This is a genomic window from Ensifer sp. SL37, assembly GCF_026672675.1.
In the GTDB taxonomy this organism is placed as follows: domain Bacteria; phylum Pseudomonadota; class Alphaproteobacteria; order Rhizobiales; family Rhizobiaceae; genus Ensifer; species Ensifer adhaerens.
In genome coordinates, this window is sequence record NZ_JAPPRN010000006.1 from 2,568,132 (window position 1) to 2,622,381 (window position 54,250).

Genomic DNA, 54,250 nt, shown 5'->3' on the forward strand with positions numbered 1-54,250 from the left:
CGCTTCGGTTTGTTGCATTGTCTTCGGGGTCGAGTCGCATTATCTGACTTTGACTGAAGACTTCATGAGACGCCGGAGAAAAACGGATGATGAACGACGACGAGGACGACAAGAAGACCGAATTGCCGCTCGGCAAGGAAACGGAGGCGAACCTTTTCAAGTCGCGTTCGATTTTCATCTACGGGTCGATCAATCAGGAACTGGCGCAGAAGGTCTGCTCGCAGCTCGTGGCGCTTGCCGCCGCCAGCGACGAAGACATCCGCATCTTCGTCAATTCGCCGGGCGGCCATGTCGAATCGGGCGACAGCATCCACGACATGATCAAGTTCGTGAAGCCGAAGGTCTGGACCATCGGCACCGGCTGGGTCGCTTCCGCCGGCGCGCTGATCTTTGTCGGCGCTCCCAAGGAGCGTCGCATTTGCCTGCCGAACACCCGCTTCCTGCTTCACCAACCGTCGGGCGGCACCCGCGGCATGGCGTCGGACATCGAGATCCAGGCACGCGAAATCATCAAGATGAACGATCGCCTGAACAAGATCTTCGCCGACGCAACCGGCCAGCCGGTCGAGAAGATCGCCAAGGACACGGACCGCGATTACTGGCTTTCCGCTGAGGAAGCGAAGTCCTACGGCCTCGTTTCGCGGATCATCTCGTCTGCTGCGGACATCTGAGTTCGCAAGCAAGTCAAGGATTTGGAGGGCATCGGCATTTCGCCGGTGCCCTTTTCTTTTTGCGGTGATCCTCGCCATCGCGTGGCTTGCTCCACTCTGGCAAGCCGTGTATAGGCTTTGAGCATGACCAAGGCTGACGCATATCGGATCGCCTCGATCCCCGCCGGACACGATACCAATCGTGCGCCGTCGCGCGCCTTCGCCTCGCTTCTTCTTCTCGGCCTTACTCGCGGTTGCCGGGTTCGCTGAGGAGCGCCCGGCGGCCGAAAAGCCACGCCGGCGGATGCTCCTCGACCCCATCAAGTGTTTTAGGATAAAGGCGCGTTCGGCGCGGCATTAGCCATCGCAATCCGATCCCCGATCGGGTATGGCAAGGCGGCCAGGACGTCCAGTGATGAAGAGAAGCTGCAATGATCCAGAAATCCCATCCCGTTAAGATTGGCATGCCGGAAGCGGCGGTGAAGTACCAGGCCTATCCGCAGATCGCGCTCACCGACCGCACCTGGCCGTCGAAGACGATCACCAAGGCGCCGATCTGGTGCTCGGTCGACTTGCGTGACGGCAACCAGTCGCTGGTCGACCCGATGGGGCACGATCGCAAGGCCCGCATGTTCCAGCTGCTGCTCGACATGGGCTTCAAGGAAATCGAAATCGGTTTCCCCTCGGCCTCGCAGACCGATTTCGATTTTGCCCGCTGGTGTATCGAGGAAGGCAATGTCGCCAAGGATGTGTCGCTGCAGGTGCTGGTGCAGTGCCGGCCCGAGTTGATCACCCGCACCTTCGAAGCGCTGGAAGGCGCGCACCAACCGATCGTGCATTTCTACAATTCGACGAGTGAACTGCAGCGCCGTGTGGTGTTTGCCAAGGACGTGCGCGGCATCAAGCAGATTGCGACCGACGCCGCCAAGATGATCACCGACATGGCGGCCAAGGCCGGCGGCGGCTACCGCTTCGAGTATTCGCCGGAAAGCTTTACCGGCACCGAGCTCGAAGTGGCCTTGGAGATCTGCAACGCGGTCACCGAGATCGTCAAGCCGACGCCAGACAACAAGCTGATCCTGAACCTGCCCTCGACCGTCGAGATGGCGACGCCGAACATCTATGCCGACCAGATCGAATGGATGTGCCGCAACCTCGACAACCGCGAAAGCCTGATCATCTCGCTGCACCCGCACAACGACCGCGGCACCGGCATCGCCGCCACCGAATTGGGCCTGATGGCTGGCGCCGACCGCGTCGAAGGCACGCTGTTCGGCAATGGCGAGCGCACCGGCAACGTCGATGTCGTGACGCTGGCGCTGAACATGTTCACGCAGGGCGTCGATCCGCAGCTCGACTGCTCCGATATCGAGCGGATCAAGGAAGTCTACGAATACTCCAACCAGATGGTCATTCCCGAGCGCCATCCTTATGTCGGCGAACTGGTCTACACGGCCTTCTCCGGCTCGCACCAGGATGCGATCAACAAGGGCATGAAGGCGATCAAGACCGCCAACAAGCCGCTCTGGGAAGTGCCGTACCTGCCGATCGATCCGCGTGACGTCGGCCGCTCCTACGAGGCGATCATCCGCATCAACTCGCAGTCGGGCAAGGGCGGCATCGCCTACATCCTGCAGGAAGACTACGGCATCAACCTGCCGCGCAACCTCCAGGTCGAGTTCCGCGAGGACATCCAGCGCATCACCGACGAGGAAGGCAAGGAGCTGCCGTCCAAGCGCATCTACGAGCGCTTCATCGAGCGCTACGTCGAGCAGCCGGGCGCGCGCATCAAGTTCGTCGACCATCACACTTATCCGGTGGGCGAGCACAAGGGCGTGCGCGTGGTGGCGGCCGAGATCACCGACAATGGCGAGGTCAAGCGCATCGAAGGCAAGGGCACCGGCCCGATCGACGGCTTCATCAATGCGCTGTCGATCTATCTCGGCATCGACCTCTCGGTTGCGGATTACTCCGAGCACTCGCTGCAGCACGGCTCGAACGCAGCCGCGATCGCCTATGTCGAGATGGAGCACCCGGGTGGCAAGCTGTTCGGCGCCGGTATCAACACCAACATCGTTGCCGCCTCGCTCGAAGCGATCGTTTCGGCGGCAAACCGCGTACTCGAGATGAAGCGCGGCTGATACGCTTTAGCGTGACGAATGAAGCCGCGTCGGGGAAACCCGGCGCGGCCTTTTCGTTTCAGGGGTAGGGGAATGCCGTCGATCTCAGATCGTCGCGGCGACGGCTTCGGCGATGTCCTGGATGCCGACATGGGAAGACGGGCCGACGAGCACGAAAGAGGCGCCGCCTCGCTGCCAGGAGACCATGCCGAGATCGTCGCGGATGCTCTCGTCGAACTGCTCCGCCTGCGGGCCGGTGGTGTTCTTGAGGAAACAGATCGCGAAGATTTCGCCTTCGGTGCTTCGGTAGACGAGCTGCGCCACGGGCTTGCCGTTGGCGACGAGCAGCCGGGCGCCCTCGAAGGTCAGGCCCTTGCCGGAAAGCTGCGGGACCTTGAAGGGAACGCCGACGCTTGCGGCAAGCCAGGTCTCGATCTTCGGTCCCTCTGTCGCCGGGACCTCGACCAGATGCTCCTTCTGCCGCGAATAGATGCGGTGATAGTCGGCGATGTCGTCGAGCCAGCCACGCGCCGCGGCGAGCTTGGTCGGCTCGCTCCCGGTGTTCGCCGTCCCGACGATGAAGCCGGCGCCGCCGCCGAGCAGCAGCAGGGCCACCGATGCGGCAAGCATGCGCGGCCAGACCCGCGCGTGCCGGACAGTGGTCGTCGTTGCCGCAATCCGCTCGGTCTTCGGATTGACCCCTGGACCCTGCTTGATTTGCCGGACAAGAGCGAGCGGCACGGGATCGTGCAGGAAATCTTCGAAGGCGGTATCGCCGAAGCTGCTGCCGGCCTTCAGCCTCTCGAACAACGCCTTGGCGTCCTCGTCGCGGGCGAGAATCGCGTCGAGTTCGGTTCGTTCAGCTTCGCCGATCTCGCCGTCGATATAGGCAGAAAGGCGCACTTCGAGCGCTTGACCCCTTGTCTGTTGCAACGGTCAGGCCCTCCTTTCGGTATTCTCTGAGATCATCGCCGCGAGCCTGAGGCGCGCGGTCGACAGTCTGCTCATGACGGTGCCGATCGGAATGCCCAGGATATCGGCGGTCTCGCGATAGCTGTGGCCTTCGACATTGACCAGCAGGAATACGCTCGCCAGTCCCTCGGGCATCGACAGGATCATCTTCTGCAACTGATTGGCGTAGACGGCTTTTTCGGCCGACGGCTCGATGCTGAGTTCGTCATGTCCGAGCGCATCGACGGTGCCGCTGCCGGTGCGGACCTTGCGCTTGCGGATTTCGTCGACCCAGAGATTGCGCGTCATCGCGTAGACCCAGCTTTCCAGCCGGCCCTCTCCGTTCCAGAGGTGGCTGCGGGTGATCGCGCGCTCGCAGGCTTCCTGGACGAGGTCGTCGGCGTCATTGGCATTGCGCGTCAGCGTCATCGCGAAACGGCGCAATTTGGGCAGCAGGCTGACCAAGTCGCGTCTGAAGTCCTTCGTTTCTGCCGCTGGACGCATTTCTCTTCCAATGAAACGTGCCGGATCATGCATTTATTCGCCGTGCTGCGCACGAGCGGATGATATGAAACATTTGCTCCTTAGTCTGCAAGGGAAGTCCCGGAACGGAAAGCAAATTCTGCTGCTTCATGGCGCCTTTTCCCAAAAAGCTTTCGCTTGCCCGCGGCCGTTAATCACGCGCTTCGTTACCGTTAACTGCAATGGTGGCCGGAGATCGCGTCAAAGTTCGGCCCGAATCTGGCCGGACCTCATGCACAACTGCAGGTCGACGTCGGGGATACGCCAATGAACGCACAGCATCGCAATGGCATGAGTATTGTCAGGTTTGTCGGGAGACATTGTGGCGGACGCCGCATTCGGGGAGGTGCGGCCGTCATTCGCACGGCTGCGCTGGTGCCTTTGTTTGCGGGGCTCGCCGCCTGCCAGAGCGCCCAGGTCATGGAAACGGGGTCTCTATCCTCCTACAAGGATTTCGTTGCCAGCGACGGGATGGTGACCAAGACGAAGTACCGGGTGGATTCTGCTGCCACCAAGAACGTCAAGACGGTGCATGTGATCCCGACGACCTTTGCCGCCACCGCGGATCTCGACAAGCTCGGGGATCCGCAAAAGAAGCTGGTGGCCACGGCGATCGACCGGTCGCTCTGCGAAGCCCTGAGCGAGCAATTCGACGTCGTGCCGATCTCCAAGCCCGCCGACATGGCGGTGCGCTCCGTGATCAGCAAGGTCAAATCGACCAATGCAGTCGTCGCCGGCGTGTCGACCGTCACCTCGGTACCGTCGCTCCGATCCCGGTTCCGCGCATTCCCATCGGCCTTGGAAGTCTCGCGGTCGAGGCGGAGGCATTCGACCCGATGGGCAAGCAGATCGCCGGGCTGGCATGGGCGCGTGGCGCCAACATCCTCACCAACGGGTCCCGCGCCTCGACGGCCGCCGACGCCTTCGAGCTTGCAGGCGACTTCTCAAGCGACTTCAGTGCTCTGCTCGAAAAATCGGGTGACCCGATGAAGTCCGATTTTGAGCTGCCGTCGATGAAGAACGTCAAGAACAGCGTCGCCTATGCGGTCACCGGCAAACCCACCGATCCGGATTGCGCCGTGTTCGGCAAGGGATCCGGTCTCGGCGGCATCGCCGGCGGCGCGCTCGGCCTGCCGCCGGAATGGTCGGAGAAGAAGAACGAGGCAAAGTCGATTGCTGACGGCACGACGGGAAGCGGTCCCTCAGCAGGCGGGGCGAAGGGAAATGCAGCCAAGGCAAGCGAGCCCAAAAAGAACGGGCCGGCGGCAAGCGGGTCGAAGAAAACCTAGCGTCCCAGTCCGTGTCCGTGTCCGTGGAACGTCGGATCGAGGCGGCGCCTGGCGCCGCCCGTCCATGTTACCGCCCGGTCAGTACTGGCGGACGCCGCCGAGCGACTGCAGCAGGGCGCGGTAAGCCCAGGTGTTTTCGCCGCCGCGGTCGCGGATCTCGACGAGTTGCACACGCGCTTCCTCGACGCGGCCCTGTTCGATCAGCGCCTGGCCCATGTAGGAGCGGGCGAGGATGTAGTTCTCGTCGGCCTGGAGCGCGCGTTTGTAGTACTGCATGCCGAGTTCCATGCGCCCGGCCTTGCGGTTGGCATAGCCGAGGTAGTTGAGCACCCGGGCGCTCTGCTGGTCCTTGACGGCGCCGAGCACCCTGATCGAATTTTCATACTGGCCGGCATAGGCGAGTTCGCGGGCAGCCTGGAACAGGATATCGTCGCCAAGGTCGCTCTTCTTGGCGTCAACGCAGGCCTTTTTCTTGGCGTCCCACACTTTGCCGTCGGTGCATTCGCTGGTCGTCTTGGTTTTCTTCGGCGGTTCGCTCGTATCCTCGCCGGCGGCCATCACCGCATGCGCCATGAAGCTGGTTGCCCCGGCGGCAAACAGGGCGAAAACGAGGTTCTTGTGGTTCATCATGCCATCTCCCATTGCTGGCGCATGACCGCGAAAGCCTCGCGCTGTTTCAAACGACTGCGTGTCCTGCATTCGCGCAGAGGCGGGCGCGCTGCCATGCGGCGGCGGACCGGAGTATGACGCAGCAGGGCCGGGGTTTATTCGCCGGGCGATGAATTTTCTGCGGAGGGAGGCTGCGTTCGGCTAGAAGCGTGTGGTTTCGGCGAGCGACACCGTGGTGGCATCGTCGTTGAGGGCATAGCGCTCGCGCGTCAGGTGCCAGTTTCCGGCTTCACCGGCGACGGTGAACAGGTTGTAGGCTGCCGGCGGCTTGTGGCCGCCAGGACCTTGCGAGGCCGAGGCGATGCCGACAACCGGGACAGGGGCATGCTGGCCCTTCAGCCAATAGACAGTGTTGAGGTGCGTGTGGCCGTGGATCACGAGTTCCGCGCCGCCGGACGAGATCGTCGCAGCAAAGCGGCGAATGCCGATCATGCGCTTGTGCATCGAGGTTGCGCCGCGGATCGGCGGATGGTGGATCATGACGATGCGGAAGAGCCCGGCTTCGCCGGCTTGTCTGAGCAGGTTGACGGTGGCGCGGGCCTGGCGTTGGCCGAAATAGCCGCTGGCGGCAAAGGGCGGGGTCGCAACGGCGGTTGAGCAGCCGATCAGTGCCACCGGGCCGCGCACGCGCATATAGGGAAAGCAGCGGTGCCGGTCATGCCAATGCGCCGGCGCATCGTCGCCGCGCATATAGGGATACCAGGCACGGGTGGTCTTCTCGTAGGCGCCCGGAACATAGGCGTCGTGGTTGCCCGGAACGACGGAGATGTTCTCCGGCTTGCCCGCATCCTCCAGCCATTCTGTCACCGCCTTGATCTCGAGCGAGGAGGCGAGATTGACGAGATCGCCCGTCATCGCCAGATGGTCCGGATCCTTCTTCTCGATGTCGGCCAGCAGGGTGTCGAGCGTACCGGTGAAGAGATGGCGGCTGCGGTTGCGGTGCCAGTTGACGAAACCGGTGATGCGCTTGGAAGCGAGTTCCCTGAGGGATAGCTCGGGCAAGGGCCCGAGGTGGACGTCGGAAATATGGGCGAGTTTGAACATCGACCCCGTCTAGCGCATATTCCGGCCGAGGGGAATCAGGTCGCCCGATGAATCGCGTGTGGCCGGGACGAGGAAGGAAAAAACGCCTGGAACAGGATCGGCCACCGGAGATGCGGCGCTGGTATCTCCGGCTGCTGATGTGGCTTGCGCATGGCTACTACGCTGTTGCGCGCGGCATGACGATGGGTGTGCGGGCGGCCTGTTTCGATGGCGAGGGCCGCGTTTTCCTCGTCCGCCACTCCTACCTGCCGGGCTGGCACCTGCCGGGCGGGGGGCTCGACCGCGACGAGGCCTCGATCGACGGCTTGCTGCGGGAGTTGCGCGAGGAGGGGAACCTCGAAGTTTCGGCGCCGCCGGTGCTCATCCAGGTCTACTACAACAGGCGCACGAGCCGCCGCGACCACGTCGTCTTCTACCGCTGTGACGGTGTCAGCCAGAGCGCGCCGAAAACGCCCGATCTCGAGATTTCCGAAAGTGGCTTCTTCGCACTGGACGCGCTGCCTGACGACACCACGCCGGCGACACGCCGCCGGCTTGCGGAACTTGCCGGCGACGTCGCAATCGATCGCTACTGGTAGCGATCGATTGCCCTTTCAGTGCAGTGTTACAGCGCCTCGCGGCCGTGCGGGGCGGTGAGGTCGAGCACCGGGCCCACCGGCACGACGCCGGTCGGGTTGATGGTCGTGTGGCTGCGGTAGTAGTGCTCCTTGATGTGGCGCATGTCGACCGTCTCGGCCACGCCCGGCACCTGATAGAGTTCCCGCAGATACCCTTGGAGGTTCGGATAGTCGGCGATCCGGCGGATGTTGCACTTGAAATGGCCGACATAGACAGGATCGAAGCGCACCAGCGTCGTGAATAGCCGCCAGTCGGCCTCGGTGAGGCGGCTGCCGGTGAGGTAACGGTGCGAGCCGAGGCGCTCTTCCAGCTTGTCCAGCCGCGCAAAGAGTGCCGTCACACTTTCCTCGTAGGCGGATTGCGTGGTGGCAAAGCCTGCCTTGTAGACGCCGTTGTTGACGTCATTGTAGACGTCGGTGTTCATCGCATCGATCTCGCCGCGCAGCTCTTCCGGATAGAAATCGAGCGTCGAGCCGGTCAGGCCATCGAAGGCGGAGTTGAACATCCGGATGATCTCGGAGGATTCATTCGAAACGATGGTGTTCTGCTTCTTGTCCCAGAGGACGGGCACGGTCACGCGGCCGGAATAGTTGGCATCGGCGCGGGTATAGACCTGCCACAGCGCCTTCGAGCCGAAGAGATGATCGCCGGTGCCGATGCCGCCGTCCTTGAATTCCCAGCCCTGGGTGAGCATCAGCGGATCGACCACGGAAACGGAGATCAGGTCCTCGAGCTTTTTCAGCTTGCGGAAGATCAGTGTACGATGGGCCCATGGACAGGCGAGCGAAACATAGAGGTGATAGCGATCGGCCTCGGCCTTGAAGCCTGCGTCGCCGCTCGGGCCGGCCGACCCGTCCGCCGTCACCCAGTTGCGGAACTGCGAAGCGCTGCGCTTGAAGTGGCCGTTCGTTGCCACCGTGTCGTACCAGACGTCCTGCCAGACGCCATCTACCAACCTGCCCATCGGACAAACTCCTTCATGATCGTTGCGTCAATAGATAGCGCTTCCAGCGACATTCGATAGGTGGCGAAATCGGAACAGTGCGTTTTAGGCTTTGACAGAGGGCAAATTTCTGCTATCGGCGATTTCACAACTTTTTTCGTGTCTGGAAGAATCCGCACAGATGATGTTCTCGGGAAACCTGCGACGACGCTGATGCTGCCAACGCCCTCATCGGGCGAAGCCATCCCTATGTCTGTTCGCATGCCTGGTTTCTCGATCTCATGAAAAAGCACGATCTCGTCTATCTGACCGAAGACGCGTCCCATGACGCAGCCATCGAAATCATCAACGAAGAAGCTTTCGGCCCCGGCCGGTTTGCCCGGGCGGCCGCGCGCATCCGCGAGCAGGGGCCGCATGACCGGTCGCTGTCCTTCATCTGCGCCGACAATGGCGAGACGATCGCATCGGTCCGGATGACGCCGGTCATGGCGGGCTCGATCAAGGGCCACCTGCTCGGACCGCTCGCCGTCAGGCCGTCGCACAAGAACCAGGGCATCGGCCGGGAACTGGTGCGCATCGCGGTCGAGGCGGCGCGGCGCAAGGGCTCACACGCGGTGATCCTTGTCGGCGATCCGCCCTATTATCAGCCGCTCGGCTTCGAGAAGGTGCGTTACGCGGCACTCGAGTTCCCTGGGCCGGTCGACCCGGCGCGGGTGCTCGTCGTGCCGATGGCAGAGGGTGTGCATGCCGGACTTGCCGGCGTTATCGCCTGGCGGGATGATAGGCTGATGCAGGCGGAGCCGATTGCGTTGCCGCTTGCCGTCTGATCCCGGACCTTATCGCGCGACGAGCGATTTCTTCAGAAACACCCGGGTTCGGCCAACAGGGAAATCCGGCAGTTCACCGAAGGCCGCATAGCCCTGACGCTCGTAGGCGCGCAGGGCCTGCGGGTTGAAGGTGTCGATCCAGGCGCTGTGGCAGCCGCGATTGCGCGCTTCGTCCTCGGCCGCCTGGAGCAACTTGCCGGCAAGCCCCTGTCCGCGAAGATCTTCCGGTAACCACAGCCATTGCACGAATAGCCAGCCCCAGCCGGTGTAGCCGTTCAGGCCGCCGCGGGCTCCCTGTGCCTCGGGGCCGCCGACAAGGACGGCGAGGGGGCGTCGCTCCGACGGGCCGACGTCGGCGGCGTTGAAGGCTGCAAGACCGTTGCCGATTGCTTCGATCGCCTCGGGCGGCGGGGCGTCGGTGACGACGAACATCGGCCTTTACCTTTCGACACGGCGCATGCTGAAGACATCCAGGCGGTCTTCGCCGACATCCGTCTCGTCGAGCTGCCAGCCGAGACGCTCGTAGAAGGCGCGCTTGCCCGAGAGGGCGCAAAGATGCACGGCTTCGGCGCCGGTATCGAGCGCCGCCTGCGCTGCCTTCAGCACGATGTCGCCGCCGATACCTGCCCCGCGGAACGGCGGATCGACCCAGACGGCAGCAACCCACGGCGTGAGATCCGGTCGCTCCTCAAGATCGGAGGCGATGACCGAGGCGGTGCCGACGAAACGGTCGCCGGCATGCGCCACCAGACACAGCGGCTCGGCATCGTCGGCAAGGCTCGCCTGAAGCAGGCCGGTAATGTGTTCCAGCGGGAAGCCGTGCGGCTCCCACCAGGCGCGCCAGACGCGGTCGGCCACGGCATCGAAGAAATGCGGTGCGTCGCGAAGGTCGCTGACGACGATGCTGCTGTCGCTCATCGTCCCTCGCGATACCAGGTGGCGGAAATCAGCAGCAGCAGCGCCGCAAGACCAAGGAAGCCGGTAAACAGCGGCACTGAATTGACGCCCTTCAGCACGGTTTCGTCGGTCATGCGGATCGAGAGCCGCTGGTCGTCTGCCGCTCGGATCGAGCCCCTGACCGGCAGAACCGTGGGCAGGTCGAGCGGTCCATCGGCACTTGCGAGGCGCTGCACGATGCCCTTGGTCTTTTCCGCCCAGGGACGCAGCTTGTCCTCGGTCGAGATCGCGGCCTTGAATTCCGGAGCGTTGGGGTCGCCGACATGGGCAAGGGCCGTAAGGTCGCCGTTCGACATCTCGAAGAGCCCGGTTTCCGTGGTGGCGACTTCGGCCGAGTAGAGGCCTGGCTGGCGTTCGGTCAGCTTGACGTCCTGCTTCCCGCCGGAGGGAGCGACTAGCGTCACCGGACCCGGATCGCCATCGATCGTCTGGCGGGTGACTTCGAGCGTCCGGCCGCGCGCGCGCGCCGTCAGCGCCTCTTCTTCCAGCGAGGGCTCCTGCATCAGCCAATGGGCGGTGCGGCGATAGAGCGACACGTGGGGTCCGCCGCCTTCGAAGCCGCGAGCCCAGAGCCAGCCCTGATCGGAGAGCAGCATGGCGACGCGGCCCTTGCCGACACGGTTGAGCACCAGCAGCGGTTTGCCGTCGGCCGCTTCCATGACCGTATGGCCCTGCGGTCGGTTGACGTCCACGGTGCGGAACCAGCGGCCCCAATGCGGCGGCTCGCTGTCGGAGCCTTCCAGACCGCGGGTCACCGGATGCTTCTTTCCTTCCTCCGACAGGCGCGGGAAGAAGGCCTTTTCGTTCATGACGCCCGTCGGCGCGGCCGGCAGCACTGCCTCAAGCGGTGTCGCTGCAATCGAATCGTCGCCGGCATGTTCGGGACCTGCCGCGATTAGCAGCGCGCCGCCGTTCTCCACATATTGCGCGATGTTGTCGTAGTAGAGGATCGGCAACAGACCGCGGTGCTGGTAGCGGTCGAGGATGATCAGATCGAACTCGTTGATCTTGTCGACGAAGAGTTCGCGCGTCGGGAAGGCGATCAGCGATAGCTCGTTGATCGGCGTGCCGTCCTGCTTTTCCTGCGGACGCAGAATGGTGAAATGTACGAGATCGACGGCCGCATCGGATTTCAAGAGGTTGCGCCAGGCGCGTTCGCCGGCATGCGGCTCGCCGGAGACCAAGAGCACGCGCAGGTTCTCGCGAATGCCGTCGAGCACGTGGACCGCGCGGTTGTTGGCCGTCGTCACTTCGCCGGGAACGGCGTCGACGGCGAATTCGAGCACGTTGTTGCCGCCGCGCGGAACGTTGAAGGCGAACGGCACGTCCGTGCCGGGCTCGGCCCGCTCGCGGGCGATCTCGTTGCCGTTGAGGCGGATCGTGACTTCGGCGCTGCCGCCGGGTGCCGCCCCGTCGTCGACCACCCGGAACGAGAGCTTCTGTTCCTCGCCGACGATGCCGAAGCGCGGCGGGTTGATCAGTTCGACACGCCGGTCGAATTCATCGGGCTTGCCGGTGATCAGCCCGTGCACGGGCGCGTCGAAACCGAGCGCGCGAGCGACATCGGGCACATCGTGGATCTGGCCATCGGTGACGAAAATGGCGCCGCCGATGCGCGCCGGGGGAACGTCAGACAGCGAGGAGGCAAGCGCGCCAAAGAGATTGGTCGACGGCGAGACATCTGCCGGATCGGTGTTTGCCTCGATGATGCGCGGCTCGATCAGCGGTATGGCCGCCAGCCGTTCCTTCAGGCCCTCGACGGCGCGATCGGTCTGCGCGGTGCGGTCGCCGTTCTGCTGGCTCTGGCTGCGGTCGACGACGACGGCGACGATGGTCGAGAGCGGATCGCGCAACTCCACGAAAATGGAGGGGTTGGCGATCGCCAGTCCGAGCGCTGCGAGTGCGGCCAGGCGCAGCCAGGCGCCGCGCACCTTCTGCCAGAGGCCAAAGGCGATGAACAGCGCCGCGATTGCGAGCAGCGGGACGAAGTAGATCCACGGGATCAGCGGGGCAAAGCCATAGGTCATCGATCGGCCCTCACTGTCCAAGCCTTTGCAGAAGGTCCGGCACGTGAACCTGATCGGCCTTGTAGTTGCCCGTCAGCATATACATCATGATGTTGACGCCGGCGCGGTAGGCATATTCGCGCTGCATCTCATCCGGCGGCACTGTCGGCAAGAGCGGCGCGCCGTTGACGTCAACGGCCCAGGCACCGGCAAAATCGTTGCCGGTGATCATGATCGGCGTGACGCCGTCGCCGCCGCGCACGGGGCGATTGCTGCGGTCTTCGTCGTCATTGGGGGCGGCCTCGACCCAGAGCTGGCTTTCCGCATAACGCCCGGGGAAGTTCGAAAGCAGATAGAAGGCCTTCGTCAGCACGTGGTCGGAGGGCACCGGCTCCAGCGGCGGAATGTCGAGCCCGCTCAGCATCGCCTGCAGGCGCTGCACGTTGGGACTGTCGCCGGCGTCCGACGGTGTCAGCGAGGAAAACTGGTCGCGCGTGTCGAAGAGCACGGTGCCGCCGTTGCGCATATAGGCGTCGATCCGGCTCATGACCCGGCTGCTCGGCATCGGGGCGGTGGCCGAAACCGGCCAGTAGATGATCGGATAGAAGGCCAGTTCGTCCTGTTCGAGGTCGACGCCGACGGGCGCTCCTGGTTCGAGCGCCGTCCGGTAGGTCAGATAGTTGCTGAGGCCGATGAGGCCCTGTTCGGAGAGGCGGTCGACCTCCTGCTCGCCGGTGATGACGTAGGCGAGATGGGTCGTGTCCAGCCGCTGCAGCGTCTGCTCGTCGCTCGGCTGGCTGTCCTGCGCATGTGCGATCGCCGGGGCGAGAGCGGCTACAAGGCCGAGCGTCGCAAGGCCAAGGGTTGCGACCAGTGCCGCGGTCGCGGCGCCGCGGCCTGCGCGCCGGCGCAGCCCGGCAAGACCGCCGGCCATGTAGAGAACGATCAGCGTATCGAGGACGAAGAGCGCCAGCGCCAGCCCGAAGAGGTAGGGTCGGATCGAGAAGGGCCGGGCGCCCTCCAGTCCTTCGGCCCGCGCTCCGACGAGATTGCCTGCAATCGGGGTGAGCTTGCCGCCGTCAGGCAGCAGATTGTTGGCGACGAAACCTTCCTCCGAGCCGTAGAGGCCGGGGGGCGTGTCGGCGGAAACGGTGGGCGCGATGCCGGGTGCGATTTCGAGCGGTCGAGCGCTGCCGGTGTCGCCGGTCAGTTCGCCGCGGGCGCTCACCAGGCGATAGGGGGGCAACGTCTGCGCCTTGCTTGGCTGATCGCCGGCAACGCCGCCGGCGCGCGACAGCTGGATGGAGCGGCGCAGCATGTCGACGAACGAGCCGGAGATCGGCAGGTTCGACCAGTTCGGATCGGCGCTCACGTGGAAGAGCACGATGCGGCCGCGGCCGCGCTCGGCGGTCGTCACCAGCGGTGTGCCGTCGGCGAGGTTGGCCCAGGTCCGCTCCGTGAGATCGGGTGTCGGTTGCGCCAGCACCTGGCGCTTTACCAGCACGTCACGCGGGCGTTCCAGTCCGGCAAAGGGGCTCGAGGACGGATAATCGGCAAGCGGCTGCGGTTCCGACCAGGAAAGCGCGCCGTCGAGCGTACGCTCGCCCTGCCGGAGCACGACCGGTACGAGCGGGTCGTCGGCGGGCGCGCCGGCGAGCCTCGGGCCGGCGAAGCGCACCAGCATGCCGCCATTTTCCAGCCAGCGCGTGACCAGCGGGTAGCTTTCGTCCGGCAAACGGCCGACGTCGGCCATGACGAGGATCGACGGATTTTGCGCCAGAAGCTCGGCGATTGCCTTCCCGACCGCCTCTTCGCGGGGTTCGATCAGGTCGGCATGCGGCTCGAGCGCGCGCTTGATGTAGTAGAGCGGCGAAAGCAGCGGCTGCGACTGATGAACCTCGCCGCTGAGCAGCGCGACCCGGCGGCGGCGGTTGCCGTCATCGAGCAAGTGCAGGCCGCCGGCCGTCGCCTGGCCCTCGATCGTCAGACGTGCGAAGTCGTTGCGCAGCTCGAAGGGCGCCTTCAGCAAGGCATCCGCCGTCGTGGCGCCCGTCGCGAAGCGAAGCTCGCCCTCGGCGATCGCCGTGCCGCGAATGTCACGGGCAAGCACGTAATAGGCGCGTGGCTCGCCGAGCGGCAGGCGCGAGGCGGTAACCCGCATTCCGTCGTTTTCGTTGGTCGCTGCCGTTAGCGCGATGGCGCTTTCCGCATTGCCCTCGACCCGGCGGACATTCGTAGCGCCGAGCTCTGCGATCTGCTGCATCGTCCCGCCATTCGACGCTTCGATGCCGTCGCTGAGGAAGGCGAGGGTGCCGGGCGGAGAGCCGGCAAGCGCGGCCTTTATGGCAGCGAGTGCCCGCTCTCGGTCGGCCGGCAGCGGTTGCGGCTGGGCGGCGGCCAGGCGGTCGCGCGCCGCGGCGGCGGAAGCGGGCGTCGCGTCGTGCTGGCGGTCGGTGGTAAAGACGATCGAAACGGGAAGCTCCTTGGCTTCCGCGTCGTCGATCAGCGCACCGGCGGCTTCGACCCGCTGGTTCCAGTCGGAGACTGTCGCCCAGCTGTTGTCGATGACGAGGGCAAGCGGACCGGCTGACGAAAGCGTGTTCTGCCGCGGGTTGATCACCGGATCGGCGATCGCAAGGATAAGGGCGGCGGCCATCAGCATGCGCAACAGCGTCAGCCACCACGGGCTTTGCGCCGGGGTCTCCTCACGCTTCATCACCGACGCGAGGATGCGCAGCGGCGGGAAGACTTCGGCCGACGGCCTTGGCGGCGTCATCCGCAGCAGCCACCAGATGACCGGCAGGGCAACCAGGGCGGCAAGGATGGCCGGATTGGTGAAGAGGAAGGCGAGGCCGCTCATAGCTGGCCTCCGTGGGTCGCGCGTCCCGGCATGCCGGAGAGATAGGTGTGCACGGCGACGAGCGCCTCGGAGGCGGGCCGGTCGGTCTTGTGCGGGGTGAAGGTCCAGCCGAGATGGCGCAGCGTCACGCCCAGCGTGTCGCGGCGGCCAATATAGGCGCGCTGATAGTCTTCACGCAGCACTTCGGCGCGGCCGGCGGTCAGCTTCTCGCCGGTCTCCGGGTCGGTGAATTCGGTCCGGCCGGAATAGGGAAACACTTCTTCGGCCGGGTCGGCGATCTCGACCACATGGCCGCGCAGGCCGCGTCTGGCCAGCGGGCCGAGGCGGTCCATGATCTTTTCGGCAGGATCGAGAAAATCGCCGATCAGCACGAGGTCGCTGGCGCTGCGGATCATTCCGGTTTCCGGCAGGCCCTCGGCAAGTGGGCTCAGCATGATGGCGGTCGCAAGCCGTTCGGCGGCGTTGCGCGCCGAGACCGGCTCCATGATGCCCGGGCAGCCGATGCGCTCGCCCGAGCGCGCGAGGATTTCGGCGAGCGCCAGCATCAGCACCAGCGCACGGCTCTCCTTGGACACGGTGCCGAGCTTCGACTTGTACATCATCGACGGCGAAAGATCGGCCCACAGCCAGATGGTGTGGGCGGCTTCCCATTCGCGGTCGCGCACGTAGGTATGGTCGTCACGGGCAGAACGCCGCCAGTCGATGCGCGACATGCTCTCGCCGTCCGAATAGGGCCGGAACTGCCAGAAATTCTCGCCGATGCCGCGCTTGCGCCGGCCATGCCAGCCGGAAATTACGGTGTTGGCGATCCGTCGCGCCTCGACCAGGCAATCGGGTACGAGCATGGCGCGCTGCTGCGCTCGTGAAAGCACTTCACTGGCGGGAGTACGCGAGACTATGTGCCCGACGGTGGCCATGCGTCAGCCTCTGGCCTGCTTCACCAGATCGGCGACGACGTCGCGCACGGTCATGCCTTCGGCGCGGGCGGCGAAGGTCAGCGCCATGCGGTGCTGAAGCACCGGTTCGGCCAGTGCCAGGATATCGTCGATCGAAGGCGCCAGACGGCCGTCGTAGAGCGCGCGGGCACGGGCGCAGAGCATCAGCGCCTGGCCGGCGCGCGGGCCTGGACCCCAGGCGACGTTCTTGTCGGTCGCGGCATGGCCGTTGCCGGGGCGGGCGGAGCGCACCAGCGAAAGGATGGCGTCGACCACCTTCTCGCCGACCGGCATCTGGCGGATGAGGCTCTGGATCTGCAGCAGCCGGGCGGCATCGATGACCGGGTGGGCGGTCGCTTCGCCGACACCTGTGGTTTCGAGCAGGATCTGCCGCTCGGCCGTAAGGTCCGGATAGCCGACGTCGACCTGCATCAGGAAACGGTCGAGCTGCGCCTCGGGCAGGGGATAGGTGCCTTCCTGCTCCAGGGGGTTCTGGGTCGCAAGAACATGGAAGGGCGCCGGCAGGTCCTTGCGGGCGCCGGCAACCGTGATGTGGTACTCCTGCATGGCCTGCAACAGTGCCGATTGGGTGCGCGGCGAGGCGCGGTTGATTTCGTCGGCCATCAGCAACTGCGTGAAGATGGGGCCGGGAATGAAGCGGAACGAGCGATGCCCGGCCCCGTCCTGGTCCATCACTTCGGAACCGAGAATATCCGACGGCATCAGGTCGGGCGTGAACTGTACGCGGCTGGAATCGAGCCCCAGCACGGTGCCGAGCGTGGCGACGAGCTTCGTCTTGGCAAGGCCGGGAACGCCGACGAGCAGCGCGTGACCGCCGGAGAGAACGGCAAGCAGGGTCTGCTCGACGACGCTTTCCTGGCCGAAGATGACTTTGCCGACTTCCGCACGCACCCGGGCGATTTCGCCCAGCGCACTTTCGGCCGCAGCGACAATCGCCTTCTCGTCGATCGCGTCAGCCGCGCCCTTCATCACACTCATGGTCATACTCCCCGGTCGCCCGTTGTTAAACCGAATCGCCCCTACAGCGCCGCGCGTCCTTATAGAGCGCGCCAGGCTCGCTGTAATATTGAGCCGCCGCATGACGCCTGTCCTTAGATCGATCCCGATTCAAGGAATCATGCGGTAGCCTGGATTTCAGTCGCCAAAATCCAATTTAGACCCTGCCGGACGGCTGACAAGTCGGCGCCGACGCACTATCTCGTGAGATATCAAAGGTCTCGATGCAAAATCGAGGTCAAACGGGACGGAACAATGGCAGAAGCCGAAATTCAGCAAACCGGCGATGCGGCCGGACTGGCGGCCCTGATTGCGCGTGCCGCCGGGCAGACCGGCGAAAAAGCGCGCGGCCTGCCACCGGTGGACCGCTGGAATCCGCCGTTTTGCGGTGACATCGACATGGAGATCCGCGCCGACGGAACCTGGTTCTATCTGGGCACGCCGATTGGCCGGCAGCCCTTGGTGCGGCTGTTTTCCACCGTTTTGCGCAAGGACGAGGATGGGCGCACCTATCTCGTCACGCCTGTGGAAAAGGTCGGCATCCGCATCGTCGATGCGCCCTTTGTCGCCGTCGAGATGAGCGTGACCGAGGGGGAGGAGGGGCAGGTCCTGACCTTCCGCACCAATGTCGGCGACGTGGTCGAAGCCGGGCCGGAGCATCCGCTGCGCTTCGTCATCCATGGCGAGAACCGCGAGCTGAAGCCTTACCTGCATGTGCGAGGGCGGCTGGAAGCCCTGGTGTCGCGGCCGGTCATGTATGACATCGTCGAGCTCGGCGAGACGGTTGCGATCGACGGCACCGAGATGTTCTGCGTGCGCTCGGGCGGTGCGGTCTTCCCGATCATGCCGGCAGCCGAGCTGGAAGCGCTTTCCCGATGAATGCACATCCCTTCTCAGCCGACGAGTTTCGTCGTCGGGCGCTGACCCAGATGGGTGGGCCGATCGAGACCTCCTGGCGCGAGCACGGCGACTTCCTGCTCAATCCGGGCATCGTGCCCTATCTGGAGACGCTGAAGCTCAAGGATGCCGCGGTCCTGGTGCCTGTTGTCGATGATGGCGACGATGCGACGGTTATCCTGACGCAGCGCACCACCAGCCTGCGCAAGCATTCCGGCCAGGTCGCCTTTCCGGGCGGTGCCGTGGACCCCGAAGACCGGTCGGTCGAAGTGGCGGCGTTGCGCGAGGCGCAGGAAGAGATCGGGCTCGATCCGCGCTTCGTCGAAACCATCGGCCGGCTTCCGCATTACATGGCCATGTCCGGTTTCCGCATCACCCCGGTGCTGGCGGTGGTCAAGCCGGGTTTCGAGCTCGTGCCCAACCCGGAAGAGGTCGAAAGCGTCTTCGAGGTGCCGCTGTCGTTCCTGATGAACCCCGGCAATCACGATCGCGGCAGTGGCCACTGGCAGGGCGAGGAACGGCATTTCTACCGGATGCCCTATGGCGGCCGCAACATCTGGGGTATCACCGCCGGAATTCTGCGCATGCTCTATGAAAGGCTTTATGCATGACCTCGGTTGCTGGCGAAGGCTGGTTCTCGACGCCTTCTCTGCGTCGCGTTTTCGATGTGCTCAATGTCGACGGCGGCGAAGTCCGGGTTGTCGGCGGCGCAGTGCGCAACAGCTTGATGGGCTTGCCGGCCGGCGATATCGACATGGCGACCACCTGGCGCCCCGACGAAGTCGCCGAGCGGGCGAAGGCGGCCGGCATCAAGGTGGTGCCGACCGGCATCGACCATGGCACGGTGACGCTCGTCATCGACGGCACGCCCTATGAGGTCACGACGCTTCGCCGTGACGTTGCGACCGATGGCCGCCGTGCGGAAGTGGCCTTCGGCACCGACTGGAAGGCCGATGCCGAGCGGCGGGACTTCACCATCAACGCACTCTACGCCAACGACCGCGGCGACGTCTTCGACGATGTCGGGGGGCTCGCCGACATCGAAACGCGGACGCTGCGCTTCATCGGCGATGCCAGCGAGCGTGTCGCCGAGGACTATCTGCGCATCCTGCGCTTCTTCCGCTTCTTCGCCCATTACGGCCGCGGCCGGCCGGATGCCGACGGCTTGCGTGCCTGTGCCCGTGCGCGCTCGAAGCTTGCAACGCTTTCGGCCGAGCGGGTCTGGGCGGAAACGAAGAAATTGCTTTCGGCCGATGATCCCGGCCGCGCGCTGCTCTGGATGCGCCAGGCCGGCGTGCTCACCGAAATCCTGCCGGAAACCGAGAAATGGGGCATCGACGCAATCCCGGAACTCGTTGCCGCCGAGCGGGCCTTCGGCTGGAAGCCGGACCCGCTTCTGCGCCTTTCCGCGATCGTGCCGCCGGATGAGGAGCGTCTGGAGGCGATGGCAGAGCGTCTGCGTGTCTCGAAGGCGGAGGCTGCCTATTTCAGCCGCTGGGCGAAGGCGCCTGCGGTCCCGGCGACGATCGTCGACACGGCATTCGATCGGTTGCTCTATCGTCATGGCGTGGAAGGGATCGTCGTAAGACTGCGACTGGCGCTCTCAACAGCGCGGCGCAAGTCGGAAGGCGACCCGGCGTTTTTGTCCGAGACCGCTTCGCTGCGGCGGCTCCTGGCACGGGCCGAGGCCTTCAAGCGGCCAAGCTTCCCGCTGAATGGCGGTGACGTGCTGAAGGCCGGCGTGCCGGCCGGCCCGCGTGTGGGGGAAATCCTCGGCGAACTCGAAAATCTCTGGATCGAGCGCAACTTCAATCTCGACCGGGCAAACCTCGTCGCCCGGCTCGAAGCCATGGTGCAGCCGTCCTGATCAGGCCGCCTTGGCCGGACGGCTTAAGCCGCCTTGGCCGGACGGCTAGGCCGCCTTGGACTCGTCGGTGATCCGGGCCTTGATGTTGTCGATCATGTTTTCGCGGATGACGGTCTCGCCATGCGTTTCACGCATGTGGTCGACGACGCGGCGCACGATTTCGGCATCGTTGTCGGCTCGGGTGTGCCATTCGCAACCCGGGACGAGGGAACCGCATTCAAACAGGCGCATGGTTGCTTCCTTCCCTGTGTAAGTTTGATGCGAGAGCGCGGCGCGCCGGTCGGGCGACCGCACGGTCAGAGTAGCATCAACCCCCGGCACGGCCAATTGTTCCCACCGAACGCGCGACAAGAAACCGTTATAGACAAGCGGGCCGATGGTGTTATGGGTTTGCGGTAACAAGAGACGCAAAGGCCCTTTTGCCCATGACCTCCACCGTTCAATCGGAACTGATTGCCGCCATCCGGAACATTCCTGACTATCCGAAGCCGGGCGTGATGTTTCGCGATATCACCACGTTGCTCGGCAATCCGCGCGCCTTCCGCCGCGCGATCGACGAACTGGTGCATCCCTATGCCGGCACCAAGATCGACAAGATCGCCGGCATCGAGGCGCGTGGCTTCATCCTCGGTGGTGCGATCGCGCATCAACTCTCGTCGGGCTTTGTGCCGATCCGCAAGAAGGGCAAGCTGCCGCACGACACCGTACGTATCGCCTACAGCCTGGAATACGGCGTCGACGAGATGGAGATGCACAAGGATGCGATCCAGCCAGGCGAAAAGGTGATCCTGGTCGACGACCTGATCGCGACCGGCGGCACGGCGGAAGCGGCCACCAAGCTCTTGAAGCAGATGGGCGCCGAGATCGTCGCCGCCTGTTTCGTCATCGACCTGCCTGAACTCGGTGGGCGCAAGAAACTCGAAGCGCTCGGCGTCAATGTCCGCACGCTGATCGAGTTCGAGGGCCACTGATTGGTCGTTGCGGGATGGGTGCGGGAACCGCGCCCTTCCTTTGGCCTACATGCGGTTGATCGTCCGCAGCATCAATTGCACTTCGCGCTGGGCTGCCGGCGACAATGTCTCCACTTCGGTGAGCCAGAATTTTTCGGCTTCCGGCGGCTCGTCTTCCCAGCTTCTCACCGATGTTTCGTTATCATCGATGACGACGCGACGGTGACCGCCAAGACGCAGATATTCGTCCGCCAGTTCGCGGGCGTGGGTTTTTTCCATAGCCGCTCCTCCGCTAGCAATGGTCGCTGCCCGCAAGCCGCTCGGGCGCGGCCAAGGGCGCGCAACCTTTATCCCGAGAGTGTACACCCGGCGAAAGGCGATTTTAAGAAATGATGGTGTTTGGCCGGTTTCGTCCGGTTAGACGAACTCGATGACCTTGCTCTCGAAACGGATCACCGCCTCGCCGTGCTGGTTTTCGCCTTCGCACAGGATCGTGTTGACCCGCCAGCCGGGCTTTGAAGCAAGCGACCGGCTTTCAAGAAACGTGACGAAGTAGGTGACCGTGTCGTCGGCATAGACGGGCTTCAGCCATTTCAGGTCACGAAATCCGGGCGAGGGGCCGAGGTTCGGCGCCTTCAGGCCTTCGGCGGCAAGTCGCCGCTGCTCGTTTCGCCAGAACTTGACGAAGCACTGCATCCACCCGGCGCAGGTATGCCAGCCCGAGGCACAAAGGCCGCCAAACAGCGAATGCCGCGCCGCTTCCGCATCGAGATGGAAGGGTTGGGGGTCGAAGTCGGTGGCAAACCGGATGATGTCCTCGGCCGTAAAGGTCAGGCTGCCGATCACGGTCCGGCTCTTGGCCGCGTAGAATTCTTCCATCGTCATCATCAGGCTTTGCCCTTGTCGCGGCAGCGAAAGAGAACCGAGCATTCGGAAACCGCCACGGGTTCACCGGCCTGGTTATTGATTTCGTTTCGGAATTTGACGATGCCGAGATCGGGTTTCGACCTCGAACGGCGCGCCTCCAGCACAATGCTGAAGCCCGAGAGCACGTCGCCGGCAACGACCGGCCTCCTCCAATCCATGAAATCGATGCCGGGCGAGCCCTGGGACGTGGAGTTTCCCATGAAGGCGTCGAGCATCATGCGCATGCCGATGGCGCTGGTGTGCCAGCCGGAGGCGGCGAGACCACCAAGAATGCTGCGTTTTCCCGCTTCCTCGTCGAGGTGCATCGGCTGCTGATCGAATTCGCTGGCAAACGCGATCATCTCCGGTGGCTTCATCTCGACCGGCTTGTAGTCGAACCGCCGGCCTTCGGAAAAATCCTCGAAGTAGAGCATGCTTGCCTTGTCCCGTCTGATTTGTTGCCGCATTACCTACTGCATAATCTCCGGAAGCGGAATCGATTTGAGCGGAGATGCGCAACATCGCAGGTCGCTCGCGACGTTTCGCGGTTGCGCTTGGCTCTTGTCCATGCAACCAGCTGATAATCCGTCCCATCCGCTCGTGTCTTGACTGAGGAAAGCGCGTGACCGAACTGAACAGAGCGCTCGCGGGCGCAGCCGAAAAAGGCATCATATCCGCGCATCAGGTGCGCGATCTCGAAGTCTATCTGGCTGGTCGCGGCTTCCGTTTCGGACCGGCGGCATCGGATGCCGCGGCCGACAGGGCCGACGCCGCGCTCGATGCGCGGGCGGCGGAAGACAGCGAACAGCCGCGCTTCATCAGAGGCTTTCACGACATCCTGATCACCATCGGCATCGTGGTCGTGCTCATCGGCCTGTGGGGCCTGACCGGTCCGCTTGCAACGCTGCCGGTCATTCTCGTGCTTGCGGAAATTCTCGTGCGGCGCCAGCGTCTGGCGCTGCCTTCGGTGGTGCTGACGCTCGCGCTCGTCCATTGGGTCGCAATGACGTCGATGTGGCTGGTGGACGATCATGAGGACACCTGGCACCCGCTTACCTTCACCCTGGTCTACGTTGCTACCTTCCCGATCCCGCTGGCGCTGTTCTACTGGCGCTATCGCGTTCCGCTTGCGCTGGCCGGTCTGGTGCTGTCGATCGCGCTCACCTGCGTGGTGGCGGTCCTGCTCGCATTCGAGAGGGCCCTCGGTATCGACGTGGCCAACCCCGATTACGTCCTGCTGCTTCCATTGACCCTGCTCGTCGGGGCACTGGCTGTCTTCGCGATCGCCATGCGCTACGACGTTTCGGACCCGCAGCGGCTCACCACCCGTTCGGACATCGCCTTCTGGCTGCATCTCGCAGCCGCGCCGGCTCTGCTTTACTCGCTGATGGGACTGGTGTTCCTGGTCAATGGCGGTGCAACGTGGTGGGACGGACAGGCGAGCTTCAATCAGGCCGCTTCCGCCATTGTGATCGTCGCCGTGTTCATGCTGGTCGGGCTCGTCATCGACCGCCGCGCCTTCGTCACATCGGGGCTGTTGTCGCTGGGCGGCGCGATCTGGACCGTGCTGAGCAAGACCAATGCATCGCTCGACAGTTACGTCTTCATCGCCCTTGCGGTCGTCGGGGTAACGGTCTTGTTCATCGGCATTTTCTGGCAGCGGCTGCGCCGCATGGTCATCGACCTCTTGCCGGAAACGATAACGGCGCGGTTGCATGCCGCGCCGTAGTATCAAGTTCTGATGCGCTCTGATCCCGCGCCTTGAGTGCGGGATCAGACCGACAGGTCTTACGTGTTGAAGCGGAAGTGGATGACGTCGCCGTCCTGGACGACGTATTCCTTGCCTTCGTCGCGGGCCTTGCCGGCCTCCTTGGCGCCCACTTCGCCGCCAAGTGCGATGTAGTCTTCAAAGGCAATGGTGTTGGCGCGGATGAAGCCGCGCTCGAAGTCGGTGTGGATGACGCCGGCAGCCTGCGGAGCCTTGGTGCCGCGCTGGATTGTCCAGGCGCGCGTTTCCTTGGGGCCGACGGTGAAATAGGTGATGAGGTCGAGCAGCTTGTAGCCGGCACGGATCAGTCGGTCGAGACCGGCTTCTTCGAGACCGAGCGCGCTCAGGAACTCCTTGGCTTCTTCTTCCGGCAGTTGCGCCACTTCCGACTCGATGGCAGCGGAGATTACGACGCTTTCCGCCCCTTGCGCCTTGGCCATTTCGGCAACCGCGCGTGTGTGTTCGTTGCCGTCGACGGCATCGCTTTCCGCGACGTTGCAGACATAGAGAACCGGATGGGCGGTCAGGAGGTTGAGGCCCTGCAGGATGCGCAGTTCTTCGGCATCGAGCGTCGAAAGCAGCGTGCGGACCGGCTTGCCTTCCTGCAGAAGCTTCAGCGAGGCTTCCATGATCGGAAGCTGTGCCATCGAATCCTTGTCCTTGCCGCCGGCGCGCTTGCGGGTCTGCTCGGTGCGGCGCTCGAGGCTGTCGAGGTCGGCGAGCATCAGCTCGGTCTCGATCGTCTCGGCATCGGCGACCGGGTTGATGCGGCCTTCGACGTGGGTGATGTCGTCATCCTCGAAGCAGCGCAGCACGTGAACCACGGCGTCCACTTCGCGGATGTTGGCGAGGAACTGGTTGCCGAGGCCTTCGCCCTTCGACGCGCCGCGCACCAGGCCGGCGATGTCGACGAAGGAGATGCGCGTCGGGATGATTTCCTTCGACTTCGCGATGTCGGCAAGCTTGCGCATGCGCGGATCCGGCACCGCCACTTCGCCGGTGTTCGGCTCGATGGTGCAGAAGGGATAGTTGGCCGCTTGCGCCGCTGCCGTCTTGGTGAGTGCATTGAAGAGCGTGGACTTGCCGACGTTCGGCAGTCCGACAATACCGCATTTGAAGCCCATGGGGTCTCGTCCGTATCTTAAAATTCCGTTGGCGTGGCTATGCGGGAAGGGCGCTCTCCGGTCAAGGGCGCAGGCCCTGTTCACGGTAAATAAGGGGTCGAGGCCGTTGAACGCGTGCTCTTCGGGCCGCATATGCGCTCGGATTTTCGCCGGCCCTGTTCGGCGGCCAAGAAATTGAGGAGCCCCCGCATTGATCGACCAGAAGTTCTTGTTTCCGCGCGTGCCGGTTGCCGTCGTCGATATTGGCGACACACTCGAGGCGCTGTTGATCCGCGCGACGCTCGAAAGCATGGGCGCCGTCGTCACGCTGCATCTGCCGGGGACACCAGGCGATTTCCTGACCTTGCTCGCCGGCGGCGAGCTCGTTCACCAGCACCTGATCATTTCCGGCCACGGCGACGAGAACGGCTTCTTCTTTGGCGAATACATCGAGGAAATAGACACCTCGATGCTGATCGAGGGCAGCCTGCCGCCCGCCGTTATCGCCGAACATGCCAGGCTTGACGGCAAGATCGTGCTCAGCACCTGCTGCGAGACCGGTGGCAAGCGCTATGGCGATGCCTTTGTCAAAAAGGGAGGGGCGGCCCTCTACGTTGCGCCTGACGGCTCGCCGGAGGGGGCGGACGCCCCGCTTTTCGTGCATTGCTTCTTCCATGCGCTGCTGGCGCGCAAGCAAGAGGCAAGGGCGGCGCTGGAAAAAGCCCGCTCCTATGACGAAGCAGCAGCGATGTTCGTCGGCCATTGGGGGAGGCGCTGATCTCCGCCTGCGTCCGTGCGCTCGCTTTTGCTTGATCGGCACCTGCGCCCGTAGGATAGTGCGCCTTCGGCGCCGGTGCGTCTGACGGTGCGCCGAGGCGGTTCTGCCCCGCGGTGGTGCCGGCCAATCTGTCATCAACGGGGTGGTTCCGATGAGTGACAACGAGGTTGCCAGAAAAGTCAAAGTGAGGGTGAAGCCGAAGCTCGATCGGCCGAAGCTTTACAGGGTCATGCTGCTCAATGACGATTACACGCCGCGCGAGTTCGTCGTCGGCGTGCTCAAGGCCGTGTTCCATATGAGCGAGGAGGCGGGCTACCGGGTGATGATGACGGCCCACAAGATGGGGAGCTGCGTGGTGGTCGTCTGCGCCCGCGACATCGCCGAAACCAAGGCCAAGGAAGCAACCGATCTCGCCAAGGAAGCGGGTTTCCCGCTGCTTTTCACCACCGAGCCAGAGGACTAGCAGGCCTCATGAATAGTGAGTGGCAGCCGGAGAACTGCCCGGCGGCCATCGGCCTGCCTCATGGCTTCCTGTGCAGGCGAAGCGGCTTGCTCGCTTCGCGCTCGATCGTGCCCTTGGCTTCGAGATCGAGCTGTACAGCCTTTAGCCACCAGCCCGCCTTCGCTCCGCCGGGGAAAAGGTCCTGCGGCAGCAACGGCAGGAGCTGCTCCTTCGCGTCCGCCACGGTCAGGCCCGGTGCTGAGGGCGGCAGCACCGCGAGCAGGGCTTCACGCATCGCCTCGTATTTCACCCGGTCGACACGGTACTTGTGGCCGGGCGAGACGATGTTTTCGATCTCGATCTTCTCAGCCTGGGATGCCATTGGCCTCGCCTTTCACATAGTCGATCTTCGGCGCCTTGAATCCCATCGCCGCCCAGGCGGTCAAAAGCCGCCACATGAAGCGGCCCGAATGTGTCTTGTAGCTCGGCAGCGTGTCGGCAAACTCGACGCCGGCCTTGCGATCCTTCGTCATCGTGCGCATTTCGAGCGGCGGCTGTTCGTCCGGGGCAAAACGCTGATTGTAGACGCTCAGCCAGTGACCGCCCTTGAATTCCAGGAACATGGCCGAGTTGCAGCAGCTGGCGATGACCCGGCGCGTCGGCGCTTCCGGCGTCAGCCGGTGTTCGCGCAGAAGGTCGCTGCCCCTGACGCAGCGGATCCGGTCCTTGCGGTAGAGCGCAAACCGCGTCGAGCCGTCGGCTTCCATGACCGGCGACGCCTCCGGCAAGGCCTCGAAACGCTCGCCGGCGGTGCGGCAACTGGTGCAGTAGCAGGCGGCGCCGACGATCGGCTCGCCGGCGGCTTCAAAGGCAACTAACCCGCAGCGGCAGGCGGCAATGCGATGTCTTTCCTGTGGTTTGGCCATGGCCATCTCCTGATCCGATTTCGCGAACTAGACTGGACCGTCCAGTTTGATTTGTCAATCCGACTGGCCTATTCTGTAAGCCAAGTGATTTGGTGAGATACGGCAGGGGAGGGCAGGTTTGAGCAATGGCGCAAAGACGCGCATGGAGCGCACCCGCAAACTGATCGTGGCTGCAGCCAGTGATCTCTTTCTCAAGCACGGCTTTCTCGGCACCAACATGGACGAGATCGCCGCGACGGCGGAGGTGTCGAAGCAGACGGTTTATTCCCATTTCCAGAACAAGGAGGCGCTGTTTCTCGAAGTCGTGCGCAGCATGACGGGGGGAGCAGGCGACGAATTCCAGGAGCAGGTGGCCGATCCCGATGGCGACGAGCGGATCGAGGACTTCCTGCTCGACTATGCCACGCAGTTGCTGACGATCGTGATGACGCCGCGGCTGATGCAGGTTCGCCGTCTCGTCATCGCCGAGGTGGAGCGGTTTCCGCAGCTTGGCGAAGCGCTGCACGAGCGCGGGCCGATGCGCTCGATCCGGCGGCTGGCGGTCGCCTTCAGGCGCTATGGCGAGAAGGGCGACATTCGGGTGAAGGACGCCGAGGTCGCCGGCGGGTTCTTCAACTGGCTGGTCATGGGCGGGCCGGTAAATGACGCCATGCTGCTCGGAGACAGCGCCATTCCGACGCCGGAGGTGCTCCGAGCCCATGCGTCGGAGGCGGTGCGGATCTTTCTGGCGGCCCATAGGCCCAGGTGAGTGATGGATGCGGACTGCGCTGAGGCGCGCCGCCTTCACCGCAAGTGGGCGTCCCACCATTTGAGCACGCGCATCGCCTTGAGCGTCACCCACCGCGAAGGGGCATCGACCCCGTCATCGACGTCGAACCACACGCGTCCGGCGGGGCGCCAGTCGAGTGGCCATGCGCCGTTTTCGAGTCGCCTCGAACGCAGATGGCCGATCGCTTCGCTGAGCCGTGGATCAGGTGCCGCACCGCAAAGGAGCGTCGCGGCGCGAAAGTAATCGAGCGCTCGCAGGATGTCGTATCGCCAGCGGCTCGGGTGGCAGAGGCACAGGAAGCGCTTGTCGGCGGCTTCGCCCGTGCTCAGGCGGCGGAAGAGATGGCGCTTGAGCAGATAGTCCTCGCCGGCCCGGCGCGCCACCTTGGACTGTGGCGTGCCACCGGTCGCCCTTTCGAACGCAAGCAAGCCTTCGAGCACGTTGATGGTGGTGGCAAAGGAGGACCGGAGCGAACCGTTTGCCCGTTCGCAGTTCCAGCCGCCATCGGCCTGGGCGTCGCCGACGAGCCTGTCGACGATCCGCGAAACGTCGACGCCGAAATAGGCGCCGTCGGCAACGGTGCGGCCGTTGATGCACTCCTCGACTTCGCCTTGCCAATAGGGCTGGCCGCCTTCGTCCCAGCGCGAATTGGCGCCGATCAGGTCGACGGTTCGTCGGGCCCGATCGGACGAAGGGTCGAGACCGAACTCCCGCAGCTGCGACAGCGAAAAGCACGTTGCCGTCCAGGGCTGGCCGTGCTCGGTCCACTCGTGCGCGTCGAAACCGGCGGGAATGAAGGCGCCTGCCGCCCATTGCCCATCGTCATCCTGATGCGAGAGAAGCCTGGCGCCCCAGCCTTCGGTCTCCACCTTGGCCCGTTCGGCTTTCCATAGAGACTCTGGGGCGTCCAGCAGGTCGCGCATCACCTGCCAGCGAATTGCGGGATCCGATGCGAGAAGCCAGTCAATCACCGGGTCGGTCACGGGCGTGCTCCAGGCTTGTGCCATCGGGTCGATCTGACCCGTTTCGACTGCACAAGCTAGGGCGCGTTCCGGATTGGGGAAGCTAGTCGTTCTTCGAGCCGAACATCTTCTTCAGCATGTCGGCCATTGGGCCGGTTGCCGGCAGCTTCTTCGGCTGGGCGGAATTGCGCGCCTGGCGGATATGTGATTGCGCGCCCTGCTTCTTCGGGCCTTCAGCCTTTTCCGCCTCCGGCTTACCGCCGGTCGCGAGCGCGATCTTGTTCAGAAGCTGGGAATCCTCGCCGCGCACCAGCATGTCGGCATTGTCGGCGATGGCGTCGAGCAGGGGCACCAGCCAGGCCTGGTCGGCCTTGGCGAAATCGCCGAGCACATGGGCATGCACCAGATCCTTGACGCCGGGATGGCCGATGCCAAGCCGCATGCGGCGATAGTCCTTGCCGCAATGGGCGTCGATCGACTTGATGCCGTTATGCCCGCCATGGCCGCCGCCAACCTTGATGCGCGCCTTGGCGGACGGCAGGTCGAGTTCATCATAGATGACGGTGATGTCCTTCGGCTGCAGCTTGTAGAAGCGCATGGCCTCGCCGACCGCTTCGCCGGACAGGTTCATGTAGGTCTGCGGTTTCATCAACAGGACGCGCTCGCCGCCGATGTCGCCCTCGGCGATCTCGGCCTTGAACTTCTTCGACCAGGAGGAAAAGCTGTGCCGGCGGTGAATGACGTCAACCGCCATAAAGCCGATATTGTGCCGGTTGGCGGCGTATTTCGAACCTGGATTGCCAAGCCCTACGATGATCAACATGGTGCTGCGCATTCATGATTTCGGGGTGATGCCATCCAAAAACACCGCACCCCCCGGAAGTCAACGCCTATTTCTCCGCCTGCAGGCTGGCATTGGGCTTGAGCCCATATTGCTTGAAGATCACATCCTGGGTGCCGTTGCCGATCAGCCGGTCGAGTTCGTATTGCATGGCGGCGACGATATCGCGGGGAAAGTCGCGATGGCAGGCGATGCCGTAAAGCTTGCCTTCCAGCACCAGCGCGGCCTCCACCGGTTTGCCTTCGCTGCGCATGCTTTCGAAGGTCTTTTCGGACGTCATCAAAAGATCGACCCGGCCGGCGAGCAGCTTTTTCAGGCTGGAGTCGAGATTGGCCGCATAGTCGATCTTGGGGAAGCGGTGCTCCTTGAGATAGGACGCCGAAAAATCCTCGCGCTGCGTGCCCACGGTATATTGGTGCGCGTCCTCCAGCGATGCCGGCGCGATGGCGGATCCGGCCTGCCGGACCATGACCATGTGGTCGATCAGCAGCGGCTCGACCCACTGGAAGTTTCGGTCGCGCTCGGCGTCGTGGCCGGTGGTGAAAACACAATAGGCGGGATCGGTCTCGGCCAGCATGAAAGCCCGCGCCCAGGGTAGAACCTCGATCGTATAGGGCAGCTTCAGGCGCTCCATGATGAGCTTGACCTGGTCGACGGCCGCACCGCTCGGGCCGGCCCCGGTCGAAAAGTTGTAAGGCGGATACTCCTCGGTGACGAACTTGATCGTCTGAGCCTCGGCCGTCGTTGCAAGACCAAGGAATAATGCTGCGATCAGCGCCTTCACATCTTTTCCTCCTCTTCTGCGTCCGCCTTGCGACGGATCTTTTCTATCCCCGGCCTGTGCCCGACCTTAGGCCCCAAAGCTCTCCCGCGCCCCAGGGAACCAGGTGGGTGAACTCATGCCCGCATGCTGGGTGCGGAAGCCGCTTTTGCCTCGGAGTCGCTTTCGAGCATGGCCAGCATCCGGTCGACCGGCATCGGCCGGCTGAAGAGATAGCCCTGGCCGCAATCGACGCCGAGCTTGCGCAGCAGCTGCCACTGTTCCTTCGTCTCGATGCCCTCGGCAACGACGGTGCAGCCCATCTGGTGCGAGATCGTGCGGATGCCCTTGATCAGCATGCGGCTCTTGCGGCGGATATCGGCGGTGCCGGAGCTCAGCGACCGGGTGAAGGACTGGTCGACCTTGACGATATCGACCGGGAAACGGTTGAGATAGCTCAGCGACGAATAGCCGGTGCCGAAATCGTCGAGCGCGATGCGGCAGCCGAATTCGTTGAGCTGCTTCAGCACCGAGTGAACTTCCGGATTGTCGAGCATCAGCACCGCTTCGGTGATCTCGACGACGATCCGGCTCGGCGAGATATGATGCTTCAGAAGCAGGGCCGCGAGCTTGTGCGGCAGCGTCAGTTCGAACTGCAGCGGTGAGAAGTTGACAGCGAGATAGGTGTTTTGGGTGCCGTCGAGCTCGGAGATCGCTGCCAGATGGCGGATTGCCTTTTCAAGGATCTGGTCGCCGATGCGGGCGATCATGCCGGTTTCTTCGGCGATGCCGATGATCTTGCCGGGCGCCATCAGGCCCTTTTCCGGGTGGTTGAGGCGCATCAGCGCCTCGAAGCCGGCGATCTGCCCATCGGCGAGGCTGACGATCGGTTGCAGCCAGGCTTCGAAGTGATCGTCCTTCAGGCCGGCTTCGATGCACTGCTCGATCTCGTGGCGCTCGCGCGAGGCGTCGAGCATGCCGGCGTCGAACACCTGCAGGCCATTCTTGCCGTCGTGCTTGCGCGCATACATCGCCATGTCCGCCTTCAGCAGCAGGTCGGAGGCGTTTTCGGCATGAGTCGGGTAGACGGCGATGCCGACGCTGGCGCTGACGAAGAGCTCGTTGCCGGCGATCGCCATCGGTTCGTGCAGCGCCGTGACGATGCGCTCGCCGATCTCGGCCGCAAGGTTCCCGGCGTTCGGATCGGAAAGCAGGATGGCGAATTCGTCGCCACCGAGCCGGGCCATGATGTCGCCGGGCGGCAGGGCGGCCTGTATGAGCTCGACCGTCTGGCGCAGCACTTCGTCGCCGGCGGCATGGCCGAAATTGTCGTTGATCCACTTGAAGCGGTCGAGGTCGATGAACAGGCAGCCGAGCTGCATGCCGCATTGGTCGGCCTCGGTGATCGCCTCGTCGAGCGCGGCCTCGAAGCCCTGGCGGTTCAACAGGCCGGTCAGGTGATCGGTGATCGCCTGGGTGTGGTTGCGGCTTTCCGCCTGCTTCAGCGCGGTCACGTCGGTCATGACCGAGAGCGACAGGCTGCTCTCGCCGGTCGCCTTCGTCTCCTGGATCAGCACGGTCATCGCTTCGCCATCCGCCTTGCGGAAGGGAACGGTCACTTCGCGGATGGCGTGATCGGCAACGGCGATCGTCTTGGCGTGGCTGCGATAGGTTTCGTGCCAGTGCGGATCGACGAAATCGATGAAGTCGCGCCCGACGACGTCGTCGCGGCTGTAGCCGGTGGCCAGCAGCCAATAGTCGCTGACGGCGAGCAGGCGCCCGTCGACATCCAGCGAAAACAGCATCGCCGGCGTCAGGTTGTAGATGTCGGTGACGCGCTCATGGGCGTTTTTCAGCTCGGTCTCTTCGCGCTCGAGGCGGTCCTGCATCTCGTTGAAGTTGGCGGCGAGTGCGCCCATTTCATCGTCGGAGGTCCAGTCGACGCGGTGGCGAGACCCGAGCCGGCGCGTAGCCTCGATCGCGGCGGTCAGGCGCATCAGCGGGCGCATCACCGTAAAGCGATTGCCGACGAGCGCAGCGGCAAAGACGATCGCGACCGCAAAAAGCAGGATGGCGAGAATCGCCAGTTCGTCCTTACTGAATTGCGACAGCAGACCCGGCGTCGGGACCCTGACTTCGATGCGTCCGACCTCTTTCATGCCATCGACCGACTGGTAGGAAATGGGCAGGATGAGGACCCGGTCCTTGGTGCTCGGCAACACGCCGCCCAACGGCATCTGCGCGAGGATCGATCCGGATTGGTCGCGGATGGTGACGGAGAGGATGTCGGTGCCGTTTATCAGCGAACGGGCGATGTGCTTGATGGCGTCACTGTCAAAGTCCCAGATGGGCTTGCCGAGCGCCTCGGCGCTCGCGGCCATCAACAGTTCGATATTGTGCAGGCGCTCGCGTGCAATGCGATCGCTGGAGATGCTGAGAAAGAGTGCAAGCAGCGGGGCAATGAAGACGAGCATCGCGCCGCAGACAATCGCAATAAACCGGTTCTCCACGGAGTGCATCATCGCATGCACGCCTCAGAAGCAGCTGCCACCCATCTCATATCAGAATTCTCTTCAGACAAGCCCATTTTCCCCGGCAGAAGAACATCATCAAAATCTTAAATGTTGCTGAAATCGCTTCATGATAATTCGTGGGGCGCGGCATCGATGCGGCCGGGCGCCGGCGGGCAGCCGCCAATGCAAAAAGCCCGCCCCAAACGAATGGGACAGGCTTTCGTTGAAGTGCGGCGGGACCGGCTTTCGCCGGTCGCCCAGAGGCCAATCAGGCTTCTGCTTCGCCTTCGGCTTCTTCCTTCACGCCACCGGCCGGAGCAACGATCGTTGCAATGGTGAAGTCGCGGTCGGTGATAACCGGGGTCGCGCCCTTCGGCAGCTTGATGTTGGAGATGTGGATGGCGTCGCCGACCTTGAGACCGGAGAGGTCAACGGTCAGGAATTCCGGAATGTCGTTAGCCGAAACGTTGAGTTCGACGTCGTGACGAACGATGTTGAGAACGCCGCCAGCCTTGAGGCCCGGGGACTTCTCTTCGTTTTCGAAGTGAACCGGAACTGCAACGGTAACCTGGCTGTCCTTGGAGACGCGCAGGAAGTCGACATGCATCGTGAAGTCACGGACCGGATCCAGCTGGTAGTCCTTCGGCAGGACGCGGATCTTTTCGCCGTTGACGTCGATGGTTGCAACGGTGGTCATGAAACCGCCGGCGTGGATCTTCATCGTCACTTCCTTGGTGGAGAGCGCGATGGAAAGGGGGGCCTGCTTGTCACCGTAGATGACAGCCGGGATAAGACCGTTGCGACGAAGTTCACGGGAGGACCCCTTACCAACCCGTTCGCGCGTCTCGGCCTTGAGCTCGTAGGATGCGTGGCTCATGGATAGACCTTTCTGTGTCTAATGCTGGAGAGTTCGACCGCCATGCGGAAGAACTGAAGCCGCAAGGACTTCATCCGCGTTGCCTCCAAGGGTGTCTACGCGGACGGGCGCTCCATAGACGAGATCCCCCGCAAATGCAAGCTTTGCCGCGGTTTCAGCTCTTTTTACCGGTGAAACGTGCGAGCGCCAGCATGGCACCGCCGGCAATCAGCCCCCAGAAGGCGCCAGAAACACCGCCGAAGCTGACGCCGGACGCGGTCACGAGGAAGGTGATTGCGGCCGCCTCACGGGTCTTCGGGTCCGTAAAGGCGGCCATGGCGGAGCCGGCGAAGGCACCGACGAGGGCAAGGCCCGCCACAGCCTCGATCAGGATCGACGGCGCAAGGCTGACGAAGGTGGTGACGACGCCGGCAAGCAGGCCGAAGAGGATGTAGAAGGCACCGGCATTGATCGCCGACCAGTAGCGCCGGTTGCGATCCGGATGGGAATCGCCGCCGGCGCACATGGCGGCCGTGATTGCAGCCAGATTGACCGCATGGCCGCCGAAGGGGGCGCTCAACATCGAAAAGACGCCGGTCGTCGCAAACAGCGGTCCCGGCTCCGGGTGATAGTCGTTGACCTTCAGCACGGCGATGCCGGGAATGTTCTGCGAGGCCATGGTGACGATGAAGAGCGGCAGGGCGATGCTGATCATGGCCGCGACGTTGAACTGCGGCATCACGAATTCCACGGTCGGTACCAGCGCCGAGGAGAGGGCGGAAAAGGCGCCGGCCGGGATTTCGACGCCGAAGGTGATGACCAGCACGAAGGCGATCAGCGCGGCGGGCACTGCATAGAGCTTGTTGATGCTGCCGACGAGTGCCCAGGCGATGAGAATCGGCAGGCCGAAAAGCGGATTGAAGGCGATCGCCTTGACAGGGGCAAAGCAGAGGCTGAGCAGCACGCCGGCCAGCATCGCATTGGCGAGCGGCGCCGGGATGGAGGAGACCAGGCGGCCGAGCGGTTTCCAGAGGCCGGCGACGATGACGAGCAGGCCGCAGACGAGAAAGGCGCCGACAGCGGCATTAAAGCCACCTTCGACGATGCCGGCGCTCGCAAGCAAGGCGGCGCCCGGCGTCGACCAGGCAATGCTGACCGGCAGCCGCGTCACGGCGCTGATGACGATGGCGCAGAGGCCCATGGAGATCGACAGCGCCATCAGCCCGGAGGCTGCCTGCGCTTCGCTGGCGCCGACGCCGGTCAGCCCGTGCAGCACGACGGCAAAGGAACTGGCGAAGCCGACGAAGGCGATCAGCAGGCCCATGAACAGGCTCTGGAGCGAAAAGTCACGAAGCATGGCGGCAACCGGCTGTTGTGAGGTTGAGTCGCGGCAATTTGATCCTTTCGCGTAGCACATTCGGGCGCTCTGTCGATATCGGCGGCGTGATCCACCGATCAAACTCGTTGACAGGCGCCGGCTCTCGAACCTTCGTCTGGCTGGACCTTCGCGGAAAACGACGGCTATAGTGGCCCCCGTGGATGCGGCCTGCTTGGGAGATCGGCCGTGTCGACATTTCGCCGGACGACGCTTTCAGGGAGGAAGCCGATGGCTGCCGTCAGGGAACATTCGGACTATGTCTACAAGGTTGCGCACCAGCCGTCGGCGGCTGCCAGTTCGCCGATCGCCGCGTCGTGGCGCCGGTGCATGACGCTGCATGGGCTGGCACCCGAGGAGGGGCGTCAGCCGCTCAGACTGTCCGGCATGGAGTTCGAGCTTGCCCGGCAGAGGTCGGCCGAGCTGATCCTGGAAGCGGGCGGTGAACTCGACCGGCTGTTCGCCACCGTCGGCCGGGCCGGCTGCTGCCTGCTTTTGACTGACGACAAGGGCGTGGCGCTGGAACGCCGCGGCGCCGTCGGCGACGATGCCGATTTTCGCGATGTCGGGCTCTGGTCGGGTACGGTCTGGAGCGAGGCAAGCGTCGGCACCAACGGCATCGGCACCGCGATCGCCGACGAGCGCGCCGTCGTCATCCAGCGCGACCAGCATTTCCTCAGCAGCAATATCGGCCTCAGTTGCACCACGGCGCCGATCCGCGACCATCTCGGCCGGTTGGCCGCGGCCATCGATATCTCCACCTGCCGCTCGGACGCCTCCGAAATGACCATGTCGCTCTTGTCGCAGGCGGTGCGCGACGCGGCCGCGCGTATCGAGGCAGGCCTTTTCCGTCGCGCCTTTGCCAGCGCGCGCATCGTGCTGGTCCCGGTCGATCGCGCCGGACCGGCGCTTCTCGCCGTCGACCGCGACGACCTCGTGCTTGGTGCAACGCGTGCAGCCCGGCAATGGCTGGATCTCGACGACAAACGCATTGCCGCCGGAGTTCCGGCCTCTGACCTTCTGCGGGAAGATACGTCGGGTGATGCCGGCGAGCTTCCCGATGCGGAGCGTGCTGCGCTCCGACGGGTGCTCTCGCGCGCCAACGGCAATGTCTCCATGGCGGCCGATCTGCTCGGCATCAGCCGCGCCACGCTTTACCGCAAGATGAAGCGGCTTCAGGTCAACTGACCGCACAACATTCTCGATCTGCTCCTCACCATAGCCCTCTCCCCGCATACGGGGAGAGGGGACGTGCCTTACGGCGGTCTTCGTGCTCGGGTGACTACGTTTGATTGGGACGTGGGGGCTGCCGCTTGCCCCTTCTCCCCGCTCGCGGGGAGAAGGTCCCGGCAGGGGGATGAGGTGCAGCTTCCGATCGTGTCCGTTCCCGTTTGCTGCGTTGCAGCACAGTAGCTGGCGCCTGGCTGTCTCAATTCTGAAACAGATCGCGTCGCGGGCGATCACGCCTCACTATCGAAGACAACCGAACCGCTCCACGCTCCTCCTCACAGCTCCATTGCTGGGTCTCAGGGAGGAATGACCATGCTGCATCAGAAGATCGTCGAAAGCCCGTTCAAACAGAAATACGGCAACTTCATCGGCGGGGAATGGCGCGAGCCGGTGGCCGGCCGCTATTTCGACAATACGACGCCGGTGACCGGCGGTGTGCTTTGCCAAGTGGCGCGCTCGGATGCCGCCGATATCGAGCTGGCGCTCGATGCTGCCCATGCCGTCCGCGAGAAATGGGGCCGCACCTCAGCCGCTGAGCGTTCCAACATCCTGATGAAGATCGCCGGCCGGATGGAGGACAATCTCGAACTGCTGGCGCGGGCCGAGACCTTCGACAACGGCAAGCCGATCCGCGAGACCATGGCCGCCGACATTCCGCTTGCCATCGACCATTTCCGCTACTTCGCCGCCTGCATCCGCGCCCAGGAAGGTTCGATCGGCGAGATTGACCATGACACGGTCGCCTATCACTTCCACGAGCCGCTCGGCGTCGTCGGTCAGATCATCCCCTGGAACTTCCCGATCCTGATGGCCGCCTGGAAGCTGGCGCCGGCACTCGCCGCAGGCAACTGCGTCGTGCTGAAACCGGCCGAGCAGACACCGGCGTCGATCCTCGTCTGGGCGGAGCTGATCGGCGATCTCCTTCCGGCCGGCGTGCTCAACATCGTCAATGGTTTCGGTCTCGAAGCCGGCAAGCCGCTCGCCACCAGCCCGCGCATCGCCAAGATCGCCTTTACCGGCGAGACGACGACCGGGCGGCTGATCATGCAATATGCCAGCCAGAACCTTATTCCGGTGACGCTGGAGCTCGGCGGCAAGTCGCCGAACATCTTCTTCGCCGATGTGCTCGCCGAAGACGACGACTACTTCGACAAGGCGCTCGAAGGCTTTGCCATGTTCGCGCTGAACCAGGGTGAGGTTTGCACCTGCCCGAGCCGCGCACTGGTGCAGGAGAGCATCTATGACCGCTTCATCGAACGGGCGGTAAAACGCGTCGAGGCGATCCGCCAGGGCAATCCGCTCGACAGCGCCACGATGATCGGCGCGCAGGCGTCGAGCGAACAGCTCGAAAAGATCCTCTCCTACATCGATATCGGCAAACAGGAAGGCGCCGAGGTGCTGACCGGCGGCGGCCGCAACGTGCTCGAAGGCGAGCTGTCGGAAGGCTTCTACGTCAAGCCGACCGTTTTCCGCGGGCACAACAAGATGCGCGTGTTCCAGGAGGAGATCTTCGGGCCTGTCGTTTCGGTCACCACCTTCAAGACCGAGGCCGAAGCGCTGGAGATCGCCAACGACACGCTCTATGGCCTCGGGGCCGGTGTGTGGAGCCGCGATGCCAACCGGTGCTACCGCTTCGGCCGGGAGATCCAGGCGGGCCGCGTGTGGACCAATTGCTACCACGCCTATCCGGCCCATGCGGCCTTCGGCGGCTACAAGCAGTCCGGCATCGGTCGCGAGACCCACAAGATGATGCTCGATCACTACCAGCAGACCAAGAACATGCTGGTGAGCTACAGCCCCAAGGCGCTCGGCTTCTTCTGATCGGATCTGCCTTCCCCGCCGCCTGGGGAAGGCGACAGGAGCGGGAGGGAGGGTGTTCTCCTCCTTTCCCTCTCGCTCGATCAACGGCTGAGGCGTGCTCTCCACCCGCGCCTCAGCCGGCTTTTTGCAGAATGCTCTCGAACAGTGAGGCTCGCGAATGTCCACTGAACTCATAGGATCCAGCGGAATCGGCGAGCCCCGCGTGCTTGCAACCGATGCGGCGCTCGGCTTCATCGCCGAAATCCGGCGGGATCACCCCGATATCCTGTTTCACCAGTCCGGTGGCTGCTGCGACGGCTCGTCGCCCATGTGTTATCCGGCCGATGACTACATCGTCGGCGACAATGACGTGAAGCTCGGCGAGATCGGCGGCGTGCCTGTCTATATCAGCGCCAGCCAGTTCGAAGTGTGGAAACACACGCAACTGATCATCGACGTGGTGCCGGGCAGGGGCGGCATGTTTTCGCTCGACAACGGACGGGAGAGACGTTTCCTGACGCGCTCCCGGCTCTTTGGCGGCGGCGAGGCCTGTGCCGTGGTTTTCCGTGGACGGTGAGCTGCGGAACTATGTCCGCTCCCGCATGACTTTTGCCGCCAGGTCCAGAAAGGCCCGCAGTTTTGGCTGTGTCTGGGCCTTGGCGGGGAAATAGATGAAAAGACCTGGCGACGTCGGCAGATAGGCTTCGAGCACCCGTTCGAGGCGGCCGCTCGCAACGGCGTCGCGCACCGAAAGATCCGGCAGATAGGCAAGCCCGGTGCCGGCCTCCGCCATCTCCATGAGCATCTGAAAATCATTGACGGTGAGGGCGCCCGGAGCATCGACCGAGACGTCGCGCCCCTCGCGCTCGAACTCCCAGCGGTAGATCGTGCCGGATCCCGGATAACGATAGCGGACGGCTTCGTGGCGCGTCACGTCCTCGGGTGTCGACGGCCGCCCGTGCTTGACAAAATAGGAGGGCGAACCGACCACGGCCCACGTGATGTCAGGCGTCAGCCGGACGGCAATCATGTCGCGCTCGACCGCTTCGCCGATGCGCATACCGGCATCGAAGCCATGTTCGGTGATGTCGACGGCCGCATCGTCGATGGAGACTTCGACGGAAACGTCCGGATAGGCCTGGCGAAACCGCGGCAGGAGGGGCGTCAGCACCAGCGGGATGGCCATGCGCGGCACGGTCAGCCGGAGATTGCCCATCGGCCGGTCGCGAAAATCGCCGAGCAACTCATAGGCGTCGGCGATCTCGGTGGCGGCGGGACGTACGCGCTTCAGGAAGGCGAGGCCCGCCTCGGTCAGAGCAACGCGCCGGGTGGTGCGCACGAAAAGCTGGAGGCCGAGGCGGGCTTCGAGCGCCCTGATCGTCTGGCTGACGGCATTGGGCGTGACGCCGAGCGTTGCCGCTGCTGCGGTGAAGCTCTTTGCCTCTGCCACCGCCAGAAACTCTCTCAGTCCGTTGAAAGGGTCGTTCGCCATCCGTCGATTATGAAGCAATTCTTCCAATCCTATCAAGAGAGCGGTGGTTTTTCATAGCAATCCACTCGGGCATGATCTGTCCAATTGCAACCTGTCTTTCAGAGGATGGAGATCGACATGCAATATACGACGCTTGGAAATACCGGTCTGGTGGTTTCGCGCCTCGCCTTCGGGGCGATGACGTTTACTGCCGGCGACCGCAGCCTCGGCGCGGTCTACAAGACCGATGCCGAAGCTGCCGGCGCCCTCGTCGGGCAGGCGCTCGATGCCGGCATCAATTTCTTCGACACGGCCGACGCCTATGCCTCCGGCCAATCGGAGCGGATCCTGGGTGCGGCGCTCAAATCACGTCGCGACGAGGTGGTGATCGCCACCAAGGTCGGTTTCCGCACCGGCACGTCGCTCAACCAGGCCGGTCTGTCGCGCCGTCACATTCTCTGGTCGGTTGACGAGAGCCTGAAGCGGCTCGCAACCGACTGGATCGACGCCTATATCGTCCATAAGGAGGATCCGCATACGCCGCTCGAAGAGACGCTTTTAGCGCTCGATGCGGTCGTGCGTTCGGGCAAGGTGCGCTACATCGGCTTTTCGAACTGGTCGGCCTGGAAGGTGGCAGCGGCCCTCGAAATCCAGAAGGCCAACGGACTGGCACCTTTCACCCATGGCCAGATGCACTATTCGCTGCTCGGCCGCGACGTCGAGCGTGACGTCATTCCGATGATGCAGCGCTATGGGTTGGGGCTGACGGTCTGGAGCCCGCTCGCTTCGGGCTTCCTTTCGGGCAAGTACACTCGCGACAATCTCGGCGATCCGGACAACCGCTATTCCGGCTTCGACATTTTGCCCTTCGACAAGGAGCAGGGCTTCAAGCTGGTGGAGCGCATGCGCGGCATCGCCGGCGAACATCGGGCGAGCGTCGCCCAGGTGGCGATCGCCTGGCTGCTTTCGAAGAGGGCGGTGACCAGTGTGCTGCTCGGCGCTTCCAAGCCCCACCAGTTGAAGGACAATCTTGGCGCCGCCGATCTCGCTCTGACGGCGGCGGAGATCTCGGCGCTCGATGCCGAGACCGTGCCGGCGCCTGTCTATCCCAACTGGTTCATCGACAATCTCGTCGACCAGCCGCTGGCCCAGGCGTTCGGGGAGTAACCGCGTCCCGCAACGAAAAACGCCGGCGCGTATGGCGCCGGCGATTTGGAAATTCGGGCGTTCCGGACGACCTCAGTCGAAGAGGCTCGATACCGACTCTTCCTGGCTCGTGCGGCTGATGGCTTCGCCGAGCAGGCCCGCGGTCGAGATGACGCGGATGTTGTGGGCTGACTGGACGGCGGTCGTCGGCTGAATCGAGTCGGTGATGACCAGTTCCTTCAGCATCGACGAGGTAACGCGGGCAACCGCGCCGCCGGAAAGAACGCCATGGGTGATGTAGGCGGTGACGCTCGTCGCGCCGTTCTTCAAAAGCGCCTCGGCCGCGTTGCAGAGCGTGCCGCCGGAATCGACGATGTCGTCGATCAGCAGGCAGTCCTTGCCCTTCACGTCGCCGATGACGTTCATGACTTCGGATTCACCCGGACGGTCGCGGCGCTTGTCGACGATCGCCAGCAGACAGTCGAGACGCTTGGCAAGCGCACGGGCGCGTACCACGCCGCCGACGTCCGGCGAAACGACCATGACGTTCTTCAGGTCGTAGTTTTCCTTGACGTCGCGCGCCAGGATCGGGATCGCATAGAGGTTGTCGGTCGGGATGTCGAAGAAGCCCTGGATCTGGCCGGCATGAAGATCGAGGGTCAGCACGCGGTCGGCGCCGGCTTCGGTGATCAGGTTGGAGACCAGCTTGGCTGAGATCGGCGTGCGCGGACCGGGTTTGCGGTCCTGGCGGGCATAGCCGAAATAGGGAAGCACGGCAGTGATGCGGCGAGCGGAGGAGCGGCGCACCGCGTCGATCATGATGAGCAGTTCCATCAGGTGATCGTTGGTGGGAAACGAGGTCGACTGGATGATGAAGACATCCTCGCCGCGTACGTTTTCGCCGATCTCGACGAAGATTTCCTGATCGGCGAAACGGCGTACCGTCGCTTTGCCGAGAGGCAGGTTGAGATAGTTGCAGATCGCTTCGGCCAGAAGCCGGTTAGAATTACCTGCGAAAACCTTCATTGACGGACCGCCTTGAGCTGGCGCGGTCACCGTCCGGTACTTTTCCGGCAGCGGTGTTTTCCGCGCAGATTCCGAGAGCCATTCCAATCGCGGTCATTCTTTGCGGATGGCCGCCGTTCAGAGCTGATCGGCCGCTTTTTAGCGAGACTGAACTTGAATGCAAGGGGAATGCTGCGCCGCGAAGGCCAATATCCTAAAAACTTTGTGTCAACCGGCTTGAGATTGCCGCCATTCGAGATAGGCGTCGATGGTTTTCGTCGCAATTCCCTGCATGGTTGTATCCGGAACGCCACTCCACAAATCCGTGCCGCCGCCGGGAACCTGATCCTGTCCTTGGATGCGGTGCAGGCGGTTGCCACTGCCGTCGAGCACGTCCCAAACATAAACGACCGTCGTCTTGTCGCCGTCCTTCAGCGCCGAGAAATAGCCTTTGAGGATATGCTCGCTGCTGGCGTCGGCCGAGCCCTTGATCGTCAGGCCGCGGGCGCGAGCGTCGGCACCGAGCTGTTTGGAAAGCGGTGTCACCGCCTGGACCGGAGCGCCGATGATCGGCAGGAAGCGGATCGTGCCGCTCGCGGCTGCACTTGCCTTCGGCAGGGCGGCGACGGTCGGCTGGCTCTGGATTTCTTCGGCCGCGGCCGCCGCCTGCTGAACGGGCGTGTGCTGTATTGGCGCCTGTTCCACCGGTGCCTGGCGGCTCTCGATCGTGTTCTGGACGGGCTCGGAACCGGCGGCAAGCCGGCTTGCCTGTCCCTCGAAGGTGCCGGCCGGATCGGTGTAGGTCGCGTCGCCGGTGGCATAGGCCGTCGGTGTGTTCGACGGAGCCGGCTGAGGCGAATAGGCGGTGGTCTGGCTGACGGGTTCGCGCTGCACCGGCGCCATCGCCGTCTGCGTCGACATGGCGTCGAGGTCGGATTGCGTCACTGGCGGCGAGCGGAAGGTTCCCCCGCCGACGTCAACCTGTGGCGTCAGCATCTCGGTGCTGTTGCAGGCGGCGAGCGCAACGGCGAGGCCAAGAGCTACGATGGGCGTGGTGAGCTTTCGCATGTTCAAACCGTCCGTCCGTTTCTTCGCGGCAGTTTCCTGAAACGTCTCCTGTCGTCTGCCAGTACGAACGCAAGTCTAGGCGGATTTCCCTAAGCAGAAATGAAGTCCAGGCCGTAACGCGACAGCGCGCGCGGCGTGTCTGTCGTGGTGAGGTAGGTCTGGCCAAGCGTCATGGCGGTGCCGCTGTCGGAATCCATAATGATCATGTGCACGAACAGCGACATGTTCGGCTCGATCTCCCGGGGATTGCCGAGGTGGAACATCTGCTGCTCCATCCAGGAGGGGGAGAAGCGGGCGCCGAGCGAATAGCCGCAGGCGTTCAGCCGGTGGCGGGCAAGGCCGCGTTCGTCCATGATCCTGGCGTGCACGTCGAAGACGGTGCCGAAGGTGTTGCCGGGGCGAAGCACCATCTCGATCGCCTGGATGGTTTCGCGGCAGGCGCTGTAGAGTTCGCGATGGCGATTGGTCGGCTCGCCGATGACGACGGTGCGCATCATCGCCGCATGATAGTGAGCACTGACGCCGGCCCATTCCAGCGTAAGCTGGTCCTGGCTGTCCAGCAGGCGCCGTCCGGACTTGTAGCGGCAGAGCAGCGCATCGGCGCCGGAGCCGATGATGAACTCGTTGGCCGGATAGTCGCCGCCGCCGGCAAGGATCGTTCCCTGCATCGCGGCCAGAATGTCGGCCTCGTTGCCGCCAGGACGAATGAGGGGCAGGGCGGCATCGAGCGCGTCGTCGGCAAGGCTTGCGGCCTTTTCGACATGGGCGATTTCCGCCTCGCTCTTGATCAGGCGCAGGCGGCCGACCAGATGCGAGGCGTCGATCAGCTCGCCAAAGGTCTGTAGCTGCCGGTCGATCAGCCGCGCGGCGCGGCCGGTCATGCCGTGGGTGTCGTATTCGATGCCGATGCGGCAGCCGAGCAGGTCGAGTTCGCTCAAGAGGTTCTTGAGATCCATGGTCGGGTCGGCATTGGCCCGGTCGACCCAGATCTCGATACGCTCGATGTTCGATGTATGACGGGCCTGGCGCAGGTCGGCCGAGCGCGTCAAAAGCACCATCGAGCCGTCCTTCTTGACGACCAGCGTCTGGAAGAAGCAGTAGCCGAAGGTGTCGTAGCCGGTCAGCCAGTACATGCTCTCCTGGGCGAAAAGCAGCACCGCGTCCAGCTTCTCCTCGCGCATCTTCTCCGTCAGCCGCTCGAGACGGCTTGCATATTCTTCCTGGGCAAAGTGAAGCGCCATGTCAGGTCCCTCGTATGCAAATGGCGGAAATCTGTCGGCCGTAGTCCGGTTCCTGCCTGTGGGTCGTGCGCCGATAGGAGAAGAAACGCTCCTCGTCGGCATAGGTGCAGATGTCGAGATTCTCGGCGGCAACGCCCGCTTCGACCAGCCGTTTGATCGTCAGCCCTGGCAGGTCGAACATGGCATGGCCGTCGCGCTCCGAAGGCCGGAAGAAAGTGGCGTAGCTTTCGTTCGCCGCGACGAAGCGTTCTACGAACTCGGAGCCGACCTCATAGTTCCGACGGCTGATCGACGGGCCGAGGCAGGCGACGATGCGCTCGCGCTGCGCGCCGAGCGAAACCATCGTGTCGATGGTGCTTTCGAGCACGCCGCCGAGCGCGCCCTTCCAGCCGGCATGCGCGGCACCGATGACGTTGGCTTCGGCATCGGCAAAGAGGATGGGGCCGCAATCGGCCGAGAGCACGCCGAGCACGATGCCCGGCGTTGCCGTCACCAGCGCATCGGCCTCGGGGCGGGCGCCGTCGTAGCTTTCGTCGACCACCACGGCGTCTGGGGAATGGACCTGGTGCACGGTCGCCAGGCGCTCTGGCGAGGCGCCGAACCAGCGGGCGACGCGGGCGCGGTTCTCGTTGACATGGGTACGCTCGTCCTTGGAGCCAAGCCCGACATTGAGGCCGCGATAGATCCCTTCGGAAACGCCGCCTGTTCGGGTGAAATAGCCATGGGCGATTGCCGGTCCGGCCTTCTCGCTGAAAAGCGAGCTTTGCACAGGAGAGAGCGCGGCGTCATGCTGCATTGGTATATTCGCCTTTGCTTTATCAGGAAAATCAATGGGTTTGGGCGCGCGCTCCGGCCCGGCGACTGGCTCTTGATTTGCCGGCGCGATGTTGACCCGCGACGGCAGGGCTGTCAATTCCCGAACGGCAGGGGTGCCGTCGGGTGGAGGTTCAAGCCTTCGGTTTGCGGAACGGCGAGAGCGGCACCGGCGGGCTGCTGACGGCCAGGACCTTGAACAGTTCGCCCATCTTTCCGGCGCCTGCGCCGGCAAGCCTCTCGACGTCCTGGCGGATGGTTTCCTGCGTCAGCGCATCCTTGTCGCGGCCAAGGGCCGCGGCGCGTTCCAGAAGACCGAGGCCGACCAAAAAATCGCCCTGGTGGGCAAGACCGTTGATCTGCACATCGTCCGTCTTGGCGCGGCGGGCGAGTTGCTCGAAATCGACGTGGCTGGTGAGATCGGCGCGGCCGGGGCTGGCGAGCGGCGGATCGTATTCGTGATCGCGCACGGCCTGCAGCGTATCGCCATAGCCGGTAGCCATATGGCCATAGTCGATGATCACGGCGGTGCCGCCGCTGATCTTCAACCGTTCGCAGAGGGCCGACATGACAGCGTCGCGGGCGGGAGCAATCTCGAAGATCGTGCCTTCGGCAACACCCTGCGCCGGCGTCGGAAGAAGCTCGGGATCGATGCCGGCAACGCCGGCGGCAAAGGTCAGTTCGTCCGTGGCATCAAGCCCGACCATGCGCTCGCGGAAGCCTTGCGCCGTGCGCACGAACTGCCGGATCGGAATGGCGTCGAAAAGCTCGTTGGCGGCAAGCAGCAGGAAGCCTTCCGGCAGGGTCTCGAAGCTCGTGTGCCATTCGACCTTGTGACCATGGGCGGCGAGCGTTTCCGACTGCACCTTACGCAGCCGTTCGCTGGTTTCGACGAGATGCACGCCGGCGGAAGCATAGAGATCAGGTGCCAGGCGGCGCACGACGCGCAGCATGTCGGCCATCATCGTGCCGCGGCCGGGGCCGATTTCAGCAATCACGGCGCCCTCAGGCTTGCCGTGCTGCTGCCAGGCATGGACGAGGAAGATGCCGATCATCTCGCCGAAGAGCTGGCTGATCTCCGGCGCCGTGGTGAAGTCGCCTTCCTTGCCGAAGGGCTCGTGCACACGGTAGTAGCCGTGCTCCGGATCCGCCAGGCAAAGCGAGAAATAATCGGTGACGCTGATCGGCCCGTGGGTCTTGATCAGCGCCTTGATCTTGTCCGCAAGTGGTGTCGTCATGCCTTCGTCCAATTCGCGGGGCGGCGGCCGGAATAGCCGCGCGCCCTTGCCCCATCCGCTCTCAGGTGGCTGCGCGCCGCGCCCGGGCAATGGCCCAGATGCCGGCGAGCGCCATTGGCAGCGACAAAAGCATGCCCATGGTCAGCCAGCCACCGACAAGATAGCCGATCTGCGCGTCCGGTTCGCGGAAGAATTCGACGAAAATGCGGCTCAGGGCATAGCCGAGCACGAAGATGCCGGTGACGAGCCCCGGGGATTTCAACGCGTGACGACGATAGATGAACCAGGCGAGGACGGAGAGCAGGACGATACCTTCAAGGGCGGCCTCGTAGAGCTGGCTCGGGTGGCGGGCGAACGGACCGCCGGTCGGGAATACGATCGCCCAGGGCATCGACGAGAGGCGGCCCCAGAGTTCGCCGTTGATGAAGTTGGCGATACGACCGAAGAACAGGCCGATCGGGACGACGGCGGCGACAATGTCGAACAGGCTCCAGATGGCGATCTTGTTCTTGCGCGCAAACAGGATCATGGCGAGTGTCGTGCCGAGGAAGCCGCCGTGGAACGACATGCCGCCGTTCCAGATTTCCAGCGCGCGGATCGGATTGGCGAGCACTGAGCCGAGATCGTAGAAGAGAATGTAGCCGATGCGGCCGCCGAGCACGATGCCGCCGGCGGCCCACAGCAGGAAGTCGTCGAGCTGCTGCAGCGTGATGGCCGGCTTGTCGTCCCGCCAGAGCGAGGCGTTCATCGCCAGGCGCCGGGCGTAGAACCAGCCGAGCAGAATGCCCGCCACATAGGCGAGCCCGTACCAGTGGATGGCCAGCGGGCCGATCTGGACGATAACGGGGTCGATTTCGGGGAAGGGGAGGATGGCGAGGCGGGTCGCTAATGTTTCCAATTTATTGTTCTCGTGCCGGGCCGGTTGTTTCGGCGGACCATGGCGAGCGATTTCACCTCGGTCAAGGGCGGCAATGCGCGCCCCGGACACAGGGTCGTGAAGGGAGCCGTGATGGCGCGCGTGATTTTTCTTGCATCGCGCGGCCGGTGACCCTACCTGAAACCCATGGACCGCATCGCGCCTTTAGAGGCGATGGCTGATATGGAGATCGCGACGATGAGCACAGGCACCAACCGCATCCTGGATGACTTTGCCAAGCTGATGACCGATGCTGCCGGCGCCGCTCAAGGCGTGCGCCGCGAGGTTGAAACGGCCTTCCGGGCGCAGGCGGAGCGGGCGCTGAATTCGCTCGACGTCGTCAAGCGCGAAGAGTTCGAAATGGTCAAGGAAATGGCCATCAAGGCGCGCGAGGAAAACGATGCGCTTCTGGCCCGTATTGAGGCTCTCGAAGCGCGTCTCGTCGATACGGGCAAGTAACGCGATTCCCTTGAAATAACGGCATTTCAGCGTTTTTACTTCGCCCGCGGACCTCATCTGCGGGCGTTTTGCTGTGGTTCAGCCGCATAGGTCTGAAACGGCATGATGGGTGGTTAATAAAACCTGAAAAGTTTTCCACCTGTGGACACTGCCAAAAAACCCTTATGGCAGAGTCAGTTAAGCTCAACCGCTTCATTCACATGACAACGTGGACGCGATTGTTCACGGCTATTTTTGGGCCGAGGGGCTGGCAGCCTGACTCCGCCATTATACACTGATTTTAAATGATGATTCGAAACGAACCACGTAAGCTCCGGGCAGGGTAAGTCAGCCAGGATGGATGTGAGTTCAGCAATCATACGTGTTTGTAATCGGTGTTGGGTTTGCGGCGTTGCGTCTTGTGAGCGTGATGACGCATGCCCGTGCCACACCTATGCAGGGTGATGCATGAGCCTTTTGGAAATGGAAGTCGAGCGCCAATCCAACCCGGTCGATACGATCGAGTTCGTGGCTGCCAATAACGACTGGTCGTTCGAACGATCCGGCGAAGACGAAATCGCCATGACGGTCGAAGGCAAGTGGGCGGACTACCACGTTTCCTTCTCCTGGATGGAGGAATTCGAGGCGCTGCACCTGGCCTGTGCCTTCGACATCAAGGTGTCGGAAAGCCGGGTCAACGAAGTCATCCGTCTGCTCTCCCATATCAATGGGCAGGTTTTGATGGGCCACTTCGATCTGTGGCGCCAGGAGGAAGTGGTGATCTTCCGCCAGTCGCTGCTGCTTGCCGGCGGCGCCGAGCCCACCAACCAGCAGGTCGAAGTTCTGCTTTCGAGCGCACTCGACGCTTGCGAATCCTATTATCAGGCGTTTCAATTCGTCGTCTGGTCCGGCATGGACGCGCAGCGCGCCGTCGATGCCGTCCTGTTCGAAACGGTTGGAGAAGCCTGATCATGACGAACGCCGCTTCCGGTCCCATCGTGCTCGTCGGCGCCGGCAATATGGGCGGCGCCATGCTTTCGGGCTGGCTGAAGAGCGGCGTTAAAGGCGCAGACGTTCTCGTCGTCGATCCCGGCCCGCCGCCGGCCATGGCGCAGCTGATCTCCGACAACGGCGTGACGCATGCGACCTCGGTACCGTTGGGTGTCCAGGCGGGTGTGATCTTCCTTGCGGTCAAGCCGCAGGTGATGGACGCCGTCTTGCCGCCGCTGAAATCTCTCGTCGGCCCGGATACCGTCATCGTTTCGGTTGCTGCCGGCAAGACGCTTTCCTTCATCGAAGCCCATCTCGGTGCCGCGGCGACCGTGCGCGCCATGCCGAATACCCCGGCCATGATCGGCCGCGGTGTCACCGGCGCCTTTGCCAATGCCCGCGTCAGCGATCAGCAGCGCGCTCACGTTCATGATCTCCTGAAGGTCAGCGGTCCGGTCGAATGGGTCCGCACCGAAGCCGAGATCGATGCCGTCACCGCCGTTTCGGGCAGCGGTCCGGCCTATGTCTTCTACCTCGTCGAATGCATGGCCGAGGCGGGCCGCAAGGCCGGCCTTGAGGCGGACCTCGCCATGCGGCTCGCGCGGGAAACCGTCGCTGGGGCTGGCGAACTTTTGCACCAGTCGCCTGACGAAGCCGCGCGGCTGCGCCAGAACGTGACCTCGCCCGGCGGCACGACGGCTGCGGCACTGTCCGTGCTGATGGCCGACGACGGCATGCAGCCGCTGTTTGACAAGGCGATCGCTGCGGCGCGCAAGCGCGCGGAAGAACTCGCAGGCTGAATATTGAATGCGGCTGGCCCCATGTTGGGCCGGCATGGCGCCTGGCCTAAGGGTTTCGCGCCGGGGAAGCGCCGGCGCAGGCCCCATGATCGCGGCTTGGCTGGCGATTGACGAGACTTCTCCAGATTGTGCCGATCACGCGGCGGCAGAGGTTGCCGATCGCAATGCTGCGTTGACGCCGAGCCCAGGAATGCAGCTCATAACTCATCGGCAGACTGCTGCTCGGCTGCTTGCCCATTTCCGTTACCCCTCAAGCTTCGCTGTCTGAGTTCCGGTCCAAGCTACAGCCTGTCGCTCGCGGCGATAATCCATGTTAAATTCCGTTTATCTGTGACGAAATGGAATAGATGGATGGATCGACAGGAAGCCATGACGGTGTTTCTCGCTGTCGTCGAGGAGGGAGATTTCTCGGCGGCGGCGCGGCGGTTGCGCATGACGCCATCGGCGGTCAGCAAGATCGTCGGCCGGCTGGAGGCGCGCCTTGGCGTACGCCTGCTGCAGCGTTCGACGCGCAGCATCAGCCTGACGAGCGAAGGCAGCGCCTATGCGGAATCGAGCCGCCGCATCCTCGGCGACATGGAAGATGCGGAGGTTGCGATCCAACCGGGGGCGGTGCCGCGCGGGCGGTTGCGGGTGAGCCTGCCCAGCGCCTTCGGTCATCGCCTGATCGTGCCCATGCTGCCTGATTTCATCGAACGGTTTCCGGAGATCGACCTGGAACTCGATTTCAGCGACGCGGTCGTCGACCTCATGAACGGTGAGGCGGATGTTGCGCTGCGGGTCGCGGAACAGAGCGACAGCACGCTGGTGACGCGGCGGCTCGCACCAAACCGTCGCGTCATCTGCGCCGCACCCGCCTATCTCGAGCGGCACGGCGCGCCGCAAACGCCTGACGACCTGCAGCGGCATGTCTGCCTTGCCATCACCGCCCGCGGCCGTCTCAACGTTTGGGAATTTCAGGATGGCAACGGCCGGCGTGCGATCCGTGTTCGTGGCTCCGTCGAAGCCAACAGCACCGAAGCGCTCCGACGGCTTGCGCTCGCAGGCATCGGCATCGTGCGCCTTTCCGAACTGCTCGTGGGCGGAGATATCAAGGCGGGATTGCTCGTGCCGCTTCTGACCGGCAGCAACTATGCCGAGGCAGAGCCGATCACGGTCGTCTATCCGCACCGGCGATTCTTGCCGCCACGCGTGCGTGTTTTCATCGATTTCCTTGCCGAGCAGTTCGCGCGTCGCCCATGGGAGGAGGCCAGATTTCGCGGGGAGCCCGCCGAGGCCGCCGTGCTTCCGAAATCTCGCCCGATGCTTTAATCCACCTCCTCGGATAAGATTTCACATAGGGAATGACGATGGCTGAAACTATTGAATTTGCTGATTTCGAGCGCGTGGACATTCGCGTGGGCACCATCGTCGAGGCCGAACCGTTTCCGGAAGCGCGCAAGCCGGCCATCAAGCTGAAAATCGATTTCGGCCCGGAAATCGGCATAAAAAAGTCATCAGCGCAAATCACGGTGCATTATCGTCCGGAGGATCTCGTCGGGCGGCAGGTGCTGGGCGTTGTCAATTTTCCGCCGCGCCAGATCGGGCCTGTGCGCTCTGAAGTGCTGACGCTGGGCTTTGCAGACGAGGCCGGTGCGATCGTGCTGGCTGCCGCCGAACGGCCGGTCCCCAACGGCAAGAAATTGATGTGATCCCCATGAACATTGCTTTCGAAGTGATCCCCGAGCGCGTCAAGGTGTCCTGCCTTTGGCGCGCCGCCGATGCCGCGCGCGACTGGCGCGCAAGTCATGTGCTGTCGCTGCTCGATCCCGAATTGCCGGATGCCAACGTGCCCGTGATTGCGGACGCCAGCCACCGGGTCGTGCGCATGCGCGACCAGGAAAACCCGACCGCCACCCAGCATTTCCCGGATCTGGTGCTCGAAGTTTTCGAGGCGATGCGCCCGGCGGCCGAGCATGCTGAGAGCCGCATTCTCGTGCATTGCCATGCCGGCGTCAGCCGCTCGACGGCCTTTGCCTATGGTCTGATTGCGCATCAGCTTGGCGCGGGGCGAGAGGACGAAGCCTTCCGGGCGCTCTTGGCGATCACCCGCAAGCCCTGGCCGAACCGTCGCATCATCGAAATCCTCGATGCCGCCCTTGGCCGCGGCGGCCGGCTGCTCGCGCCGCTCGATGTCATGCGCGCCCGTCATCCGCGCCGTATCGACGCCTGGCACCGTTTCAACGAACGACGCGGCCTGACGTCGATCTACCAGCGCTGACACGCTCAACTCTCCGGCAACAGCATCTCGGCGTAGCGCTTGAGTGAGCGGTTGTAGCGGGGGAGGTGCCGTGACAGGCTGCCGAGCGCGAGTGCGGCCGCCTGTTGCGCCTGGCCGGTATCGACGAGGCAGAGCGCCAGGAAGGCGACGACCGCATCGTCGAGTTCGTCCGATGGCTTGTCCCGCTCGGCGGTAAGCAGGGCGACACCTTCTTTGGCGCGGCCGAGATTGCGCAGGGTGCTGGCGAGCTGGATGGTGGCCCGTCGGCGGCGAATTCCCTGAAGACCGTTTTCCAGCGCCTGCCGGTAGAGCGGCTCCGCCTTCATCTCATGGCCGGTCGAATCCTGCGCCGAGGCTCTTTCGAACAATCCGATGGCATGTCCTGCCGGCAGTTCGGCGGCAAGGGCATCGATGCGGGCGATAAAGGCGTCGCTATCTGTCGGGTCGAAGGTTGCCCAGAGTTCGGCCAGCCGTCGCTCCCAGTCAGCCCAATCGATGGCGTCTACCATGGCCCGTTCCCCTTAGCCCATTCGTGGCCAGAAGTGGCCCGCCCGCGCGGGAACGTCAAGCCGGGACGCGCACCGTTGCCCTTAGGCCGCCGAGCGGGCTGTCGCCAAGCGTGACGTTGCCCCCGTGGCTGCGGGCGATATCGCGGGCGATCGCCAGCCCGAGGCCAGTGCCGGAACTGTCGAGATTGCGGGCTTCGTCGAGGCGGAAAAACGGCTTGAACACATCTTCGCGCGAACGTTCGGGAATACCTGGGCCGTCATCGTCGACGGTGATGGTGAGCCACTTGGCACTGTGGCGCGCATCGATCTTGACAGTGTTGGCGTAGCGGTAGGCGTTCGAGGCGATGTTGGCGACGAGACGGGTGAAGGCGTTTGGCCGCACGCGGATATCGTCTTCCCCCTCGATGGATGTGGTCAGGGTCTTGCCGAGCAGTTCGGCTTCAGCGGCGAGCCGGGTCATCAGGTCGCTGAGTTTCAGCTGGCCGACGTCCTCCTCCGCTTCGCTGCGGGCGAAGGCCAGATAGCCTTCCAGCATGTTCTGCATGTCATCGACGTCCTGGTTCAGGCCTTCGAGATCGGGGTTGTTGCCGGCAAGCGCCAGCTGCAGCTTGAAGCGGGTGAGGATGGTTCGAAGATCGTGGCTGACGCCAGTCAGCATCGCGGTGCGCTGCTCGATCTGGCGTTCGATGCGCTCGCGCATCTGGATGAAGGCGAGGCCGGCGCGGCGGATTTCATCGGCGCCGCGCGGCGCGAAGTCGTCGATCTTCTGGCCCTTGCCGAAGCTTTCGGCCGCCTTGGTCAAGGCCAGGATCGGGCGGATCTGGCCGCGCAGGAAGAGCACCGCGATCGTCAGCAGCACCAGCGAGGCCGCCACCATCCAGACGAGGAAGATGTGGGTGTTGGAAGCGTAGGCCTGGTTGCGCCGGGCATAGACGCGCAGGATGCGGCCGTCATCGAGCTTGATGCGGATCTCGACGAGCTTGGAGTTGCCGACCGTATCGATCCAGAAGGGGCGGCGGACCTGGTTGGAAATCTCTTCGCCGAGGATCTGGTCGAGGATTTCGAAGAAGGGGCTGGGGCGCGGCGGCGGCAGTTCGCCGGGCGGGTCCACGGAGATGCTGAGATCGAGCTGATCGCGGGCGATGCGGATGATCTCGGAGATGTCGCGGTCGGCAGGGAAGGTGTCGATAAGATCGACGATCGCGGCAATGTCCCCGGTGACGGCGGCCGACAGGCGCTGCGTCACCAGCTGCCAGTGGCGCTCCATGAAGATGAAGGCGACCACCGACTGCAGAAGCACCATGGGAATGATGACGATCAGCAGCGAGCGGGCGTAAAGCCCCATGGGCAGGCGACGGCGCAGCCAGCGGGTGAACCGCCTCCAGGCATTGTCGTTCGCCCCGGATGCGCCGTGCTCTATGCCGTCAAAGCTTGCCATGGTTTGCCGCGCTCATCGGAAAGGCTGCCATTTCAGTCCACGCTCAGCCGGTAGCCGATGCCGCGCACCGTCTGCAGCCAGACGGGGTTGGACGGGTCGTCCTCGATCTTGCGGCGCAGGCGGTTGATCTGCACGTCGATCGTGCGCTCGCCGACTTCGGCATCGTCGCCGATCAACTCGTGGCGCGGGATGGTTTCGCCGGCACGTTGCGAAAAGAGTGTCATGATCTCCTGCTCGCGGTCCGTCAGGCGGATGTGATCGGCGCCACGACGCAGCTCCTTGCGCACCACCGAGAAGGTGTAGGGACCGAAGATCACCTGGTCGACCTTGGGGGCCTGGGCCGGCTGGTTGCGGCGCAGGATGTTGTTGATGCGCAGCACCAGTTCGCGCGGGTCGAAGGGCTTCGACAGATAATCGTCGGCGCCGGCCTCGAGACCCTCGATGCGGGAGTTGGATTCCGCCAGCGCCGTCAACATCAGGATCGGCACGGTCTTGATTTGCCTGAGGCTCTGGGTGAGCGAAATGCCGCTTTCGCCGGGCATCATCACGTCGACGATCAGAAGGTCGAAGTCGAGGCCGACGAGCTTGCGTCGGGCTTCGTCCGCATCGGACGCGGTCGTCACGCGAAAACCCTGTTCGACCAGGTAGCGGTTGAGCAGGTCGCGGATGCGCCGGTCGTCGTCAACGACCAGAAGGTGAGCCGCATCGTCCGAGACAGTCGCTTTTGTCGTCATTCCACGCTTCCCAAGTTGCAGGTCAGACCCGC

At 63.8% G+C, this 54,250-nt stretch carries 58 protein-coding genes; 24 read left to right on the plus strand and 34 right to left on the minus strand.

What is annotated here, in order from left to right:
* Nucleotides 1–86 precede the first annotated feature (86 nt).
* Together OVA00_RS24485 and leuA are read left to right on the plus strand one after the other, a co-directional pair.
* Nucleotides 87–671 (plus strand): ATP-dependent Clp protease proteolytic subunit, encoded by a 585-nt coding sequence (locus OVA00_RS24485; protein ID WP_034788862.1) that lies wholly within the window; start codon nt 87–89, stop codon nt 669–671.
* A gap of 410 nt (nt 672–1,081) precedes the next feature.
* Nucleotides 1,082–2,791 carry a 2-isopropylmalate synthase gene (leuA, locus tag OVA00_RS24490; protein WP_060518745.1) on the plus strand — a complete coding sequence of 570 codons (1,710 nt, stop codon included), beginning with the start codon at nt 1,082–1,084 and terminating at the stop codon, nt 2,789–2,791.
* 84 nt (nt 2,792–2,875) lie between these two features.
* Here leuA and OVA00_RS24495 read toward each other — a convergent pair whose 3' ends face one another.
* Nucleotides 2,876–3,703 (minus strand): anti-sigma factor family protein, encoded by an 828-nt coding sequence (locus tag OVA00_RS24495; RefSeq protein ID WP_060581732.1) that lies wholly within the window; start codon nt 3,701–3,703, stop codon nt 2,876–2,878.
* 3 nt (nt 3,704–3,706) lie between these two features.
* The gene (locus OVA00_RS24500; protein ID WP_034788854.1) at nt 3,707–4,225 is read right to left on the minus strand and encodes an RNA polymerase sigma factor; all 519 of its coding nucleotides are present in this window, start codon (nt 4,223–4,225) and stop codon (nt 3,707–3,709) included.
* A gap of 285 nt (nt 4,226–4,510) precedes the next feature.
* On the opposite strand from OVA00_RS24500, the gene OVA00_RS24505 reads away from it, so the two are divergent.
* Together OVA00_RS24505 and OVA00_RS24510 are read left to right on the plus strand one after the other, a co-directional pair.
* Entirely contained in the window at nt 4,511–5,233 is a 723-nt protein-coding gene (locus OVA00_RS24505; protein ID WP_268089760.1) for a DUF3313 family protein, read from the plus strand.
* On the plus strand, nt 5,230–5,532 hold the full coding sequence (locus OVA00_RS24510; RefSeq protein WP_268089761.1) for a hypothetical protein: 303 nt from the start codon (nt 5,230–5,232) through the stop codon (nt 5,530–5,532). Before OVA00_RS24505 ends, OVA00_RS24510 begins: the two co-directional genes overlap by 4 nt.
* A 78-nt stretch (nt 5,533–5,610) precedes the next feature.
* On the opposite strand, the gene OVA00_RS24515 is transcribed toward OVA00_RS24510, so the two are convergent.
* Together OVA00_RS24515 and OVA00_RS24520 are read right to left on the minus strand one after the other, a co-directional pair.
* Nucleotides 5,611–6,159, minus strand: coding sequence for a tetratricopeptide repeat protein (locus OVA00_RS24515; RefSeq protein ID WP_082566327.1), 549 nt, complete (start codon nt 6,157–6,159; stop codon nt 5,611–5,613).
* A 183-nt stretch (nt 6,160–6,342) separates the two neighbouring features.
* Nucleotides 6,343–7,245 (minus strand): metallophosphoesterase family protein, encoded by a 903-nt coding sequence (locus OVA00_RS24520; protein ID WP_034788848.1) that lies wholly within the window; start codon nt 7,243–7,245, stop codon nt 6,343–6,345.
* Between the two features lie 110 nt (nt 7,246–7,355).
* Here OVA00_RS24520 and OVA00_RS24525 point away from each other — a divergent pair, with 110 nt between their 5' ends.
* Complete coding sequence (locus OVA00_RS24525; protein ID WP_060581736.1) at nt 7,356–7,823, plus strand: NUDIX domain-containing protein; 468 nt, start codon at nt 7,356–7,358, stop codon at nt 7,821–7,823.
* Nucleotides 7,824–7,849: 26 nt separating this feature from the next.
* On the opposite strand, the gene OVA00_RS24530 is transcribed toward OVA00_RS24525, so the two are convergent.
* Nucleotides 7,850–8,827: a glutathione S-transferase family protein gene (locus OVA00_RS24530; RefSeq protein WP_034788840.1), complete on the minus strand. Its 978-nt coding sequence runs from the start codon at nt 8,825–8,827 to the stop codon at nt 7,850–7,852.
* Between the two features lie 260 nt (nt 8,828–9,087).
* On the opposite strand from OVA00_RS24530, the gene OVA00_RS24535 reads away from it, so the two are divergent.
* Nucleotides 9,088–9,633 carry a GNAT family N-acetyltransferase gene (locus OVA00_RS24535; RefSeq protein WP_060518737.1) on the plus strand — a complete coding sequence of 182 codons (546 nt, stop codon included), beginning with the start codon at nt 9,088–9,090 and terminating at the stop codon, nt 9,631–9,633.
* A gap of 9 nt (nt 9,634–9,642) precedes the next feature.
* Here OVA00_RS24535 and OVA00_RS24540 read toward each other — a convergent pair whose 3' ends face one another.
* From OVA00_RS24540 to OVA00_RS24565, 6 genes are read right to left on the minus strand one after another with little or no spacing between them, the layout of a single operon-like run.
* The gene (locus OVA00_RS24540; RefSeq protein ID WP_090298447.1) at nt 9,643–10,065 is read right to left on the minus strand and encodes a GNAT family N-acetyltransferase; all 423 of its coding nucleotides are present in this window, start codon (nt 10,063–10,065) and stop codon (nt 9,643–9,645) included.
* A gap of 6 nt (nt 10,066–10,071) precedes the next feature.
* Nucleotides 10,072–10,551 carry a GNAT family N-acetyltransferase gene (locus tag OVA00_RS24545; RefSeq protein ID WP_162731785.1) on the minus strand — a complete coding sequence of 160 codons (480 nt, stop codon included), beginning with the start codon at nt 10,549–10,551 and terminating at the stop codon, nt 10,072–10,074.
* Nucleotides 10,548–12,617 carry a hypothetical protein gene (locus OVA00_RS24550; protein ID WP_268089762.1) on the minus strand — a complete coding sequence of 690 codons (2,070 nt, stop codon included), beginning with the start codon at nt 12,615–12,617 and terminating at the stop codon, nt 10,548–10,550. The genes OVA00_RS24545 and OVA00_RS24550 overlap by 4 nt, the downstream gene beginning before the upstream one ends.
* A 10-nt stretch (nt 12,618–12,627) precedes the next feature.
* Complete coding sequence (locus OVA00_RS24555) at nt 12,628–15,456, minus strand: DUF4159 domain-containing protein (RefSeq protein WP_268089763.1); 2,829 nt, start codon at nt 15,454–15,456, stop codon at nt 12,628–12,630.
* On the minus strand, nt 15,453–16,373 hold the full coding sequence (locus OVA00_RS24560; RefSeq protein WP_034788827.1) for a DUF58 domain-containing protein: 921 nt from the start codon (nt 16,371–16,373) through the stop codon (nt 15,453–15,455). Before OVA00_RS24560 ends, OVA00_RS24555 begins: the two co-directional genes overlap by 4 nt.
* 3 nt (nt 16,374–16,376) lie before the next feature.
* Nucleotides 16,377–17,390 carry an AAA family ATPase gene (locus OVA00_RS24565; protein ID WP_268089764.1) on the minus strand — a complete coding sequence of 338 codons (1,014 nt, stop codon included), beginning with the start codon at nt 17,388–17,390 and terminating at the stop codon, nt 16,377–16,379.
* Nucleotides 17,391–17,663: 273 nt separating this feature from the next.
* Between OVA00_RS24565 and OVA00_RS24570 the strand changes: the two genes are divergently transcribed.
* From OVA00_RS24570 to OVA00_RS24580, 3 genes are read left to right on the plus strand one after another with little or no spacing between them, the layout of a single operon-like run.
* Nucleotides 17,664–18,287 (plus strand): DUF1285 domain-containing protein, encoded by a 624-nt coding sequence (locus OVA00_RS24570; protein WP_034788824.1) that lies wholly within the window; start codon nt 17,664–17,666, stop codon nt 18,285–18,287.
* Nucleotides 18,284–18,916, plus strand: a complete 633-nt coding sequence (locus tag OVA00_RS24575) for a CoA pyrophosphatase (RefSeq protein ID WP_034788821.1) — start codon at nt 18,284–18,286, stop codon at nt 18,914–18,916. The genes OVA00_RS24570 and OVA00_RS24575 overlap by 4 nt, the downstream gene beginning before the upstream one ends.
* Nucleotides 18,913–20,172, plus strand: coding sequence for a CCA tRNA nucleotidyltransferase (locus OVA00_RS24580; RefSeq protein WP_268089765.1), 1,260 nt, complete (start codon nt 18,913–18,915; stop codon nt 20,170–20,172). Before OVA00_RS24575 ends, OVA00_RS24580 begins: the two co-directional genes overlap by 4 nt.
* Before the next feature lie 45 nt (nt 20,173–20,217).
* Here the strand turns inward: OVA00_RS24580 and OVA00_RS24585 are convergent, their stop codons facing one another.
* Complete coding sequence (locus OVA00_RS24585) at nt 20,218–20,403, minus strand: DUF1059 domain-containing protein (RefSeq protein WP_034788815.1); 186 nt, start codon at nt 20,401–20,403, stop codon at nt 20,218–20,220.
* Between the two features lie 194 nt (nt 20,404–20,597).
* Here OVA00_RS24585 and OVA00_RS24590 point away from each other — a divergent pair, with 194 nt between their 5' ends.
* On the plus strand, nt 20,598–21,143 hold the full coding sequence (locus OVA00_RS24590) for an adenine phosphoribosyltransferase (protein WP_034788812.1): 546 nt from the start codon (nt 20,598–20,600) through the stop codon (nt 21,141–21,143).
* A gap of 45 nt (nt 21,144–21,188) precedes the next feature.
* On the opposite strand, the gene OVA00_RS24595 is transcribed toward OVA00_RS24590, so the two are convergent.
* The 3 genes from OVA00_RS24595 to OVA00_RS24605 form a co-directional block, all read right to left on the minus strand.
* Nucleotides 21,189–21,401, minus strand: coding sequence for a hypothetical protein (locus OVA00_RS24595; protein WP_060518722.1), 213 nt, complete (start codon nt 21,399–21,401; stop codon nt 21,189–21,191).
* 138 nt (nt 21,402–21,539) lie between these two features.
* Nucleotides 21,540–22,010, minus strand: a complete 471-nt coding sequence (locus OVA00_RS24600; RefSeq protein ID WP_089045006.1) for a MaoC family dehydratase — start codon at nt 22,008–22,010, stop codon at nt 21,540–21,542.
* Entirely contained in the window at nt 22,010–22,462 is a 453-nt protein-coding gene (locus OVA00_RS24605) for a MaoC family dehydratase (RefSeq protein WP_268090364.1), read from the minus strand. Before OVA00_RS24605 ends, OVA00_RS24600 begins: the two co-directional genes overlap by 1 nt.
* Before the next feature lie 188 nt (nt 22,463–22,650).
* On the opposite strand from OVA00_RS24605, the gene OVA00_RS24610 reads away from it, so the two are divergent.
* Nucleotides 22,651–23,757 (plus strand): hypothetical protein, encoded by a 1,107-nt coding sequence (locus OVA00_RS24610; protein ID WP_268089766.1) that lies wholly within the window; start codon nt 22,651–22,653, stop codon nt 23,755–23,757.
* 59 nt (nt 23,758–23,816) lie between these two features.
* Here OVA00_RS24610 and ychF read toward each other — a convergent pair whose 3' ends face one another.
* On the minus strand, nt 23,817–24,920 hold the full coding sequence (ychF, locus tag OVA00_RS24615) for a redox-regulated ATPase YchF (protein ID WP_268089767.1): 1,104 nt from the start codon (nt 24,918–24,920) through the stop codon (nt 23,817–23,819).
* Between the two features lie 190 nt (nt 24,921–25,110).
* Between ychF and OVA00_RS24620 the strand changes: the two genes are divergently transcribed.
* Nucleotides 25,111–25,677, plus strand: a complete 567-nt coding sequence (locus tag OVA00_RS24620; protein ID WP_268089768.1) for a hypothetical protein — start codon at nt 25,111–25,113, stop codon at nt 25,675–25,677.
* 151 nt (nt 25,678–25,828) lie between these two features.
* On the plus strand, nt 25,829–26,140 hold the full coding sequence (gene clpS / locus OVA00_RS24625) for an ATP-dependent Clp protease adapter ClpS (protein ID WP_034788786.1): 312 nt from the start codon (nt 25,829–25,831) through the stop codon (nt 26,138–26,140).
* 58 nt (nt 26,141–26,198) lie between these two features.
* On the opposite strand, the gene OVA00_RS24630 is transcribed toward clpS, so the two are convergent.
* Nucleotides 26,199–26,501: a DUF6958 family protein gene (locus OVA00_RS24630; RefSeq protein ID WP_060606726.1), complete on the minus strand. Its 303-nt coding sequence runs from the start codon at nt 26,499–26,501 to the stop codon at nt 26,199–26,201.
* Nucleotides 26,485–27,045, minus strand: coding sequence for a GFA family protein (locus tag OVA00_RS24635; RefSeq protein WP_226020610.1), 561 nt, complete (start codon nt 27,043–27,045; stop codon nt 26,485–26,487). The genes OVA00_RS24630 and OVA00_RS24635 overlap by 17 nt, the downstream gene beginning before the upstream one ends.
* A gap of 118 nt (nt 27,046–27,163) precedes the next feature.
* On the opposite strand from OVA00_RS24635, the gene OVA00_RS24640 reads away from it, so the two are divergent.
* Nucleotides 27,164–27,793 (plus strand): TetR/AcrR family transcriptional regulator, encoded by a 630-nt coding sequence (locus OVA00_RS24640; RefSeq protein WP_268089769.1) that lies wholly within the window; start codon nt 27,164–27,166, stop codon nt 27,791–27,793.
* Between the two features lie 35 nt (nt 27,794–27,828).
* Here the strand turns inward: OVA00_RS24640 and OVA00_RS24645 are convergent, their stop codons facing one another.
* The 6 genes from OVA00_RS24645 to OVA00_RS24670 form a co-directional block, all read right to left on the minus strand.
* On the minus strand, nt 27,829–28,821 hold the full coding sequence (locus OVA00_RS24645) for a squalene cyclase (RefSeq protein ID WP_268089770.1): 993 nt from the start codon (nt 28,819–28,821) through the stop codon (nt 27,829–27,831).
* Nucleotides 28,822–28,879: 58 nt separating this feature from the next.
* Nucleotides 28,880–29,599 (minus strand): aminoacyl-tRNA hydrolase, encoded by a 720-nt coding sequence (gene pth / locus OVA00_RS24650; RefSeq protein WP_034789041.1) that lies wholly within the window; start codon nt 29,597–29,599, stop codon nt 28,880–28,882.
* A 67-nt stretch (nt 29,600–29,666) separates the two neighbouring features.
* Complete coding sequence (locus OVA00_RS24655; protein ID WP_034788770.1) at nt 29,667–30,401, minus strand: substrate-binding periplasmic protein; 735 nt, start codon at nt 30,399–30,401, stop codon at nt 29,667–29,669.
* Nucleotides 30,402–30,514: 113 nt separating this feature from the next.
* On the minus strand, nt 30,515–32,899 hold the full coding sequence (locus OVA00_RS24660; RefSeq protein WP_089045004.1) for a putative bifunctional diguanylate cyclase/phosphodiesterase: 2,385 nt from the start codon (nt 32,897–32,899) through the stop codon (nt 30,515–30,517).
* A 259-nt stretch (nt 32,900–33,158) separates the two neighbouring features.
* Nucleotides 33,159–33,767 (minus strand): 50S ribosomal protein L25/general stress protein Ctc, encoded by a 609-nt coding sequence (locus tag OVA00_RS24665; protein WP_034788765.1) that lies wholly within the window; start codon nt 33,765–33,767, stop codon nt 33,159–33,161.
* A gap of 154 nt (nt 33,768–33,921) precedes the next feature.
* Nucleotides 33,922–35,103, minus strand: a complete 1,182-nt coding sequence (locus tag OVA00_RS24670) for a benzoate/H(+) symporter BenE family transporter (RefSeq protein WP_268089771.1) — start codon at nt 35,101–35,103, stop codon at nt 33,922–33,924.
* Nucleotides 35,104–35,352: 249 nt separating this feature from the next.
* On the opposite strand from OVA00_RS24670, the gene OVA00_RS24675 reads away from it, so the two are divergent.
* The 3 genes from OVA00_RS24675 (at nt 35,353) to OVA00_RS24685 (ending at nt 38,728) form a co-directional block, all read left to right on the plus strand.
* Entirely contained in the window at nt 35,353–36,309 is a 957-nt protein-coding gene (locus OVA00_RS24675) for a helix-turn-helix domain-containing protein (RefSeq protein ID WP_034788760.1), read from the plus strand.
* Between the two features lie 354 nt (nt 36,310–36,663).
* Nucleotides 36,664–38,172, plus strand: a complete 1,509-nt coding sequence (gene adh, locus OVA00_RS24680) for an aldehyde dehydrogenase (protein WP_090298472.1) — start codon at nt 36,664–36,666, stop codon at nt 38,170–38,172.
* Nucleotides 38,173–38,329: 157 nt separating this feature from the next.
* Nucleotides 38,330–38,728, plus strand: coding sequence for a DUF779 domain-containing protein (locus OVA00_RS24685; protein ID WP_060581759.1), 399 nt, complete (start codon nt 38,330–38,332; stop codon nt 38,726–38,728).
* A 9-nt stretch (nt 38,729–38,737) separates the two neighbouring features.
* Here the strand turns inward: OVA00_RS24685 and OVA00_RS24690 are convergent, their stop codons facing one another.
* Nucleotides 38,738–39,643: a LysR family transcriptional regulator gene (locus OVA00_RS24690; protein ID WP_060518714.1), complete on the minus strand. Its 906-nt coding sequence runs from the start codon at nt 39,641–39,643 to the stop codon at nt 38,738–38,740.
* 117 nt (nt 39,644–39,760) lie between these two features.
* Between OVA00_RS24690 and OVA00_RS24695 the strand changes: the two genes are divergently transcribed.
* Nucleotides 39,761–40,789, plus strand: coding sequence for an aldo/keto reductase (locus OVA00_RS24695; protein ID WP_268089772.1), 1,029 nt, complete (start codon nt 39,761–39,763; stop codon nt 40,787–40,789).
* A 72-nt stretch (nt 40,790–40,861) separates the two neighbouring features.
* On the opposite strand, the gene OVA00_RS24700 is transcribed toward OVA00_RS24695, so the two are convergent.
* From OVA00_RS24700 to lgt, 6 genes are all read right to left on the minus strand, one after another.
* A complete protein-coding gene (locus tag OVA00_RS24700) occupies nt 40,862–41,794 on the minus strand; it encodes a ribose-phosphate pyrophosphokinase (RefSeq protein WP_034788749.1) in 933 nt (310 codons plus the stop codon).
* A gap of 207 nt (nt 41,795–42,001) precedes the next feature.
* Nucleotides 42,002–42,841: a hypothetical protein gene (locus OVA00_RS24705; RefSeq protein WP_268089773.1), complete on the minus strand. Its 840-nt coding sequence runs from the start codon at nt 42,839–42,841 to the stop codon at nt 42,002–42,004.
* Between the two features lie 89 nt (nt 42,842–42,930).
* The gene (locus OVA00_RS24710) at nt 42,931–44,082 is read right to left on the minus strand and encodes a M24 family metallopeptidase (protein ID WP_268089774.1); all 1,152 of its coding nucleotides are present in this window, start codon (nt 44,080–44,082) and stop codon (nt 42,931–42,933) included.
* 1 nt (nt 44,083) lies between these two features.
* Nucleotides 44,084–44,878, minus strand: coding sequence for a peptidoglycan editing factor PgeF (gene pgeF / locus OVA00_RS24715; RefSeq protein ID WP_034788741.1), 795 nt, complete (start codon nt 44,876–44,878; stop codon nt 44,084–44,086).
* A gap of 151 nt (nt 44,879–45,029) precedes the next feature.
* A complete protein-coding gene (locus OVA00_RS24720; protein ID WP_034789036.1) occupies nt 45,030–46,133 on the minus strand; it encodes a class I SAM-dependent methyltransferase in 1,104 nt (367 codons plus the stop codon).
* Nucleotides 46,134–46,194: 61 nt separating this feature from the next.
* Nucleotides 46,195–47,031 (minus strand): prolipoprotein diacylglyceryl transferase, encoded by an 837-nt coding sequence (lgt, locus tag OVA00_RS24725; RefSeq protein WP_034788738.1) that lies wholly within the window; start codon nt 47,029–47,031, stop codon nt 46,195–46,197.
* A gap of 216 nt (nt 47,032–47,247) precedes the next feature.
* Between lgt and OVA00_RS24730 the strand changes: the two genes are divergently transcribed.
* From OVA00_RS24730 to OVA00_RS24755, 6 genes are all read left to right on the plus strand, one after another.
* Nucleotides 47,248–47,508: an accessory factor UbiK family protein gene (locus OVA00_RS24730; protein WP_034789034.1), complete on the plus strand. Its 261-nt coding sequence runs from the start codon at nt 47,248–47,250 to the stop codon at nt 47,506–47,508.
* A 447-nt stretch (nt 47,509–47,955) separates the two neighbouring features.
* On the plus strand, nt 47,956–48,456 hold the full coding sequence (locus tag OVA00_RS24735; protein ID WP_268089775.1) for a YbjN domain-containing protein: 501 nt from the start codon (nt 47,956–47,958) through the stop codon (nt 48,454–48,456).
* Nucleotides 48,457–48,458: 2 nt separating this feature from the next.
* Nucleotides 48,459–49,277, plus strand: coding sequence for a pyrroline-5-carboxylate reductase (proC, locus tag OVA00_RS24740; RefSeq protein WP_034788732.1), 819 nt, complete (start codon nt 48,459–48,461; stop codon nt 49,275–49,277).
* A gap of 351 nt (nt 49,278–49,628) precedes the next feature.
* Nucleotides 49,629–50,588, plus strand: a complete 960-nt coding sequence (locus tag OVA00_RS24745; RefSeq protein WP_268089776.1) for a LysR family transcriptional regulator — start codon at nt 49,629–49,631, stop codon at nt 50,586–50,588.
* A 38-nt stretch (nt 50,589–50,626) separates the two neighbouring features.
* Nucleotides 50,627–50,968 carry a tRNA-binding protein gene (locus OVA00_RS24750; protein WP_268089777.1) on the plus strand — a complete coding sequence of 114 codons (342 nt, stop codon included), beginning with the start codon at nt 50,627–50,629 and terminating at the stop codon, nt 50,966–50,968.
* A gap of 5 nt (nt 50,969–50,973) precedes the next feature.
* A complete protein-coding gene (locus OVA00_RS24755) occupies nt 50,974–51,537 on the plus strand; it encodes a protein-tyrosine phosphatase family protein (RefSeq protein WP_034788722.1) in 564 nt (187 codons plus the stop codon).
* A 5-nt stretch (nt 51,538–51,542) separates the two neighbouring features.
* On the opposite strand, the gene OVA00_RS24760 is transcribed toward OVA00_RS24755, so the two are convergent.
* Genes OVA00_RS24760 through OVA00_RS24770 form a run of 3 tightly spaced genes read right to left on the minus strand, consistent with a single transcriptional unit; the run spans nt 51,543 to nt 54,218 of the window.
* Complete coding sequence (locus OVA00_RS24760) at nt 51,543–52,046, minus strand: tetratricopeptide repeat protein (RefSeq protein WP_060518705.1); 504 nt, start codon at nt 52,044–52,046, stop codon at nt 51,543–51,545.
* Between the two features lie 55 nt (nt 52,047–52,101).
* Complete coding sequence (locus tag OVA00_RS24765; RefSeq protein WP_034788716.1) at nt 52,102–53,484, minus strand: ATP-binding protein; 1,383 nt, start codon at nt 53,482–53,484, stop codon at nt 52,102–52,104.
* 32 nt (nt 53,485–53,516) lie between these two features.
* Complete coding sequence (locus OVA00_RS24770; RefSeq protein ID WP_043618070.1) at nt 53,517–54,218, minus strand: response regulator; 702 nt, start codon at nt 54,216–54,218, stop codon at nt 53,517–53,519.
* Between the last annotated feature and the right edge of the window lie 32 nt (nt 54,219–54,250).

Coding starts and splice junctions, on each gene's coding strand:
- OVA00_RS24675 (WP_034788760.1), top strand. CDS start 35,353: ATGGCTGCCGTCAGGGAACATTCGGACTATGTCTACAAGGTTGCGCAC.
- OVA00_RS24590 (WP_034788812.1), top strand. CDS start 20,598: ATGACCTCCACCGTTCAATCGGAACTGATTGCCGCCATCCGGAACATT.
- OVA00_RS24505 (WP_268089760.1), top strand. CDS start 4,511: ATGAACGCACAGCATCGCAATGGCATGAGTATTGTCAGGTTTGTCGGG.
- OVA00_RS24705 (WP_268089773.1), bottom strand. CDS start 42,841: ATGCGAAAGCTCACCACGCCCATCGTAGCTCTTGGCCTCGCCGTTGCG.
- OVA00_RS24520 (WP_034788848.1), bottom strand. CDS start 7,245: ATGTTCAAACTCGCCCATATTTCCGACGTCCACCTCGGGCCCTTGCCC.
- OVA00_RS24530 (WP_034788840.1), bottom strand. CDS start 8,827: ATGGGCAGGTTGGTAGATGGCGTCTGGCAGGACGTCTGGTACGACACG.
- OVA00_RS24745 (WP_268089776.1), top strand. CDS start 49,629: ATGGATCGACAGGAAGCCATGACGGTGTTTCTCGCTGTCGTCGAGGAG.
- clpS (WP_034788786.1), top strand. CDS start 25,829: ATGAGTGACAACGAGGTTGCCAGAAAAGTCAAAGTGAGGGTGAAGCCG.
- OVA00_RS24575 (WP_034788821.1), top strand. CDS start 18,284: ATGAATGCACATCCCTTCTCAGCCGACGAGTTTCGTCGTCGGGCGCTG.
- OVA00_RS24700 (WP_034788749.1), bottom strand. CDS start 41,794: ATGAAGGTTTTCGCAGGTAATTCTAACCGGCTTCTGGCCGAAGCGATC.
- OVA00_RS24515 (WP_082566327.1), bottom strand. CDS start 6,159: ATGAACCACAAGAACCTCGTTTTCGCCCTGTTTGCCGCCGGGGCAACC.
- OVA00_RS24770 (WP_043618070.1), bottom strand. CDS start 54,218: ATGACGACAAAAGCGACTGTCTCGGACGATGCGGCTCACCTTCTGGTC.
- pgeF (WP_034788741.1), bottom strand. CDS start 44,878: ATGCAGCATGACGCCGCGCTCTCTCCTGTGCAAAGCTCGCTTTTCAGC.
- leuA (WP_060518745.1), top strand. CDS start 1,082: ATGATCCAGAAATCCCATCCCGTTAAGATTGGCATGCCGGAAGCGGCG.
- OVA00_RS24750 (WP_268089777.1), top strand. CDS start 50,627: ATGGCTGAAACTATTGAATTTGCTGATTTCGAGCGCGTGGACATTCGC.
- ychF (WP_268089767.1), bottom strand. CDS start 24,920: ATGGGCTTCAAATGCGGTATTGTCGGACTGCCGAACGTCGGCAAGTCC.
- proC (WP_034788732.1), top strand. CDS start 48,459: ATGACGAACGCCGCTTCCGGTCCCATCGTGCTCGTCGGCGCCGGCAAT.
- OVA00_RS24570 (WP_034788824.1), top strand. CDS start 17,664: ATGGCAGAAGCCGAAATTCAGCAAACCGGCGATGCGGCCGGACTGGCG.
- OVA00_RS24765 (WP_034788716.1), bottom strand. CDS start 53,484: ATGGCAAGCTTTGACGGCATAGAGCACGGCGCATCCGGGGCGAACGAC.
- OVA00_RS24755 (WP_034788722.1), top strand. CDS start 50,974: ATGAACATTGCTTTCGAAGTGATCCCCGAGCGCGTCAAGGTGTCCTGC.
- OVA00_RS24710 (WP_268089774.1), bottom strand. CDS start 44,082: ATGGCGCTTCACTTTGCCCAGGAAGAATATGCAAGCCGTCTCGAGCGG.
- OVA00_RS24695 (WP_268089772.1), top strand. CDS start 39,761: ATGCAATATACGACGCTTGGAAATACCGGTCTGGTGGTTTCGCGCCTC.
- OVA00_RS24500 (WP_034788854.1), bottom strand. CDS start 4,225: ATGCGTCCAGCGGCAGAAACGAAGGACTTCAGACGCGACTTGGTCAGC.
- OVA00_RS24585 (WP_034788815.1), bottom strand. CDS start 20,403: ATGCGCCTGTTTGAATGCGGTTCCCTCGTCCCGGGTTGCGAATGGCAC.
- OVA00_RS24735 (WP_268089775.1), top strand. CDS start 47,956: ATGAGCCTTTTGGAAATGGAAGTCGAGCGCCAATCCAACCCGGTCGAT.
- OVA00_RS24665 (WP_034788765.1), bottom strand. CDS start 33,767: ATGAGCCACGCATCCTACGAGCTCAAGGCCGAGACGCGCGAACGGGTT.
- OVA00_RS24550 (WP_268089762.1), bottom strand. CDS start 12,617: ATGACCTATGGCTTTGCCCCGCTGATCCCGTGGATCTACTTCGTCCCG.
- OVA00_RS24730 (WP_034789034.1), top strand. CDS start 47,248: ATGAGCACAGGCACCAACCGCATCCTGGATGACTTTGCCAAGCTGATG.
- OVA00_RS24565 (WP_268089764.1), bottom strand. CDS start 17,390: ATGAGTGTGATGAAGGGCGCGGCTGACGCGATCGACGAGAAGGCGATT.
- OVA00_RS24560 (WP_034788827.1), bottom strand. CDS start 16,373: ATGGCCACCGTCGGGCACATAGTCTCGCGTACTCCCGCCAGTGAAGTG.
- OVA00_RS24645 (WP_268089770.1), bottom strand. CDS start 28,821: ATGGCACAAGCCTGGAGCACGCCCGTGACCGACCCGGTGATTGACTGG.
- adh (WP_090298472.1), top strand. CDS start 36,664: ATGCTGCATCAGAAGATCGTCGAAAGCCCGTTCAAACAGAAATACGGC.
- OVA00_RS24510 (WP_268089761.1), top strand. CDS start 5,230: ATGAAGTCCGATTTTGAGCTGCCGTCGATGAAGAACGTCAAGAACAGC.
- OVA00_RS24605 (WP_268090364.1), bottom strand. CDS start 22,462: ATGCTCTACTTCGAGGATTTTTCCGAAGGCCGGCGGTTCGACTACAAG.
- OVA00_RS24545 (WP_162731785.1), bottom strand. CDS start 10,551: ATGAGCGACAGCAGCATCGTCGTCAGCGACCTTCGCGACGCACCGCAT.
- OVA00_RS24540 (WP_090298447.1), bottom strand. CDS start 10,065: ATGTTCGTCGTCACCGACGCCCCGCCGCCCGAGGCGATCGAAGCAATC.
- OVA00_RS24660 (WP_089045004.1), bottom strand. CDS start 32,899: ATGATGCACTCCGTGGAGAACCGGTTTATTGCGATTGTCTGCGGCGCG.
- OVA00_RS24685 (WP_060581759.1), top strand. CDS start 38,330: ATGTCCACTGAACTCATAGGATCCAGCGGAATCGGCGAGCCCCGCGTG.
- OVA00_RS24580 (WP_268089765.1), top strand. CDS start 18,913: ATGACCTCGGTTGCTGGCGAAGGCTGGTTCTCGACGCCTTCTCTGCGT.
- OVA00_RS24690 (WP_060518714.1), bottom strand. CDS start 39,643: ATGGCGAACGACCCTTTCAACGGACTGAGAGAGTTTCTGGCGGTGGCA.
- OVA00_RS24670 (WP_268089771.1), bottom strand. CDS start 35,103: ATGCTTCGTGACTTTTCGCTCCAGAGCCTGTTCATGGGCCTGCTGATC.
- OVA00_RS24720 (WP_034789036.1), bottom strand. CDS start 46,133: ATGACGACACCACTTGCGGACAAGATCAAGGCGCTGATCAAGACCCAC.
- OVA00_RS24595 (WP_060518722.1), bottom strand. CDS start 21,401: ATGGAAAAAACCCACGCCCGCGAACTGGCGGACGAATATCTGCGTCTT.
- OVA00_RS24760 (WP_060518705.1), bottom strand. CDS start 52,046: ATGGTAGACGCCATCGATTGGGCTGACTGGGAGCGACGGCTGGCCGAA.
- OVA00_RS24485 (WP_034788862.1), top strand. CDS start 87: ATGATGAACGACGACGAGGACGACAAGAAGACCGAATTGCCGCTCGGC.
- OVA00_RS24630 (WP_060606726.1), bottom strand. CDS start 26,501: ATGGCATCCCAGGCTGAGAAGATCGAGATCGAAAACATCGTCTCGCCC.
- OVA00_RS24535 (WP_060518737.1), top strand. CDS start 9,088: ATGAAAAAGCACGATCTCGTCTATCTGACCGAAGACGCGTCCCATGAC.
- OVA00_RS24555 (WP_268089763.1), bottom strand. CDS start 15,456: ATGAGCGGCCTCGCCTTCCTCTTCACCAATCCGGCCATCCTTGCCGCC.
- OVA00_RS24600 (WP_089045006.1), bottom strand. CDS start 22,010: ATGATGACGATGGAAGAATTCTACGCGGCCAAGAGCCGGACCGTGATC.
- OVA00_RS24635 (WP_226020610.1), bottom strand. CDS start 27,045: ATGGCCAAACCACAGGAAAGACATCGCATTGCCGCCTGCCGCTGCGGG.
- pth (WP_034789041.1), bottom strand. CDS start 29,599: ATGTTGATCATCGTAGGGCTTGGCAATCCAGGTTCGAAATACGCCGCC.
- OVA00_RS24525 (WP_060581736.1), top strand. CDS start 7,356: ATGCGGCGCTGGTATCTCCGGCTGCTGATGTGGCTTGCGCATGGCTAC.